The sequence below is a fragment of the Chryseobacterium elymi genome, assembly GCF_003385495.1.
Taxonomy (GTDB): domain Bacteria; phylum Bacteroidota; class Bacteroidia; order Flavobacteriales; family Weeksellaceae; genus Chryseobacterium; species Chryseobacterium elymi.
Genome location: NZ_QNUH01000022.1, coordinates 1 through 57,671 on the forward strand (window position 1 = coordinate 1; position 57,671 = coordinate 57,671).

Sequence of the window (57,671 nt, forward strand, 5' to 3'; positions counted from 1 at the left end):
CTGATTGATTCACTGTTAAATATACGAAAAATAAGTCTTAAAAACAAGAGTAAATAACTGTAAGTCAAAATGTTAAATCATTAACTTAATGACATTGGGCTTTAGCCCGCTTAAAAAGTATAGCTCATCTTTTGGCTAAAGCCAAAACTAATTAAAAATCTTACTCATCATTATGTAAAATTTCTTAATTTTAAATAACCTCAAACCCAATGCTGTATGAAAAACTTATGTAAAATTCTATTCGTCATCTGTTTCATCAATATAATAACAATAGGTGCTCAGACTAATTATCCGCAAAATTATTTCAGGAACCCTCTGAATATTCCCATGCAGCTGGCTGCCAACTTTGGAGTGGTGCGCTCCAATCATTTTCATATGGGTTTGGATTTGCGAACCAATAGCCAAGAAAATCTATCCGTTGTTGCAGCTGCAGATGGTTATATAAGCAGGATAAAAGTGGAACGGTACGGCTTCGGAAATGCTGTTTATATCACCCATCCGAATGGTTATACCACAGTATATGCCCATTTAAATAAATACTTCGATAAACTGGACGAATATGTAAAAGAAAGACAATATAAAGACGAAAAATGGGAACAGGATATCACTTTTTCTCCCGAACAGTTTCCTGTATCCAAAGGGCAGCTCATTGCTTTGAGTGGAAATACCGGAGGCTCAGCCGGGCCACATTTACATTTTGAGATAAGAGATACAAAAACGGAAGAATGCATCAATCCTTTGCTTTTTGGCTTTAAGATTCCGGATGGTATTTCACCTATTATTAGTGGACTTTATTGGTATGACAGGAGGTTCAGTACTTATGAGCCCGGCGCGAACGGAATTACGGTGAAAAAGAATGGAAATAATTATACAACCGATGTCATTCAGGTAAGCTCACCGGAAATAAGCTTTGCTGTTAAAGCGGTGGATAAAGCCAATCAGGGATTTAATCTTGGGATTTATCATGCAGAATTATTAATGGATGATCGTCTGATTTATAGTTTTTCCATTGATCAGGTGAGCTACGACGATACCCGATATCTAAATGGCTGTATAGATTATCCCAAGTTTACAAAAGATAAAATGAGCATTCAGCATTTATCTGAATTACGGGGAATGAAACTGAAAAATTACAATTCATCCGGTAAAACAGGAATTATTCACTTTGAGGACGACAGTGTTCACAATATTGAAATTGTTTTAAAGGACGTCAGCGGAAATACAAGTAAGCTGATCACAAAAGTTCGTTATGCGAGAAATTCGCAACAGGTTACTCCTTCGGATAAATTGGTGAAACCGGATGAAGCAAAAACAGTAAGTACGGAAAATGCCGAAATCAATCTCAGTAAAAATGCATTGTATGATGCTGTGAATTTTAACATGGATGAAAAGCCAAGCTCCAATACAGATGCTATTTCCAACACTGTTATTCTACATAATTCATACATTCCGGTTCATGATGGTTATACTTTGAAAATAAAGCCCAACAGAAAATTATTGGATAAAGAAAAAGAAAGAACAGTTGTTTTGTTCGATTATGGAAGTGATACGGACGTTGTCAAAGGAAAGTGGAGAGGTGATAAAGTAGAAGCCAGGTTTAATAGACTGGGCAAGGCAATACTCTTGTTAGATCAAAGTTTACCATCTGTCTCTCCAGGTTGGCAGGACGGAGCGCTTATAAAAAACAGTACTTTACGATTGAATGGAAGAACTAAAATTGGTGACATTATATCATTCCGTGCGGAACTGGATGGGAACTGGCTCCGCTTTGCCCGGGTAAAAGATGACTTTATCTATGTTTTTGATGAAAAATGTCCTAAGGGCTCAGGTTCACACACTCTAAAAGTAACCACAACCAATACAGCCGGAAACATCAATACACAAATTTTTACTTTTCAAAGGTAAATTATTGCGGCCCCATTTTTTTAATTTTTAATCATTCAATCTTTTAATTTAATTAAATAAATTTGTTCCTTAAAATTAAATCATTGGAATTCTATCCGGACATCGAAAGATCAAATCTTCACGACATCAAAAAGTTTCAGGAGTATAAGCTTCAGGAACTTTTAACATATCTTCAAGCCCATTCACCTTTCTATCAGAAACTGTTTAAAGAGAACAGTATCAATATCTCGGATATCCAAACATTGGATGACCTGCAAAAAATACCTACCACCACAAAGAATGATCTGCAGGAACATAATCATGATTTTTTCTGTATTCCACCGGATAAAATTGTTGATTACAGTACAACTTCAGGAACCCTAGGCGACCCGGTAACTTTCGGACTGTCAGACAGCGATCTGGAGAGGCTTGCTTATAACGAAGCCATTTCTTTTGCCTGTGCCGGAATTCAGAAAGGAGATGTAGTGCAGATGATCACCACAATCGACAAGAGATTTATGGCGGGGCTGGCTTATTTTTTAGGGTTAAGAAAAATGGGTGCCAGCGTGGTAAGAATGGGTCCCGGTATTCCGGAGTTGCAGTGGGATTCTATTTTCAGATATAAGCCTAAATACCTCATCACAGTTCCGTCTTTCCTTTTAAAGATGATTGATTATGCAGAAAAACATGGACTGGACTATAAAAATTCCAGTATCTACGGAGCAGTTTGTATCGGTGAGAGCATCAAAAATCAGGATTTTACAGACAATATTCTTTCACATAAGATTAAAGAAAAATGGGATATTAAGTTATTCTCAACCTACGCTTCCACAGAAATGAGTACAGCCTTCACGGAATGCGAGTTCCAGATCGGAGGTCATCATCACCCGGAATTGATTATCACGGAAATTCTTGATGATAACGGAAATCCAGTGCAGGAAGGAGAGAACGGTGAGCTAACGATCACCACTTTAGGTGTTGAGGCTGTTCCTTTGCTGCGTTTTAAAACAGGAGATATCGTAAAAGCGCATTACGAGCCCTGTGGCTGCGGAAGAAATACCATGAGGCTCGGTCCCGTTGTGGGAAGAAAACAGCAGATGATCAAGTATAAAGGAACAACACTGTATCCACCTGCAATGAATGATATTTTAAATGATTTTAATACTATATTATGCTATCAGATTGTTATTCAGTCTAATGAAATCGGGTTGGATGAAATTATCATCAAGCTAAGTACAGATCAGGACCATGAAACCTTCGTTAATGAAGTTCGTGATCATTTCAGGGCAAAACTGAGGGTAAGTCCTAAAATTGAAATCGTAGATTTTGATATTCTGTCCAAAACTGTTTTTAATCCGAACAGCAGAAAACCAATTACATTTATAGATTTAAGATAATAAGACCAGAGGATGAAAAAAATATTATTTCTTTTGTTAATTGCTCTTTCTGCCGGTGTTATGGCTCAAAGGGTAAGAGTTGTTTCCGGAGATTACAAGTTCCTGAAAGATCAGAAATTCATCAAAGTAATTTTCAAATTTGATGGCGTTACTTTTGCGAAAAAGAAGATCAGTGAGGATCAATATATCAAAGATAGGATGGAGGATATTGAGCAGACCAGCGGTAAAGAAGAATCTGAAAAATGGAGAAAAGACTGGGAATATTCAAAAGAAAAAAGTTTTCCGGATAAATTTTTGGCTTCATGGAATAAAAATATCGACATTAAGGCTGCCACAAACATTGAGGAGACGAAATATACCCTTATTGTAGAGCCTACATGGATTTCCCAGGGATGGTTTGCCGGGGTTGTCAACGAGCCTGCAAAATTGGATTCCAGAATGACCTTTATAGAAACAAATAATCCCGATCATGTTTTACTGGTTGTTGAAGGAGTTGGAGCAACAGGTGATAATGTGATAGGAATTCCAAATCATAATGACCGGATCGCAGAATGCTATGCAAAAACTTCTAAAATGTTGGCTCTGAAAGCAAACCACTACAAAGAAAAAAAGTAATAATTGATTGCTTTTTTATAATATATTTGAAACTTCAATTTTTTAGAAAAATTATAACTATGAAAAAACTATTATTTCTATTGTTTTTTGCAATTTCTACAGTTGCAATAGCTCAGAAATTTAAAATCCAAAGTGGAGATGCAAAATTCTTAAAAGGAACTGAAATTGTAAATGTTGTTTTTGATTATTCCGATATGAAATTGCTGAAAGAAAAGTATACAGAAGCAGAATATGTTCCAAGAAGAATTGAAGAACTGAACAAAAAAACTGAAGGAAGCGGTGATATATGGAAAAAGCAGTGGGAACGTAGTAAAGAAGAGTTATGGAATCCGAAATTCATCACGACATTCAATAAGATTTTATCAAAAGAAAATATCAATACAAAGCTTAAAGAAAATGCTCAAAGTCCATATACATTGATCATTAAAGTAAAATGGGTTTATCCGGGTTGGGATGCCGGGATCATGAAGCAGCCTGCAAAAGTAACTATGCAGCTTACTTTTGTTGAAACAGATTCTAAAAAGGTATTGTGTGATATAGAAAGTACAGACGCTCCGGGAGATCAGTGGGGAAGTAATTTCAATAACGAAACCAGAGTTGGAGAAGGTTTTGCTAAAACAGGTAAAACTCTTGCCCAGAGAATCGAAAGAGATTTGAAATAAAAATCGGTCTGAAAATTTTCAGACCGATTTTTTATGGTTGTTCCTGCTGTTTCTCTGTTTTGATGAGGTTGGCAAGATTTTTAATAACCGTATCATGCTTTTTTACAAAAGGATTGTCTTTATTCCAGACATAGCCTGCTAAGACTGCACATATTTTCCTTTTCACATCTTCATTTTCAGGCCTGTGGAAAAATAACTCCTGCAGATTTCCGGTATACCATTCCTTTACATATGTTGTAAAAACGTCTACGCCATAAAGAATATAATCACTGTATTCTTTTTGCCAGTCGATTTTCTCACCGTTAAGCTGTCGTAGAGCCAATTTTGCGGCTAGCATTCCCGATTCTGTGGCAAACGCCATTCCCGATGAAAAAACAGGATCAAGGAACTCAGAAGCATTTCCTGTCAGGGCATAGCCGTCACCAAACAGCTGCTTTACCGAGCAGGAATAATCTTTCAGGTGTCTTGGCTCAAAAATAAAATCTACATTGCCAAAACGTTTTACATAATAATCAGAAAGGGAAATCGCTTTCCTTAATGCTTCCGTTGCATCCCCATTTTCAGATAGTTTTTCAATATATTCTGTAGGTCCTACAATGCCCACACTCGTGTTTCCGTTGGAAAAAGGAATTACCCAAAGCCAGACTTCAGTTTCAATGATGTCAAAAGAAATTAAAGTACCTTCCTCACCTTCTTCTCTGTTAATATCTTCTACATGAGAGAAAATAGCAGAATGCGGAGAAAGCTTTGAGGGCTTTTCAAGATCAAGGAGCCTAGGCAGTACTCTTCCGTAGCCGCTTGAATCGATCACAAATTTAGAATGGATTTCTTTAGTTTTACCGTCTTTGTTTCTTACGGTGGTTATAGAATCTGTGCCGTTGAACTGAATATCAATAACTTCTGTTTCAAATTCCAGATCAATACCTTTATTAATCACTTCCTGGGCAAGAGTATTGTCAAAATCAGCTCTCGGAACCTGCCAGGTCCAGTCCCAGCCTTCTCCGAACTTATCACTAAAATCAAAAATGCAGACTTCATCGCCCCGTAAAAAACGCGCTCCCAGCTTTTTTTCAAAGCCCATTTTATCCAAAGCCGGAAAAAGTCCTGCCTCATCAAAATGATCCATTACCCTGGGAATTAAGCTTTCACCAACAACCAGCCTGGGGAATTTTGTTTTCTCCACAACCTTTACGTTGACATTGTTCTTCTTTAGATATGAAGAAGATACACATCCGGAAGGCCCAGCGCCGATTACAAGAACATCAACAAATTCTTTGCTCATCTTGATTTTTTATTTTAATAATAACTTCTATCTTTGCCGCAAAATTAGTGACAATTAATTAATATTTTACAAAATTAGCAACTATTACTTTTAATTGATGAAAATAAATAACTTTTTAGAACTGAAGGATTTTCAAAAAATTATCATTGAAAACGAAAAAATCGAACTGAATGAATCACTTTTGGACAGAGTGGAAGAAAGTTTTCAGTTTTTAAAGGAATTTTCGAAAAATAAAGTAATATATGGTGTCAATACCGGTTTCGGGCCGATGGCTCAGTTCAAAATCAGTGATGAAGATACGCATCAGCTTCAGTATAATTTGATCCGAAGCCACTCTTCAGGAATCGGAAATCCACTACCCGCCCAGGAAGTAAAAGCCTGTATGCTGGCAAGACTTAATACACTTTCTCTTGGAAATTCAGGGGTACACCAGTCTGTTATTCATTTGCTTAAAGAGCTGATCAACAGAGATATTACACCGCTTATTTTTGAACACGGAGGAGTAGGTGCAAGTGGTGATTTGGTTCAGCTTGCCCACCTTGCTTTGGTCCTGATCGGGGAAGGTGAAGTTTTTTACAAAGGAGAAAGAAAAGCAACAAAAGAAGTTTTTGAAGCAGAAGGCTTAGAGCCTATCAAAGTAGAGATCCGTGAAGGACTTGCCTTGATGAACGGAACTTCTGTGATGTCCGGAATAGGAATAGTTAATGCCTATAAAGCCAGTCAGTTAACGGATATTTCAATCAGACTTTCCTGTGCGATTAATGAGATTGTTCAGGCTTATGATGATCATTTATCAGAAGCTTTGAACGGGACAAAAAAACATCACGGTCAGCAGAAAGTAGCAGAGAAAATGCGTGCCCATCTGGCAGACAGCAAACTGATCAGAAAGAGGGAGGACCATCTTTATACTCACTTTGAAGAGCAGGAAAAAGTATTTAAAGAAAAAGTTCAGGAATATTATTCATTAAGATGTGTTCCACAAATCTTAGGTCCGGTTTTGGATACCTTGGAATATACTGAGAACGTTCTTGAAAATGAAATCAATTCAGCGAATGACAACCCGATCATCAATGTAAAAGACAGGCACGTATACCACGGCGGAAATTTCCACGGAGACTATATTTCATTGGAAATGGATAAACTGAAAATTGTTGTTACCAAACTTACGATGCTTGCAGAAAGACAGTTGAACTACCTTTTAAATTCAAAGATCAACGAAATATTGCCTCCTTTTGTAAATTTAGGTAAATTAGGCTTCAATTTCGGGATGCAGGGCGTTCAGTTTACGGCAACATCTACGACGGCAGAAAGTCAGATGCTTTCAAATTCCATGTATGTACACAGTATACCTAATAATAATGATAATCAGGATATTGTAAGCATGGGGACCAATGCAGCAGTGATCTGCAGAAAAGTAATCGAGAATGCATTTGAAGTGCTGGCTATTGAAGCAATTACAATCATCCAGGCTGTTGAATATCTTGGATTTCAGGATAAAGTTTCGTCTTCTACCAAAGAACTGTATGACGAGATAAGAAAGATTATTCCTGCATTCTTTGATGATATGGTGATGTATCCTTACCTGGAGGAAGTGAAAAAATATTTAAAGGCAGTGTAATTATCAGTGATAATGAATTGTTATACACCTGAGGATTAAATTAACGGAAAAAAACTAAAACTAAATAAACACTAACACATGAAATGTGCAATTGTCACAGGCGGCTCCAGGGGAATTGGAAGAGCGGTCTGTATAAAACTGGCAGAAGAAAAAAACTATCATATACTCATCAACTACGCTTCAAACGAGGCAGCGGCTAAAGAAACTTTGGCTAAAGTACAGGAACTGGGCGCTACAGGAGAGATCCTTAAATTTGATGTAGCCAATGCCGAAGAAAGCCTGAATGTTTTGACCGAATGGCAGGACAGAAACCCTGATGCCATTGTTGAGGTGATCGTAAACAACGCCGGTATTACAAGAGACGGTTTGTTCATGTGGATGCAGAGTGAAGACTGGAACAGTGTCATAAACACAAGTCTGAACGGCTTTTTTAATGTAACTAATTTCTTTATTCAGAAACTTCTTCGTAATAAATACGGAAGAATCATCAATATGGTTTCTGTTTCCGGAGTAAAAGGAACTGCTGGACAAACCAATTATTCTGCGGCAAAAGGAGCCCTGGTTGGTGCTACAAAAGCTTTAGCTCAGGAAGTAGCGAAACGAAATATTACGGTAAATGCAGTAGCTCCGGGATTCATAAGAACAGATATGACCCAGGACTTTAACGAAGACGAGCTTAAAGCGATGATCCCGGCCAACAGGTTTGGAGAAGCGGAAGAAGTAGCAGACTTAGTCGCGTTTTTAGCATCAAGGAAAGCGTCATACATTACTGGAGAAATTGTGAATATCAACGGAGGAATTTACTCTTAACAATAAAAAATAATGTAACAATATAGCAATGTACCAGTGTAACAATATTGATGTGATCTCAATTAGATTGTTACATTGCTATACTGATACGTTGTTACATTTAAATATAAAGACATGGAAAATAGGGTTGTAATTACCGGAATGGGAATTTATTCTTGCATCGGGACCTCTTTGGAAGAAGTCAGAGAATCCCTATATCAAGGAAAATCCGGTATTGCTTTAGTGCAGGAAAGAAAAGAATTCGGATTCAGGTCAGGTCTTACAGGTGTAGTACCAAAGCCAGATCTTAAAAATCTACTCAACAGACGCCAGCGTGTAAGCATGGGCGAAGAAAGCGAATATGCATACCTTGCAACCAGTGATGCATTGAGGCAGGCAGGTATAGACCAGGACTTCCTGGACAGCCATGAAGTAGGTATTCTATACGGAAACGACAGTGTTTCTCAGGCAGTAGTAGAATCTATCGACATTGCCAGAGAAAAGAAAGATACCACATTGATGGGATCGGGAGCGATCTTCAAATCAATGAATTCTACCGTAACGATGAACCTTTCAACCATCTTTAAGCTGAAAGGAATTAATCTTACCATCAGTGCAGCGTGTGCTAGCGGTTCACATTCATTAGGACTTGCTTATATGATGATCAGGAACGGTTTTCAGGATATGATCATCTGTGGAGGAGCCCAGGAAACCAACAAATATTCAATGGCGAGCTTTGACGGACTCGGTGTTTTCTCTGTGAGGGAAGACGAACCTACAAAAGCATCAAGACCTTTTGATACCGGAAGAGACGGGCTTATCCCAAGCGGGGGAGCGGCTAGCCTTATTGTGGAAAGTTTAGAATCTGCACAGAGAAGAGGGGCAACCATCCTTGCTGAGATTGTGGGCTATGGTTTCTCGTCAAACGGAGGACATATCTCAACGCCTAATGTAGACGGCCCTGCCTTAGCGATGGACAGAGCTTTGAAGCAGTCTGGACTAAAAGCAGAAGATATTGACTACATTAATGCTCATGCGACTTCCACACCCATTGGTGATGCCAATGAAGCCAAAGCGATCCACGAGATCTTCGGAAGTGAAGTTCCTGTAAGTTCTACCAAATCTATGACCGGTCATGAATGCTGGATGGCAGGAGCAAGTGAAGTCGTTTACTCAATCCTGATGATGCAGAACGATTTCGTTGCACCGAACATTAATCTGGAAAACCCTGATGATGAGGCAAAAAAGATAAATCTGGTCTCAAAAACGAAAAATCAAAAAATTGACGTATTTTTGTCAAATTCTTTCGGATTTGGGGGAACCAACTCCGCATTAATAGTTAAAAAATTTGATTAAAAACATGGAAAGGGAAAAAATTGTTGACATCGTTAATGATTTCTTAGTGAACGAATTCGAAGTGGATGGTGATGAGATCAGCAATGATGCTAACCTGAAAAAGACGCTTGGACTTGACAGTCTGGACTATATCGATATGGTCGTCGTTATCGAATCTAATTTTGGCGTAAAATTAGGAGAGGCAGATTTCAAAAAAATGGTTACGTTTGATGATTTCTATACTACTATTGAACAAAAAATCGCTGAAAAAAACGCATAACTATCGATTGAAATTTATTCTTTAACAATATACCAATGTAATAATGTAACAGTGTACCAATGGTGAATAAATGCAGTAATCAGTATTGTTACATTGGTACACTGTTATATTGATAAATTAGACTTATGAACAAGTGGAAAGGTAAATCTAAAGGAACCCTATTAGGATATAAAATATTCGTATGGTGTATTAGAAATATCGGAATCCGGAGTTCATATGCTGTGCTCTATTTGGTAGCTTCCTATTACTTTTTATTTCTGAAAAAGAGCAACCGTTACATTTTTTACTATTTTCAGAAGAGACTGGATTACGGATATTGGAAATCAAAAGCTTCCGTATTTAAAAGCTATTTTACCTTCGGAAAAGTACTGATTGATAAAACGGCAATTTCGGCCGGTTTAAGGGAGAAATACACTTATGAATTCGATGGAATAGAACACCTTAGAAGCCTCCTGGAAGAAAAAAGAGGTGGGGTTTTGATCAGTGCCCACATCGGGAACTTTGAAATAGCAGAACACTTCTTTGCGGACATTGATTTCGATTGTCAGATCAATCTCGTAACTACAGACCAGGAAGTAACGGTTATTAAAGAATACCTGGAAAGCGTTGCCGTAAAACAGAGTAATATCAAGTTTATCTATGTCAAAGACGATATGTCGCATATTTTTGAGATCAATCAGGCTTTGTCAAATAATGAGCTGATCTGTTTTACAGGAGACCGTTATTTCGAAGGTTCGAAATACCTCGAAGCCGATCTGCTGGGGAAAAGTGCAAAATTTCCGGCCGGTCCGTTCCTTATTGCTTCACGTCTCGGTGTTCCCGTGGTTTATGTATATGTGATGAAAGAAAAAAATCTTCATTACCACCTATACGCAAGGGTGGCAAAAAACATCAAAAACCGTGATTCTCAGGGGCTTCTCAATTCTTATGTTCAGAATCTTGAAACCATGATCAGAAAATATCCCCTTCAATGGTTCAATTATTTCGATTTTTGGGATGATATTGATTAATTTTTCTAATTTTATCCCTGAAAACTAATTAATAAACTCAAATCGTTAAATAAATTCAGAAATTGGATAGGTGAACCTTTTATTCAGGTTCAGGTATTGCTTTGTAATCTCTGGATTTCTTAATTTTTGAAATAAAAACACAGCTTTTCTCCTTTTGAATAAAGAATACGACATACTTGTGATCGGCAGCGGATTGGGAGGTCTTGTTTCGGCTTTAATTTTGGCGAAAGAAGGTCTGAAGGTCTGTGTTCTGGAAAAAAATAAACAGTATGGAGGAAATCTGCAGACTTTTTCAAGGGAAAAGCTCATCTTCGATACTGGAGTTCATTATCTGGGAGGCCTTTCAAAAGGGCAGAACCTCCATCAATTCTTTTCCTATCTTGAGATTATTGATGATCTGGAACTTCATCAAATGAATGAAGACGGCTACGATAAGATCTCTTTTGGTGATGAAAATATCGAATATCCTCATGCACAGGGTTATGAGAATTTTATTGAACAGCTTACAACCTATTTTCCCAACGAAAAGCAAAATTTAGAAAGTTATTGTGAAGAGATCCAATATGTCTGTGCACAGTTTCCGAGGTATCAGGTAATAGGGAAGGACAGCTATAACGAAGAGATCCTTCACCTCAACACCAAAAGATTCATAGAATCTGTGACCCAGGATAAAAAACTGCAGGCTGTATTGCTAGGTTCCAATTTTTTATATGGCGGAGACTCGGAAAATATACCATTCTATGTTCATGCACTGACTGTAAACTCCTATATCCAGAGTGCTTACAAATGTGTTAAAGGAGGAAGCCAGATCACCAAACTCCTGATCAAAAAACTGCGCCAATACGGTGCAGAAGTGCACAAACATTCCGAGGTTTCCGGATTTATTTTCGATGAAGCCGGAGTGCTGTCTTCCGTTACAACAAAATCTGGAAAAGAATATGCAGCGAAGAAATTTATTTCAAACATAGAAATCCGTTCCTTCATCAAGCTGATTGGAGAAGAAAAACTGAGGAAATCTTTCCTGAACCGGGTAATGAGCTGGGAGCCTGTTTCATCATGTTTCAGTGTTTATCTGGTTTTAAAACCACAGTCACTGCCAAATTTTAATTATAATATTTACCATTATTCATCCGAAGAAATGGTCTGGAATGCATTCCGTTACAGCAAAGACAGCTGGCCAGAAACCTATATGCTTTCCTCCACACCCTCAAAACATCGTCCCGATTATGCAGAAAGTCTTACTGCGATCTCCTATATGGATTTTGAGGAGATTAAAGATTGGGAAAAAACAGTAAATACAGTTGCCGAAGAACACGATAGAGGATTAAAGTACGAGCATTTCAAGCTGGAAAAAGCAGAAAAAATGATTTCTGCATTAGAAAAGAAAATTCCGAACCTAAGGCATTCTATCAAAAGCATCTATACTTCATCCCCATTGTCTTACAGGGACTATATCGGCAGCTTTGAAGGAAATATGTACGGATACATGAAAAGTTCGGATAATCCGCTTAAAACGATGGTCTCGCCCCGTACCAAGACCGATAATCTATTCCTGACAGGACAGTCTGTCAACATGCATGGAATTCTGGGAGTAACGATCGGGGCATTCAACACCTGTGCAGAAATTCTCGGAAAAGAAATTGTAGATGAACGCCTGAAACAAATGATGAATACCCATGAAAAAAAATAACAGATTCACTATGGCATTCCGGGGAATTCAATTGATCCTTATCCTTTCGCTTATTTCCTGTGGAATCTCAAAATCGGTTCATCATATCCCGGAGGTCAGCAGCTATACACTGGAAACACCAAAGATCAATAAGGTCAATGATTCTACGTTCAGCTTCAACCGGAATTATTTAACCAAAAATAAACAGCAGCTTTGGGAGCTTTATATTAAAGGAAATCCATTGCAGCTCGGATATAATAACGGAGCTTTAACCCAAAGCCTGATGCAGCAGCAGGAAGAAATTTTCTTCTCTAAAGTGGAAGGTTTTGTTCCATCAAAATTTAAACAAAAACTCCTTAGGGGATTTCTAAAATGGTACAACAGGAAAATGTATCTGAATGTAAGGGAAGACTATCAGGCAGAATTGTACGGTTTATCACAGTATTCTTCAGATAAATACAATTTTATTGCTCCAAAATATCTTCGGAACCTCTATCTTCATGGCGCTCACGATATCGGGCATGCCATGCAGGATCTGGCTATGGTAGGATGTACTTCCCTGGCCGTCTGGAATGAAAATACAGAAGATGGGCAGCTGCTCATCGGAAGAAACTTCGATTTTTATGTAGGAGATGAGTTTGCTAAAAATAAGCTGATTGAATTTGTAGAACCGGAAGCCGGAATTCCATACATGTCCGTAAGTTGGCCGGGAATGATAGGTGTAGTTTCCGGGATGAATAAAGAAGGGATAACAGTGACAATTAACGCAGGAAAATCTAAAATCCCACTCACCGCTAAGACCCCAATCTCTCTTGTGACACGGGAAATTCTGCAGTATGCGAAAAATATTGATGAGGCCATTGCTATTGCCAAAAAAAGAAAGGTTTTTGTTTCCGAATCCATTCTGGTTGGAAGTGCTCATGATAAAAATGCTGTGATCATTGAGGTTTCTCCTGATAATTTCGGGGTTTACAAGGTGGAAAATACAAGCAGAGTGCTTTGTACCAACCACTTCCAGTCCGAAGCCTATAAAGATGACAAAAGAAATCAGAAGCATATTATAGAAAGCCACTCCGAGTACCGGTATGAAAAGCTTCAGGAGCTTCTCCAGGAAAAGAAAAAGCTTAATCCTGAAAAAATGGCCGCCATTTTAAGGGATAAATCTGGTTTAAAGGACCAAAAGATTGGCTACGGGAATGAAAAAGCGATCAATCAGCTTCTGGCTCACCATGCGGTCATTTTTTCACCTGAAAAAAGACTGGTGTGGGTTTCTTCAAACCCTTATCAGCTGGGAGAATTTGTCTGTTATGATCTGAATGAGATCTTTTCCGGAAAAAATTTGGAAGAAAGTTTAAAGGCAAAAACAGCACTGAATATCGCCAGAGATCCTTTTGCAGATTCAGAAGAATTCAACAATTATGAAATATCTAAGATGTTAGGGTCAGAAGTGAGCTATGCTATAGACAACAAAAAGATGGCATTAAGTGATGATTTTATTCCTTATTATCAATCTATGAACCCGGATTATTGGTTGGTCTATTATCAGGCTGGAAGATATTATTTGGGTATTAACGAATTTTCAAAAGCGAAAACTGAATTTGAAAAAGCCCTGACTAAAGAAATTACCACCGTTCCGGACAGACAAAATGTAGAAAAGTACCTGAAGAAAACTCTAAAGAAGCTAAAATGATTCCCAAACATATAAAACTGCTGTTCTGCATTCCCTTTATCATTATTATTGTTTACACCATCTACCTGTTTACAAAGTACAGCTCTATTCCTGATGTTATCCCTATTCATGGATATGGAGGCAAGAATGACGGGTCCGGAAGTAAACTGTTTCTTTTTGCACCCATTGTATTGAACCTCGTTATTTTGATCTTTATCTGGATGACTATCAGAAAACCGGACAAGATCAGATTTACTTTTGAAGTGAAAGAAGAAGATAAGACTAAAACCTATAATCAGTACCAGTTGGTTCTTATCATACTGGCCATATTTGTCACCTTGATTATGTGTCCGTTATCATTTTCGGATGTTGTCTTTAAATAATTATACACGAAAAGACTACCGGCTGATTAATTATTTTCCGGATTCAGCTTATTCAGGAAAATAAATGTTACGATCCCGCAAAGAGCAGACATAGAAGTAGCCAGAATAGCACTCCCTATTACATACTGGAGAAGATTATTTTTGATCAGTTCAAAATTGAGTTCACTGCTTAAAATATTACTTTCATTATGTACAAAAGGGGATCCTAAAAATAAAGAAGCAGCAATAACAAAGGGAATGAAAGGGGGAATGCTTACATTGGATGCTATAAAAGCTAAAACTTTGTTCAGTTTGAAAAGAACAGACAGCGAAATGACAAGCAGTGTGTGAAATCCCCAGAAAGGAGAAAGTCCTATAAACACGCCGAGAGCAATGGAAAATGCTTTTGTACGGTTGCTGCCGTCACTTTCCAGAACATCTTCCTTTAGGAACCTTTTAAAGCTTTTTTTTTTGAAATTATTCACGAAATTTCTCGGAATAATGTAAAGCAGTGTTATGGTTACCAAAATAGTATTCAGGATGCTGATCCGTGTAAAATCTTTGAACGGTCTGAAATGAGAAACCCGTTCTGCCGGGTCATACAATACCTTGATCGGGACATTTTTTACAGGAACATGCCTCCAGGCTGTCCGTACAATGATTTCGATCTCAAATTCAAATTTTGGGGTGAAATATTTCTTTGGAATTTTCAGCAATGGATATAATCTATAGCCGGATTGGGTATCCTCAAGTTTGATTCCGGTCTCAAACCAGAACCAGAAATTAGAAAACCTGTTCCCGAAACTGCTTTTTTTAGGAATTCCATCCTGCTCCATATTCCGGTTACCAATCAGAAGTACATCTTTATCTTCTTTAAGCAGTGCTTCTACAAATACAGGAATATCATCAGGATAATGCTGCCCGTCAGAATCAATCGTGATGGCATGATGATAACCCAGTTCTTTTGCTTTCCTGAAGCCTGTTTTAAGCCCGTTTCCCTTTCCTTTGTTTTCAGGGAGGGAGATAACTGTTATCTGGGAATATTGTGCGAGTATTTGTGAAGTAGAATCTGTAGAACCGTCATTGACTGCAATAATGTTATCGGTATAGTGCAGGATACCGTCTATCACCCTTTTCAGAGTTTTTTCATTATTATAGGTTGGTATTAAAATGCAGATCTTCCTTTCAGAAATTGCATTTTGTACTTCAGGAAGGGTCATTGTTTTATTTTAATGTAGCTCTTTCAGTATCTGTAAAGGACTTGGACTGCATCGCAAACTTTTTCACATAACTTTTCATTGTTGCGTTCTGCTTACTATAGTTATTGATAAGAAATGCTTTGTCATCTTTCATGCTGCCTCTGTACCCCACTATTTTAGGGATATTTTCCTGAACGCTCAACCTGATCACCCGAAGTTCTATATTATTCGGGTTATTTTTGATAATGTTTTCAAGACTTGTCGCGCCGGTCTTTACGAGGGCTTTTCTGTTCTTTTTGGCAATCTTGGCTTCCATGATCTGTGCAGCAGCTTTATAACCGTTAATTACAGCATCTGAACCGGATTGTTTTTCTGCAAGATTGATGAATGCTTCTGTATTGGCATTAGACTGGTTAGCTTTTGCATAGCTGTTTCTTAGGGCTTCTAAATCACTTTGAAAGAAAAAAATAAAAGCGGTTATGAGGGATAAGAAAAGTTTCATGAAAGTATTTTTTTATAGCTTACAGACATTTTTAATGCAATAGTCTCGCCAAAAGAGGTTGCATTTTTTACTTTAACACCTTCTTCATTGTCAGTAATATCCAGCTGGAGTTTTAGATCCGGGGTTTCAAAAGGATTGATAATGGCCATGAACTTTACATTTGAAGCTGTTTTCAGAAATAGCTTAGAGTCGGTGAATTCTTCCGCCAGCTCTTTTACAATCTGCATCATACAAACCCCTGGTGTTACCGGATTGCCCGGAAAATGGCCTTTAAAAATATCATGATCTTTATTCAGATGAATATAAGCAGTAAAACTTCCGTTTTCTGCCTTTTCATAAGATTCTAAAGTGTAAAAGTCTGTAAGAATGGTCTGCATGATCTTATTTTTTCAGATTAAATGTATAATAAAGCCCTGTCTGGAAAACAACATTAGAATGATTTCTATTATAGCTGTCTACAGGTATAAAGCCTTTTTTTACCCTGGCTTCGATACCAAAGTTTTTAGTAATGTCATATCCTAAGCCGGCTGTAATTCCCAAATCGATCTCATTTTCAGGATCAAAATTCTTTTTATCTACTACAAATTCTAAAGTAGGCCCAACATGTACATTGAACTGGTTGAAATAAAATTTATTGATAAGCTGCAGTCCCAGATAAGATACAGAAAGCGTTTTCCCGTCCCAGTTGTTCACATTCGTGCTTATTTTAGCTCCCTGCCTGGAATAATTGATCTCCGGCTGCAAAGCATAAAATTTGGCGAGGCGGATATTCCCTATAAAGCCGATATAAAAATCTGTTTTAGTTTTATAGTCCAGATAGGGCTCAGCAGCGTTAGGAAATTCTTCCAGATAATAGTAATTAAACTCTTCACTGTTCGAGAAATGAGAAAAATTGGCTCCCGCTCTAATCCCCGGAGTAAAAGTTACTTGTGAGAAAGACAGGGCTGAAATAAAGGCTGTGATTAAAAATAGAATTTTTTTCATGCTAATTCTGTTCAGTTTCGGTTATTTGAAATAGTTTTATATTGATCTTAAAATCCTTATGTTGCAGGTTTAAGCTATCCGCGAAGATATGTTTTTTTGCCTCAAAAGTAAAATCGATTTTTTCCTTATTGTTTTTTGTGTACACAATTTCTTTTAACAGTCCGTTTTCTTTATTGAAGAACAGATAATAGGCTTTATGATCAGTCTTTGACAGGTAAATTTTAGAATTGTCATTTTCAAAAGATTCATTCACTGGGTATTTTCTTTTCAGTAACTCCCGGAAGTCGTTTCTTAAAAAACTGATAACCATATTTTTGTCCAGATCCGGAAGAACGTAATTCAGTTTAAAATCATTCTCAGAGATCTCAAAATCAATTAATTTATTTCCAAAATCTGAGGTCATAGCCACACGATGGGTCGTTTCATTAAGCTTTTTAATGATCAGAATTCCGCTTACATGATTTTTATAAATATCCATCTGGCATTTATAAACGTAGTCTTCACCAGATGAAAAATATAAATTTTCAACGGTTTTTTCAGAACTCTGAATTGGTTTTGCCCCTGTAAGCTTATAGCTATTACAAGAAATAAACAGCAAAACAATGAGACTATAAACTAAATTCTGAAGCTGCAATCGCTGCATTGATCTTGGTATTTTTAAAAACAATATTGGTGGTGTCTCCCGAAGCTTCCGTCATATTGACTTGTGAAACCGTAGATTGGTTTTTAGGAAAATGCAGTTCGATCTGTTTGATGTATTTCAACAGCTGGGAAGATTTCGGAATGAATTTCGCCACACTGGAGTTTCCGTTTTTGTAGTAAGAAACAGTAAATTCAGGATCGCTGAACATTTTCCCGTTTGAACTTCCTACGATCAGTTTATTGATCTTTTCAAATGTCTTACTCTTAGCATCTACAGACGATTTCTTTCCCTGATCGTTGATGAAAATTTTATTATCTTTAAAAATAATGCTGTACTGGTACGGTTTTGTGTATTTCCAGCTTAGCATATTCGGGGTTTTCAAAGACATTTTGCCATAAGTGACAATGTTTTTATCCAGAAAGTCCATTTTTTTAGTCTGGGTGAAATCACTTTGCATGGTTTTGATTTCCTTGGTTTCAGACGAAACTTTGTTGACAAATGCTTTTGCTTCTGCTCCTGACATCGCGGTCATTTGTGCAGAAATGAAGCCGGAAACTAATAAAAATGCTCCAAAAGCAATATTTTTAATCATTTTTCTTTAATTTGTAATTGAATCGACCGTAAACGTCGAATATTTTTTATCTTTCAAAAATAACAATAAATCGGCCAACACACGATAAGTCTTTTCGGAAGTGTCATGAAGCAGAATAATACTTCCTTTTTTAAGGCCTTTGGTTATTCTTTTATAAATTTTCTTTTCATCGTCTATAATGGTATCCAGCGAACGGACATTCCAGCCGATGCTTTTTTTACGGGTTCTTTTAATGGCTTTGGCAATGCTCGGATTGGTAACGCCGAAAGGAGGCCGGTATAAATCAGTTTTTATAGTGCTGGTTTTTGCCATGATCTCATCACATTTCTCAATCTCCTCAATCATTTTTGAAACAGATAAAAATCCTGTATTGTTGGAATGGGAAAGGGTGTGATTTCCGACGGTATGACCTTCAGCAATAATTCTTTGAAATGTTTCAGGATATTTTTCGATCTGTTTTCCGATGCAGAAAAAGGTTGCTTTTATCTGATATTCTTTAAGCAGATCTAAGAATTGAGGGGTAAATTCGGTTGGCCCGTCATCAAAAGTCAGAGCAACTTCATTGGTTTTCGTTCTTTTATGAGTAATGCTGTTGACAAAATATCCGAGCTCTATATCAAAAGATCCCCAGACAACAACAGCAGAAAATACCAGAAAACAAGCTATATAAACCCAAAAGCTTCCATGAAACGCATAAACAAATGCATTGCAGAAAAGATAAAATAGAATGAATAGGTAATGCTTCATCTTCTGTTATTTTGAATTTTGGCAATAACAAATTTACAAATTCATTATTTGCCTTTTCATTTTTAAGCTCTCTCCAGCAGCATAAGACTGTGATCGCTTCCTGCGAGATGATTATAGAGAAGAATATTCTTAACTTTTGTTTTCTTTTCCAAATTGATCATCATGACTTCCGGAATCTGTTGATTCTTAAGGATATGACAGGCCATAAATGTTGAAAAGCCGCTTGCCGTATTGAATTCTCCGCTTAAATGTTTGTAATACAGCAAAGCTGAATTTTGAAATGCGTCCATTGCTTTTGTATAGTAAACATCAGATGTTGCATCGCCACTGAAACCTAAGATCACAGCATCGATATCTTCATGTTTCAAATCATTTTTGGCTAAAAAACCTGTTATAAAAGATGGAGCTTCTTCCAGATCCAATCTGTTGATCATCTGAATATCTCTGAGTTTAGCGTAAGAATTTTCAGTTTTATGCTTTCCTAAGACAAAAAAGGCGGCCCCTTCGCCCCAGATCACGCCATCCGTTTTTGAATGTAAATAATCAGCAGGAAGATCCTTTTCTTTTTTAATGGTATTGGTAAGACAGTAAAGTTCCATAGTTCTGTTAGTTTGCTCATCTGCAGCGCCTACAAGAACATTGTCAGATTCTCCGTCATTGATCTGAAGTTTGGCATCCAGGAATGAAAATTCCAGAGATGAAGAAGTATTGACATACGTAAAATTGTACGCATGGCATTGAAGTCCCAGCGCAATTTGTCCTGCAACGGTATTATGTGTAGACTGAATAAAGAACGTTGGAGTTAGAAACTCTTCATTGTTATCAATCACATTTTTCAGAAACTTTTCAGAATCCTGCGAACATCCCATGCCTGTTCCTACAATAATGGCGTCCGGTTGTTCAATTCCAGCTTCCTGTAAAGCGTAATTTGAAGCTACAGAGCTCATCTTTACAGTTTTAGACATTCTCCTGATCATCGCAGGCGGAATGAATTCTTTATAGTTGGGATCTACCACTTTTAAGATCTGAACAGACTGATAAGGAGTAAGGTCTTGGAAAAAATTATCTTTTAAAGTGTCCTGAACAGAGATGCAGGATGCACTGTTGATGTATACTGCGTTCATGATTTTGAGAAAATTAAAGTAGAACAGTTGCCTCCGAATCCGAATGAATTGGAAAGAACATGGTTAATGTCTTTTTCCTTCAATTCTGTAACCGGGGTTAAATCAAATTCTGCCATTTTTGTTTTGAAATTCAGATTGGGGAAAATGACACTGTGCTGCATCGCTAAAATGGAGAATACCGCTTCAATTCCCGCCGCCGCTGCCAGAGTGTGCCCTGTAAAAGCTTTGGTAGAACTGAATTCCGGCACCTGTCCTTCACCAAATATCCTGATCATGGCAATTCCTTCTGAAAGATCATTATTAGGAGTAGCCGTTCCGTGAACATTGATATAATCGATGTCTTCTTTTGCCAGCCCGGATACTTTAAATGCCTGCTGCATAGCCAGAAAAGCACCTTGTCCGTTTTCAGACGATGCGGTCTGATGATGGGCATCATTCGCATTTCCGTAACCGGAAAGATAAGCCAATACTTTTTTATTTTCTTTTTTTACAACTTCATCAGATTCAAGAACGATAAAAGCTGCTGCTTCACCGAGATTCAGACCTTTTCTGTCGTTATCAAAAGGTGTATTATAGGATTCTGTAAGGATCATCAGCGTATTGAATCCGTTCAAGGTAAATTTCGAAAGGGAATCTGTTCCTCCTACGATCACGCGGTCCAAAGCTCCGTTTTTAATCAGTTTGGCTCCCATCATAATAGCATTGGCAGCCGAAGAGCATGCCGTACTGATCGTAGAAACCATGCCTTTTAAGCCTAGATAATCAGCAATTGCCAATGAAGAATTACCTGCGTCATGAGCATCAATGTATTTTTGCTTTTCAGGAAAATCCTCGTAAGAGTAGAAATACCTTTCAGTGATATCCATTCCGGCCACACTGGTGGAAGAGATGAGCCCGGTTCTGTATTCATTAATGTCTGAAATTCCGGCAGATTCTACAGCTTCTCTTGCGGCAATCATGCCCAATAAAGATGTTCTCGTTACATTATTATCTTCAGGCAGCTGAAGCTGTTGTACAAGCTCTTCATTAGACCATTTTATTTCGCCTGTTTTTATAGACCCGGCGTGGCGGGTTTCAAACATCTCAATGTCTGAAATTCCGTGTTTTCCGGATTTCAACGAAATAAAATTTTCCTCCACATTGTTTCCGATGGAGGAAATGATGCCCATTCCTGTTATGGCAATTTTTCGACTCATTTTATTTTATAATGTAACAATGTATCAATCTACCGGTTTACCAATATTATTACACTGGTAGATTGATACATTGCTAGATTGAATACATTATTTGGTTCTGTTCTCTTCAATGAATGCTGCCATTGTATCGATAGACTGGAAGATTTCCTTTCCTTTTTTAGGGTCGGCTAGTTTTATTCCGTAGTCTTTATCTAAAAGAACAATAAGCTCAAGAGCATCAATAGAATCAAGACCCAATCCGCCTCCGAATAACGGATCTGTATCTTTGATTTCCTCTACAGAAACGTCTTCTAGGTTAAGAACTTCAATAATTTTGTGCTTCAATTCTGTTTTTAAGTTTTCCATAATTATTTAATTTACCAATGTATCAATATACTAGTTTACCAATTTTAGGATTGTTACATTGCTACACTGTTATATTGTTACATTTTTTACAGGGTTAGCAAATATACAAAAGCTTTATAATTTTCCTGATAAAGTTCTGTCCAGCCACAAAGAACTTTTTCCGCTTTTCCGGACAGTAGGATCTGCTCAGCATAATCGTTTAAAAACTGTTCATCAAATTCATCAAGGATAAAAAAGGCATTCTCTGTCTGCATTTTATGTTTGATACTGATTTCTCCTACACAGATGTTGGGAAGAGTATAGACAAATACAGCAGGGCTTGGGAAATAATTTTCCTGCGAGTTGATGCTTTCCTGGTATTTAAAATCGGTATCAAGACTTGATGACCTGTTGGCAAGAACCAATGCTGTTCTGCTGTGATCTTCCTCTTTTAAAATCATTTCAGCAGCGAGAAAAGCAAGCTTACTCAGGTTATCCATTTTGTGAAATTTGGGATAATTGAGCTCTAAACTTTTATAGGCATCTTTGGCAAAGTCATGAAATGTTTCGCTCTGGCTTTCAAAAACAGGATTTCCGTTAACGGTTATTTTTGAATGTTCTATGATACAGCTTTCAGTTTTCTTCATCACTTTCATTTTAACATTTTTCCAGAACAACCGCCGCATTGCATCCGCCAAAGCCTGAAGCTGTTTTTAAAATATATTGAATTTTTGCAGGTTTGTTTTCCATGATAATATGTAAAAGCTGGGAAATTCCCGATTCTTCAAAATTCTTTGAGGGAATCAACATTCCGTGACGGGCACTTTCCATGGAAATGATACTTTCCAAAAGTCCCGAAGCACCAAGACAATGTCCATAATAGCCTTTCATGCTATTTAATGGAACATTTTGAAGTTCCATTCTGTTGAAAGCAATCGCTTCCATTTCGTCATTGTAGATGGTGGCTGTTCCGTGTGCTGAAATAAAATCAATCTGTTGAGGTTCTACATTGGCTTCAGTCATTGCATTTTTGATGCTGGCATACAGTCCGTCTCCCGTTCTGGAAGGTCCGGAAATATGATTGGCATCATTAACGGCTGAGTCTCCCAATATTTTAAACCTAAACTTTTCGTTTTTATTCAGAACAGAGGTTACATATGCAGCAGCGGTAGCTTCTCCGATATTGATTCCATTCCTGTTTTTGTCATAAGGTTTGCATGGTTCTGTTCCGATGGCCTGAAAAGAGTTGAACCCTGAGATCACAAATTCCGAAACTTCATCACCAGCGATCACAAAAGCATCTTTATATTTTCCTGCTTGGATCATATTTTTGGCAACAGCAATGGCCATCACTCCTGAAACGCAGGCATTGGAGATTACGATAGGTTTTGTTTTAAATCCAAAATAATCAGCAATTTTTTGTGCTAATTTTGAAAGATAAACACCTTCAGGCAATTCCGTCTGGTTTTTTAATAAACTGATGTTTCCTTTGGTGGTAGATAGTATGAAAGCAGTTTCTTCCGAAATTTCATGTTTTTCAACAAGAGGTTTTAAGCTTAGAAGAAACATTTTTTCCAGCCTTGTAAAATCCAGCCTGTCGAAATTGTTTTTAAATTCTTCCTCCAGCTTTTCAGTATTTATAATGGAGGCATAAAAGGCCTGCTGATTTTCGATAACTTGATGTAATGCTATGCCTGATTTCTCTTCAATAAGATGGTTCCAGTTGGAAGAAACATCAAATCCTAAAGGAGTAACGCAGTTATAATCTGTAATATAAGTTTCCTTCTTCATTATAATCCCATTTTATCTTTCCATGCCTGAAAAAAATCAGGATTATACAGACATAAACTTCCGTTGCCGTCTAAGAATACCTGGATGGTCTCTCCGCTGCATACCAATTGATCTTCCTGGTTGAAGAGCTCATAAGTATAGATCAATTTTGCGGATGCTGAATTGACAAAAGTGGTGACAATCTTAAATGTTTCACCATACTTTAATGGCAGAAAATGCTCACATGTACTTTTTACGATAGGCGTCACATAGCCTTCTCTCTGAATATCAAGATAAGTCAGGCCGTGTTCTCTTCCGAAAGCTTCTCTCCCGTCTTCAAAATATACAATGTAATGACCATGCCAGACAATGCCCAGCGGATCTGTTTCATTGAACCTTACCCTTACTTCTTCCGTACAGGTTAATATGTTTTCTTTAGACTGCATTTTGTTTTCGTTCGTAAAAAATAGAAATAGCTACCATGGCAATATAGAATGCAAAAAGGAATGCAAGTTCTTTGGCAATTCCTGTGATTCCGCTGTTTCTTAAAATAACATCATAATAAGCATTCAGTCCCCAGTTCATGGGGGAAAATTTTGCCACGGTTTGCATAAATTCAGGCATTAAGAATACGGGAACCCATATTCCCCCGATAGCAGCCAGAACCACCACTGAAGTTGCTCCGAAAGGTGCCGACTGTTCCTGTGTATCTGCAATCGTTCCCAATAAAACACCAAAACCGATCGCTGCCAGCCCTGAAAATAAAGTTACCACAATAAGCTGGAACATTTTTCCTGAAACATCAAATGCCGGAAGATCCATATACGGGAAAAGATAGATACCTACGGCTACCATCAGTAAAAACTGGATGATACAGATGATCAGGTAAGTGAATGTTTTTCCTAGAATATGAACAAAATAAGGGGTCGGGCTGATTCTTGCTCTTACGCTTGTACCCTGGCTTTTTTCTTTAACTAAATTAATAGAAAGAGGAACTACGATGAAGAAGATGGCAAAAAGTGTCCATGCCGGGACATTGTGCTGAACTGAGTTCGGCATTACGTCCATAGTGCCCTTTTTCGGGGTGATCTCTTTGAAGCTGATGAGGTTTTTGTTTTCTTCAAGGTTTTCCTCAGTACCCAGCTGATCCTGAAATGCTTTGTAGATCTTTTTGTTTTCGATCTCAAAGACCATTTTATTCACAGAATTCATGACTGAATTTTTGAATCCGGCGTTGGTAGCCGGGTCAAAGTACAGATGAATTTCTTTTGCTCTCACAGCTGTTTTTTTCACAGCTGCAGAATCTCCTTCCAATCCAAACGAGCTTACGATCGTCTGAACTTTGGAATCAATATTTGAATTTAAATCTTTCGTTAAATTTTCAGGAATAACGATGGCCATCTGATAATCTCCGGAAAAAACGGCTTCCTGCGCTGAATTTTCATTATAGTTGGTCAGCAGCTGGAATGTTTTACTGGTTTCCAGTTCCTGTTTTATACTTTTTGAGACCTCAGATTTGTCATTGTCAATAAAAATAATCGGGATTTTCGAGCCTTCCAGATTTTTGAAAGTAGAATCCTGAATTAAAGTGATCGTTACAATTAACAGCAACGGCATGACGAAAATAATGACAATTCCACCGATATCTCTCTTCAGAAGAAGGATTTCCTTCACGAAGCTTCTCCAAAGTTTATACAACAACATCTCTTAGTTCTTTTCCTGTTAATGATATGAAAACGTCTTCCAGGTTTTCAGCGTTTGCGATCTGTGCAACAAGTTCTTCCGGTGTTCCTATGGCATGGATTCTTCCCCGGTCGATAATGGCGATCTTAGTACAGAATTCTTCCGCTTCGGAAAGGTGGTGAGAGGTGTAAATGATACACGTTCCGTTTTTATTCAGTTCCTGCAGGAAGTCGATAATCACTTTTTTCGACTGAACATCAACCCCAACGGTCGGTTCATCCAGAAACAATACTTTCGGATTGTGAAGTGTTCCCGCGATAAGGTTGCAGCGGCGTTTCATTCCTCCAGAAAACTGTTCTACCTGTTTATCTGCGAATTTAGAAAGTCCCATGATCTCTAGGGATTCATCGATCACTTTCTTAAGTTCTTTATGCTTTAGGCCGTACAGGCTTCCGTAAAACATCAGGTTTTCTTTAGCAGTAAGAGTAGGATAGAGTGCATATTCTTGAGGGACAATGCCAATGATCTGTTTGATTTTAAAGCTGTCCTTATGAGGAGATAATCCGTTGATTGTAAACTGTCCTGAAGTCGGTTTGATCAATCCGGAAAGCATAGAAATCAAAGTGGTTTTTCCGGCTCCGTTTGGGCCAAGAATTCCATAGATCTCATTTTTTTCTATATTCAGAGAGATGTCGTTGACAGAAAACTCTTCGGCGTTTTTATATTTTTTATAGAGATTTTTAATCTCAATCATGTTCTCCATATCAGATCGCTTTTCTCAGTTTTTTATAAAAAGCTTCTTCCAGATCAGCAATATGAAGCATAGATTTTGAAAGGTTATTGTAGATGTCGCTTTTCGAGTTTCTGTTTTTGTATACACGGGCAATATCCACGGCAAAGTCTCTCCATAAATCACCAATGGCGGTAATTTCTTTTGAAAGCTCCTTTAATTCATCATTTTTAAGAATGACTGAAGCTTCCTGAAGAAATGCACCATAAATAAACCGGAATCCGCCTCCGCCGGTGCCAATCTCTTCCTGCATCCTGATCAGCTGGCCCAGATAGTGGTTGGTGACCTTAGTTCCTTTCTTTTCAGCCCATTTTGGGATGCTTCTGGCTACCCATCTCATGGCTTTTACCCCGATAAGGGGAACCGGAGCCAGCATATTTTTGCAGGTGTCTCTTATCCCTTTTCTGATGGCTTCTTCAATATTCACATTTTCCGGAATGTAGGTAGGGTAGTACATATGTCCTTTTGGGGGCAGTGCGCCTTTGGCATATCTTACCTTTTCCAGCTCAGCTTCTGAAAGGGTAGTGGTATAATCCATTACCGGATCGCTGATCAGGAATTTTCCGTCCTCTTTCCCATATACCACAAGATTGTGGGCATTGAAGTGAAATTTATATTCTTCAGGGAAATAGGTGAGGTTAAAGACACCTACCTGAAGTCCCGTAGGGATATTCTGATTTAAGTTTCTTTCTAAAGCGGACTGTGCTTCTTTAGGATTGGAAAATTTTTCTCTTTTGATTTTAATTCCCAATCGTTTTGCAGCTTTGCTGAAAATAGCACCCGGCATCGGTCTATAGCTGAAGCCTGGAGCGAAATTCACTTTCAAAAACGGCAGATAGACAAAAAACAGTCCGGAACCTATCCCGAAGATCATTGGTTCACTCAGCTTTAAGCCTTTATTAAGTAACAGATTGGAGGCAACACCATTTTCGCAATGTGCGGTCTGATGGTGTTCGAAGTTAAGTTTCATTTGCTGCTTTATTCTTTTTCATTGGCGAAATAAAATTCTGCATATTTTTTATGCTTCATTTCTTTATTGTTTTCCGTCAAAGTTCTTTAATTCATCCACTGAAATCCCGAATGCATCTGCATATTTTTTCAGCACGGACTGGTTTAGTGTTTTAAATACTTTTGGTTTTGCATGTCTTTTTACTCTCCACTGCCACATTCCGACATAGGAAGCAAGAACACTTAAGTCCATTTTATTCAGTTCCATGAAATAAATAATAGGGCTTACTAAATTATTGGCAACATTTTGCCTGGCTTCTTCAATTCTTTCATGAATAAGCTCCATGGATTCATCAAGGGCAGCTTTTTTAGCTTCCCATCCAATGCTGTTTGCCGTTGTATAATTGTCATTTTCATCCGTCACATACAAGACTTCGGTCATGTTTGCTGACTTCAGATTGCTTTCATCCTGAGGCAGGTCTTGTTTTTTCATGTAAACCGTATTATTCTTTTTAATCAGTTGGCTAAAATAGTGAAAATACATTATATGTAAATCATATTAAATTATAATGCCGGAACAGGCTTTATTTAAAGATAAATTCAAATTTTAATATAAAAAATCATAATCTGTAGCTTACTGTAACAAGTGCATGATGAATGTAGACTTATTGAATTCTATGAAATTTGATTTAAATAAATAAAACTTATGAAGAAATTTTTTATTTCTGTTTCACTTTTCTGCATGCTGCATGCAATGGCACAGAAATTTGACACTCAAAAGGTGACGGACAGCCAGGGATATACTTACGAAACCGTTAAGAATGATCAGTCCGGTGTCAGAGTATATACCTTGAAAAACGGACTGAAGGTTTATCTGGCAAAGAATGATGATGCCCCGAGAATTCAAACTTATATTCCGGTAAGAACGGGATCTAATAATGACCCTAGTGACAATACAGGTTTGGCACATTATCTTGAACACATGGTTTTCAAAGGAACTTCTCATCTGGGAACTCAGGACTGGGCAAAGGAGAAGGTATTGCTGCAACAGATCTCTGACCTTTATGAGCAGCATAAAGCTGAAAAGGATCCTGAAAAGAAAAAATTGCTCTACAAGAAAATAGATGAGGTTTCTCAGGAAGCTTCCAAGTATGCAATTGCCAATGAATATGACAAAGCGATCTCTTCATTGGGAGCAACGGGAACTAATGCTCACACATGGCTTGATGAAACGGTTTATAAAAATAACATTCCTTCCAACGAGCTTGAAAAATGGCTGAAAGTAGAAAAAGAACGTTTTTCTGAATTGGTATTGCGTCTTTTCCATACAGAACTGGAAGCTGTGTATGAAGAATATAACAGAGCCCAGGATAATGACGGCCGTCTTGTGAACTATGCAATGATGGAAGCGCTTTTTCCAAAGCATCCGAACGGGCAGCAAACAACGATTGGAACTTCAGAACATCTGAAAAGCCCTTCAATGGTTGCTATTCATAAGTATTTTGACACGTATTACGTGCCTAATAATATGGCTGTTGTCCTGGTAGGAGATCTGGATTTTGACAAGACCATTAAAATGGTAGATCAGTATTTTGGAGCTTTCAAGTACAAGGAGCTGCCGATGAAAAAAATGGTCTCGGAACAGCCAATGGAAAGCATTGTGATGAGAACGGTAAAAAGCCCGAGCACACCTAGAATGACTCTGGCATGGAGATCAGATTCCAATGGAACCCAGAATGCGAGATTGGCAGATGTGGTTGCGAAAATTTTAAGCAACAGAGGGGATGCAGGTCTGATAGATCTTAATATGAATCAAACGCAAAAGGTATTAAGTGCAGGAGCTTATGAGTCTGCTTTTAAAACTTATGGTGCTTTTACGATGTCAGTAACTCCGAAAGAGGGACAAAGCTTTGATGATGCTAAAAAACTATTGTTAGATCAGTTGGATTTAGTGAAAAAAGGTCAGTTTCCGGACTGGATGCTGAAAGCAATCGTTAATGAAAAGAAAGTACAGCGCATGAAGGCGTGGGAAACTGCTGACGGTCTGGCAACGACCCTGTATGATACCTACATCAATGAGAAAACATGGCAGGAGGAATTAGATGATATTAATCAGTATGAAAAAATCTCAAAGGCAGATGTTGTCAAGTTTGCCAACGAGTTTTTCAAAGATAATTATGTGGTTGTTTACAAAGAAAAAGGAGTGAATGACAAGCTGGTTCGCGTACAGAATCCGGGTATTACCCCAATTAAGCTGAACAGAGAAGCGCAGTCACCTTTTCTTAAAGATATTTTAAGCAGTAAAGTATCTGAGATTAAACCGGAATTTATCGATTATAAAGCAGCGATCCAGACTTCTCAGATTAAAGATAAGAAAGTAAGCTTTGTAAAGAATAAGTATAATGATGTAGCACAGATCAGCTATATTTTTCCTTTCGGAACGGACAATGATAAAGAGCTTCCCATCGCGGTAACTCTTTTCGAATATCTTGGAACGGATAAATATACTCCTGAGCAGCTGAAAGGTGAATTCTATAAACTGGGAATCTCTTACAGCTTCAGAACGTCCAACGATCAGGTGATCATTACACTGAGTGGCCTTGAAGCTAATATGAAGAAAGGTGCTGAGCTGATGAATCACTGGGTTACGAATGTAAAAGCAGACAAAGAGACCTATGCAAAGACTGTAAAAACCATACTTGAGGCAAGAGAAGCTGGTAAAAAGGATAAAACAAGAATCATGGCTGCTCTTACGAACTATGCTAAATACGGTAAGAATTCCAGAATGGCGGATATTGTTTCCAAAGAACGTCTTGAGAGCATTGATGCAACTGAGCTGACTAAGAAAATTAAAGTACTGAATCAGTCTCCATATGAGATATTCCTTTACGGACAGGATCAGTCAGGCTTAGAAAAGGCGGTTAAACCATATATCGCAGAAACCAGTGTTCAGCCGGCAAAAGCTAAAGAATATCCGGAGCCTGCTGCAGAAGGAAAAGTATATTTCACAAACTATGACATGGTGCAGATGGAAATGTCTAAAGTAGCCAAAGGAGGTAATGTGAACTTGAATAACTTCGGAAAAGCGAATGTTTTCAACGAGTATTTCGGAAGAGGTTTGTCTTCTATCGTATTCCAGGAGATCAGAGAAAGTAAGTCACTGGCTTATTCGGCATATGTTTCTTATGCGAACGCAACTGAGAAAGGACATGCGAACTATATTACGAATTATATAGGAACTCAGGCGAATAAGCTGCCTCTGGCTGTAAATGCAATGAATGATCTTATGGCATCCCTGCCACAGATTCCGGCACAGTTTGAAAATTCAAAAGGTTCTGCACTGAAGCAGATCGCTTCCAACAGAATTAACAGAACGAATATTTTCTTTAATCAGATGGCGCTGAAAAAGCTTGGTGTTGATTATGATATCAGAAAGGATATTTATTCTGAAATTCAGAGGCTGACACTGCCACAGCTTACCGGTTTCTACGATACTGAGATAAAGCCTGTAAAGTATAATACAGCAATTATCGGTAAAAAAGAAAACCTGAATATGGAATCTATCAATAAAATGGGGACATTCCAGGAAGTATCTCTTGAAGAGATCTTCGGGTACTAACCTTTATGATACCAATTTTTTTAAGCGGGGCAGTGATGCTCCGCTTTTTTGTTTAAATTCACCTGAAAGCAGCCTTATTTTCTCTTGGTGTAATTTAGCTTTATAAGTAAATATATTTCTGCTTTCTCAAGATCATTACACCATGTCCGCTCTGATACTATAGCATTTTCGTAGAGATAAAGATCTTCCATATTATTGACATATTCCAGTCTTTCGGAAGTCCGGTACTTAAAAAATGAAATGAGATTCACTTCATCACCAAGCTGTGGCGCAACCGGAAATTCAACAGAATTTTCAAAATCGAATTCAATGTCATACGAATAGAACCTTACCTTTACGCTCATGATATATTATTTTCGTCAAATATATCGAAAAATAAGGGTTATTAAATATTTAGGCGGGAAGAAGGAGGATGGAAGCTTGAAGTTACTGGCGGGGTTTCAATATCTGATAGCTTATTATATAAATTGATGAGATAGGTTAAAAGAACAATAAAACAGGCTTAGAGTTATTCTGAGACTTCAATAACTTCCCTCTCCCAGCCCTCCAGCTTCCTTCCTTCATAATCATCTGTGCAATCCGTGGTTAAAAAACACAACAAGACCAACCTTTTCACGAGTCAGAGCTAAAAAAGAAAAACCGCACGATAATCGTACGGTTATATATTTTCACTGAAATGTATTCTTAAGATTTCACTTCCTGAATAAACAGATTGATCTCCGCCCTGATCAATAATTCATCATTATTAAAAGTCTCACAGAAGATATTACAGATATTTTCATACTGGGAGATCAGTGAGGCTTTGGAAATAATCTTATCTCCTGTTTTTGGAAGAGCAAATACTTCAATTTTTTTGATGTTGGTGATAAAGCCGATTACTTTGGTGTCTGCGTCTATATTTTCGAAGAAGCTCTGCCCCAGAATGGAGGAGCAGGTCTGGGCAAGATTTTCAATCAGGCCGGCTTCTGCCAATTCATTGTTGTGGACAAAGATATTATCTTCTTTTATTTCAAAGGAAGTCACAACCTTTTCTTTGGTCAATTCCAGAATATAATCTGCCATCAGCATCGGTTCGCGGTGTGGCAGAAAGTTATGCATATTGATGAGGTCCTCTTCCTTGATTTCCATTACATTTATTTTACAGCAGTTTTCATTTGGGATTTTGCGATGATTGAGCTATTCAGCTTCGTGACAATATCCACCAGTGTTACCCCCATCACTTCATTAAGAATCGTTACTTCCGATATCAGGCGGTCACCGATTTTTGGCAGGGCTTCCGCTTCAAAAGATTTAATGGCTCCAATATATCCTGTAGGAGCCTCTTTTCCTAAAAGATAATATTTGTAACCTGTGTGTAAAGCAACACTCTGTGCCTGATGCTCGATAAGGCCGGAAGCCTGAAACGTTCCATCCTGAATAAAAAGATTATCTTCTTTTATTTCAAATCCTGAAACAAGACGATCATCAGAGTATTCCGTAAGCTCATGAACCATGACGAACGGAAAGCGCTGTGGGATAAGGCTTTCTACAAATTTCTGATCAGATGTCGGCAGTGGGTGTTTCATTAGCAAACTGTTAATAAGGCACAAGAGTAGGCAAATCTTCCGCTTTCAGGAACACATAATAATACTTTCTCACCTTTTTTCAGCGTTCCGGAATTCATTAATTCTTCCAGTGCGATGAAGATAGAGCCAGCCCCGATGTTTCCTACTTCAGAAAGGTTATAGAACCATTTTTCTGCAGGGAAGTCCATGCCTTTTTTAGCGAATTCGTCTTTTAGGCCATCTTTAAAATAACCTGAAGAGATATGTGCCAGAACATGGTCTATTTTTTCAGGATCCAGATTATGCTTATCAAAAGAAGACCTTAAGCTTTCTGCTCCTTTTACAAGAATATATTTGTCCAGGATTTTGGTGTCCTGCTTAATGGCAAAGATTGATTCTTTCAGCCATTCATCAGAAGGGTAATCTGCCCATGATTTAAGGCTTCCGTCTTCCTGCTTATCGCATCCTGCATACATACAGGCTTCAATTTCGTGAGCGTAAGAATAAAAATCAATGAATTCTATTTTTAAATTAATTCCGTTTTCTCGGGGCTTATTTTCGAGAAGGAATGCACCGGCGCCGTCAGAAAGCATCCATCTCAGGAATTCTCTTTTGAAGGCAACAATAGGTCTTTCTTCCAGTAATTTTAAGTTTTCCGCTTCATGATTGAATTTATCTGCGGTCATCCATGCAGACATTCTTTCTGAGCCAGCACAAATAGCGTTATCCTGTACGCCTGCCTTTACGGAAAGAAATCCGTAGTTCAAGGCATTCATTCCTGAGTTGCAGAGACCTGTAGCGGTATTAATTTCAATAGATTTTCCAATATTCAGCTCACCATGAACCATAGATGCATGTGAAGGCTGCATCTGATCCGGGGATGTGGTTCCCACGGACAGCAGTTTCATATCTTCCTTTTTAAAATTTTCATCGAACAGCCCTTCAACAGCTTTTGCTGTAATCTGTGCATTGGTGTGAGTAGGATTTCCTTCTTTATCCAAAGCATAGTATCTTGTTGTGATCTTGTTATTTCTTAAAATCAATGATTTTGCTTTAGAGGGAGCGCCATTTATCAGACCAAGATAAGTCTCCATTTCATCATTTGATACCGGGTTATTAGGTAAGTATGTTGATGCTTTTGTTATAAATACGTCGTACATTCTATTTTAAATTAATTCCTTGTAAATATGTTTTTTGTTTTTGTCTTTTAGACCAAAATATAGGGGTTGCCAGTAAGTGTAAAACTAAGACGACAGGTGAAATAATCCATATCGCAGCCATCAAATATACCTTAAAGAATTTTATCAACAATGGACGTTTCTCCTTTTTCTTAATAATGAGATTAGACCATACGGTGAAGATCTTGTTGCCTACTTTTTCTACTCTTACTAAAAAAGGACGGATCTCTACAGCGCCATTCTTTACCAGATCAGGCTGAAGACCTGATAAGTTTCCGTTGCTGAAATGCTTTTCTATGATGCTTCCGTACTTTACAGAGCCCGAAATTTCTTCATCCGAAACCCCGGCAACGGGAAGAAATCCTGATTTTTCTTTCTGTCCTGTAGTCAGCCAGCGTAAGATTGTCAGTACACTGGTATAATTGTCATGTCTGTCTACTAAAGCGATATTTCCTACCAGTTTTGCACCAAGATTTTTTAAATATACTTTCAGTTTTTCCTGAGAAAGCATCCACATATTTCTGGTTCCTGAAATTGTAACCACATCCGTATCTTTCAGTATCTTTTCCGCAAAACCACTCTTTAGGAATGAAATGATAGGGATAGATGGTGTAAGATACCAAACCTGATATCCGAATAAAATGAGGTCGTACTTCTTATTCAGGATGTCTTCAGAAGGCGGAAAGATCTCTTTGGGAATCTGAAGATAAGATTCGGGAAATGTATTGAAGAAAACGTCACCCGGCCAAGGGAAAGGGAAATCTTCCTTTAGCTGAATATTATAATAGGTAACGTTGTATTCCTCCTTTTTGTCTTCAAAAGGTTGGGCCATATTCTTCACAATATCCTCCAGCTGGCCGGTTTGCGAATAATAAATGATGAGTATATTTTTTTTCATTAATATTCTTTAGCGGTTACAAAAATATGCTTTTCATATTTATTTACTGTTTTTTGAATATTTTTATTGCTTCTGAATTAAGCTCCAGATAATAATCTGGATTGCTTAGCTCTTTAAATGTTGTGTTCAGGAATATAATAGTTTCAGGAAGCTCCTTCAGTGTACTGATGTCAAAATTGTTATCAGAAACTACAAGTACTTCAATATTTTTATTGATTTCCGAAAGATCATTAATATAATTCAGTTTTCTTCTTTTAACCAAATACGTCTGTGCTGCTGTTTGTCTTCTTTCCTCATTTTCAATGAATGAGAAAATTCTTCTTTCTGCCTGATAAAGGGTAAGCAGGATATCCTTCTGTCCGAAATCATCTGCTATATGCAGGATAGATGCATCCTTCGGAATCTGTTTATTCAGTTCGAAATAAACAGATTTGTTGGCATTAAAATCATCTTTTACCTCTTTTACTACTCCACTGTCTTTGTAAAGATAGCTTAAGAATAATTTTTTCCTGAAATAATTTTCGTCCTCCAGCTCATTTCGCAGTTCTGCAAATTTTTCTCTGAAGTACGCATTGATTTTTTTCGTTCTTTCAGAATAGTTTTTCCCAAAGCTCAGATCATCTTTGCTGATTCTTTCCCCTACTTTTACGGTAATGCTTCCGTCGTAGATAATGAAGTCTCCTTTCGGTAGTACCTCGGAATTCCCATGAATATATAATGGAAGAATATCCAGCCCGAACTGTTCTGCAAGATAAAACGCTCCTTTGTGGAACCTTTTCACATCGTTTGTGTAAGAACGTTCTGCTTCGGGGAAAACAACGAGTGAATAACCCTGGTCAATTTTTTCTTTCAGTTTTTCCATTCCGTTCTCTATTCCCTGAGAAACCGGATAAAAGCCGAGAGCCCTTACTAATTTTCCGAAAACAGGAGAGTCATATACCCAGTCGTTGACCAGATAAATAATTCTGTGGGTAGCCATGGCGATAGCAAGTGTGTCCAGGAAAGAAGTATGATTGGCAATGATCACTGCCGGTCTGCTGAAATCTTCCGCAGGGTTTCCAATAACTCTTTTCTTTACAAATGGAGTAATATACAAAACAGATGTTAAAAATTTAGCTAAAATTAATTTAATGATATCTAAAGTTTTTCCTTTTGATCTTTTGATAAATACACTTCCGATCAGTGAGAAAACGAATCCTCCTAGACCATAATAAAAAAATGATATGATGCATCTTAAGAACAGCCTGAAGGTGATAGGAGAAAGTCCTTTTTTTGCTCTGTTTGTGATCATTAGCCTGAACCAAAACGGGTACAGCGTCGAGGTAATGATAATTACGGAGAACATCCCGATAAGTGCAACCAGGGCCAATGAGTGTAAAGCAGGATGCTTTGCAAAGATCAAAGAACCTATTGATAAAATGGTCGTGAAAACTGCAAGCAGGATAGAAGTTCTGTAAGTAGGAAGCTCATTTTTCCCTGTTGTATGTTCTTTCTGCATAGCTTTTGTCAGAAAGATACTGAAATCGTTTCCCACTCCAAAAACCAATGTACAGACTACAGTGCTGAAAATATTTAGCTCCAATCCTAGGAAATACAGGATTCCCGCCGTTACTATTCCTGTTAATACAATAGGAAACATAGTAAGAACAGTAAGCTCAAAATTTCTGAAGAAAAGAATGATCGTCAGGATAATGGCCAGAAGAGAATAATTGATCAGCGTACTGAAATCTCTTTTCAGCAGTCCCAAAAAGTTTTCGTTCATTTGCTGGCGGTCAATAGCGAGAGCATCATGGTTATTTTCAACATCCTTTATGAAGGCGTCTCTTTTCTTCTCATCTACTTTTACCACATTGGAAACTGTATAAAATCCGTTTTCATTGCTCAGGAATTCCGAGATCTGCAATGCCTTTACTTTCTCATAATCCCGGAGGCTTAATGTTGTGTAGCTCTTATTTAAAATATTATTGAAATTGTCAAAAGCATTGCTGTTGAATCCGAATTGATTTCCACTGTTCACCAATTCAGAAACAGTACGGTTCTTTTTATTTCCGTCCCAGAATTTATTCCAGGTTTCGATCCTTTGTTTCTGATCTTTTTCAGAAAGGACAACATTTCCAAGTGAATTATAGCTCAGGATTTTTCCTTGCTGTTTTTCTTTCTCAAGAAAGTTGCTCAGTCGGGAGTTTCTAGTCAGCACTTCTTCCTCAGAATCTCCATAAGAAATGGTGTAAATGGATTTTGAAGTGATATCAGAAAACGTCTGAAGCTTAGCTTCGCTTATTTTTAATTCTTTCGGGATATAATTCAGGTCACCAATATCCTCATTGAATCCTACATGTCGGAAACCGAACAGGCAGGCAATAATAATGATAGAGCTGCCTATGATCAGAGGCTTGTTCTTTTCGTAGGGGTAAGAACCTATCCTGTCAATAAAATTATTGTTGTGTCTATCTTTTTCCTGTTTAGGCTTATAAAGCTGAGGGACAATGATCAGTGCGGTAACGGAAGAGAAAATAACCGTAATCGCTGCAAAGAGACCGAGATCTTTCAGGGCTTCAGAACGTACAAATACCAGGCATAAAAAAGAAACAGCAGTCGTGACGCTGCTCAGTATGATCGGTTGTGTGATCTCTTTGTAAAGCTCTTCTATATTATTGTTGTGCTTGTAGTGGGTAAGGATATGGAGCGCATAATCTATGGTGATTCCGATGAGGATGGCACCTACACTCAAAGAAATAGCTGAGATCCTGTCTTTTATAAAATAAAGAATCAGCAGGGCAAGCAATACCGAAAATACAGTCGGTAGAAATACAATTACAGGGGTGAAAAAATTTCTGAAATAGTAAATCAGCAGAACCAGGAGCACTGCCATCGAGATCATGACCGTATTTTGAATGTCTTTTTTGATTTGTTGGGCATTTGCTACAGCAATTACCGGAGAACCGAAATAGCTAAGCTCTGTTTTTCCTTTAAACTGTTTATTAACACGGTCTTTTATCTGGTTGAGCTGATTGATAAAATCTTCGTTACTTTTGGTGTCATTGCTTTCATTTTCAGGATCTATGAAAAGCAAAAGGTTTTTTCCGTCTTTTGTAACAACATAATTGTCTTCGAGCTTAAAATCTTTACTAATGTTTAAAGCATTCAGTTTCTTGATTCCTAAATAAGTAATTCCCAGCGGATCTTTTTTTATGAATTCCTTTGTCACAAGACTTGTCGGTGAAACCAAAGAAACATAATTGCTCTCTACCTGCTTTAATATGCTGTCTTTCTGAAGTTTTCTTTCAATTTCCCTGTAATCATTTTCATCAAGGAAAAGAGGCAGGTTCTGGTTGACAAAATCAAATGTTTCTGAGATTTCATTGTCGTTCACCTTTCCCTGAACAGAACCTATATATTTTTTAAGAGGCTCAATTTTTTGCAGAAAATTATCTGCTGTTTCAGAAAGCTGAAAGTTGTCTTCATTGGATTTGTTTTCTATGATCACAATGATCTTGTCTGAAAAGTTCAGCTGTTTAAGAACTTTTGCGGTAAGATCAGATTTTTCATTCTTAGGAATTATCTGGTTGATATCCTCTTCAAAGTTAATTTTTGAAGCAAAAAATCCACATAATACGGCTATTCCTAAAGCAAAAATTGCTGAAAGAAGCCTGTTTTTAGAAATCAGATAATATAAAAATATAAAGAAATGATGCATTACTTTATGAAATCAAGTCTGCAAATTTAATTTTTTCAATATTAGTTCAAAACATTTCGGCTATAAGTTTGTCTGAAAATCAACAAAATATTCTAGCCAGAATAAAAAAATATTCTACTTTTGCAAAAGTTCCCTCTTAAAATATATTTTAAACCAATATTATTACTAAAGAAATAAGAATCTGTTTTAGATATGTTGAAAAAAAATGATGAAAAAATAAACGGATTGCTATTAACAGTAGCATTCCCTTTTCTCCCGTCTGCATTATCTTATTACAGGTTTGCATTCTCTTTGTGTTTACTGCACCGGTTAAAAAACATTAGATTAGCATGAGTTTATTACATCCATATTTCCTCGTTGCGATTGCATACATGCTTTTCTTTAGTGTACAGGAAGTCTTTGGTAAAAAAGTAGAAAAAAAATGGCTTTGGTTTCTGGGGATCTATCTTATTTTACTGGCTGGTTTCAGGAATAATGTAGGTCCGGATTACGGAAGTTATAAAGCAATTTACATTTATTCTGATGCAAAGAGCTATTACAGTATTTTTATGAAGATGCTCCACATGGAGGGTCCTGATTACCTTGAGGTGGAATGGCTGTATACTCTCATTAATAAGATATTACTGAATGTCTTCAATGCTCCCTTTTACGTTCTCACCTTGGTTATTGCTATTTGCGCTATTTTCTTCAAGATAGAATATACAGAGGATAATACATTTTACCCCTTTACATTTACTCTGTTCATGTTTATTCCTTACTTCTTTGTTGGGGAAAGCGGGCAGATCAGGCAAAACCTGGGGACATTCATTGTTTATTTTGCCGTACGGTATATTAAAGAACGGAAATTATGGCATTACCTTTTTTTTATATTTCTGGCATCAGGTATACATACCGTTTGCTACCTGTTTCTCCCGATGTACTGGCTGGCCCGTATCCCACTAAGTAAAACCATAATGCTGATCCTGATCATTATTTCTGTATTCCTTTCGCCATTCGAGATATACCGTGTCTTTGGAAGCTTTTTAGACAGTATGGCCTCGGATAATATTCTGGTGAATGGATTAAATGGATATATAGATGAATATTCAGAACGGTTGAATGGAGGTTTTGGGATTCCCGAAGCAATGATGATGATTTTAACGTTCTTTCTTTTTGCATTTGACAACAAGATGAAAGAGCTGTATCCATATTATGAATACCATAGAAGCTATGCCGTTATAGGAATATGCTTTTATTTTATTTTCCGAAACAATCCGGTATTCTCATCCAGATTAGTAGGCGCATTTGTCGGATTTTCTTACGTGTTGATACCCAATACAATGTATGTGGTGTCAAGTGGCGCGAGAAAAATGATTTATGCTTTTATTATTGCACTTGTTGTTTTTAACTTTGTTGTTTTCTCTTCCTTCTTAAATATTAAAGCAGGCAGATTTACCATTGATCTTTATAAGAATCACGTTCTTCCGTAAAAATCTATATCAATCATATCTTGACAAAGGCAGCTCTGAAGCTGCCTTTGTTAGTTTTTGCTTCTTCTCTCTTCTTAAAACGTTGATTAGCCTCATAAAAATATATCATTTGAAAAATTACTTTTGTAGCTTATATTTGTAAAAGTGCTGTTTTCTCATTTATAATCTTTTAATGATGTTTTATTGATAATATAATTATTATATACTTTTTTTATTTGTATTATTAATTGCTTATTATTAATAAAGGCTTAAAAGTTGTATTTTCTGTAATAGCACACAAGTCTAAGGATATGAAAAATTTAATTAAAAATTTTGCGGCAATTTTTTGCTTAGTGTCGATTTGTACCTATTCTAGGAATAGTAGAGGATTGAAAGAAAATCTTCCGTATGGATATACAGAAAAATCAGTATCTGCAAAAGATACTTTAACAAAGCCTGCTGACAGAAGGGCAGTCGTTCCGGACTGGACAAAAGCTCCCAACAGTTATATTTTTGATCCCAGCCAAAACAGCGAAGGTTTGCTGATTCCGGTAAGAAAAGCTTATGCTATGTGGCAGGGGGGCGGATACATTAAAGGGGACGCAATCCCTTCCGGCAACCAGACAGCTGAGGTACTGTGGGAAGATTCTCATGGTCTGATAAAATCAGGGGAGAGATACTCGCTGGAAATTTTAGGTTCCGATGAAAGTGCCAAAATAAAAGTTCCGATCAATAAGGCAAAAAAAGGAAATGCTGTCATTGCCTTAAGAGTAAACAGCGAAATCTACTGGAGCTGGCATATTTGGGTGACCGATGATCCAACTAACGGATCCACTTACAAAAGCTTTGATAATATCACAAGAGTTAGGGAAGATGGAACGGTTGAACGAATTCCTGATTCCGATTGGGGATGGATGGACCGTAATCTTGGAGCTTTAAGCAGTTCTATTGCTTCTTCAGACTGGAACAGAAGTATAGGACTGCTTTACCAATGGGGGAGAAAAGATCCTATCCCACCTCTGATAACAAGAGGAAACGATTTCTACGAGGTTTCAGGATCCATAGGAAGGGTAAGGCACAGAGGTGCTAAAAACTTTACCGGTGCTTTAAATATTGATAACCTCACGAAATACGTTCCGCTTGCAAGTGCAGAGGTGACTAATAACATCAGGCTTTCTGTGAAAAATCCATTAAGTCTGATCTATGTGAACAAAGACGATAACAGCGGCCAGGCTTATTACAACAACAACCCCAATCTTCCGGTTAACTGGTTTGGAAATGCTGCCGGAATTCCAGATAGCAGGCTTTCAGAGCTTAACCTTTGGTCCGATAATTCCAGAGGGCTGATAGGTACAGGATATAACAGCGATGACAGTGCGAAACCTTACTGGGATAAGTCTCCTTACGATCCGTGCCCGAACGGATGGAGAATTCCGTCAATGTTGGTGGCGAATTTAGGATCTCAGTCTTATGTAGATGATATCAGACTGGATTTTTCTCCTTTCGGAGTCAGGACCAATATGACTAAAAATGTTTTCGAAACAAATAAATACCACATCATTAAGCCTACAGATGCAGGAATTCCGTCATTCATGACAGGGTTTAAGGTCTATCCTAACTTTGGTTTTGATCTTTCCAATGCCGGTGGGAATAATATGGGAGTTTTTCCGGGAACAGGACAGTTGATCAGGAATACTCACCAAGGGCAATATACCGACCAGCATCACGTTGCCTTATGGACGGCAACAATGGCCAGACATTTTGATACTTCCCCGGCGGTCATTACCAGAGGGCTTTTTATGGTCCCTGATAAAGGACAGCCGGATATTCCGGATCCTAATTATCCCAATATTAAAGGAAGATATTTTTATATGCCTATGTCAGGAATGTATACTTCTGATGCCAACGGTTGCCGATGCATCAAAGACCCTCTTTATATCGTAAATGATTATAATTTTCCTTCTGAATATCTTGCTCCGAAAACAGAATACAGAGAAGGAATTAACAATCCTAATAGCTATCAGGCTGTTAAAAATTCAAAGTCTTTTACTGTAGAAATTCCAGTAAGCAAAGCCTTTTCAGTACAAAGCCAGCTTTTGAATAACCAGGAGATCTTAGATGCCCCCAACTTCAATAATTTAAAAGTAAATGTGCTTTGGACGACTAATACAGCTTTGATTAATAAATTGTTGATTGTTAATCCTTCCCCAGCTTCACTTCAGAGTCTCAGCGACTCAAAAATTTCGGTGGAAATTAATCCGAACCAGAGTGGGAATGCTGTAGTGACGCTGCATAACGGAAGTATTTCTTCCCCGGTATATTGGAGCTGGCATATCTGGATAACCGATTCCTCTTTAGGATCTTATAACTACAGGACAGAACTTCCGATGGCTGAAGCTGTTAATTATGTGAACTATGTGAGTAAAGCGGATGTTGTGCTACAGACAGAATTTATGGACAGGAATCTGGGAGCGATAGATGCGTTTCCGATAGTTGCTAATGTGTTGACGCCAACTTCTGCAGAGCTTGCAAAAATAAGAGCTTCTACAGGATTGCATTATCAGTGGGGAAGAAAAGATCCTATTCCTACCTTTCAGTATGCAGATAATAAAGCCTTCTTTAATGTGTTTTTAGGTACAGCATCAAGCAGTGGGACTGTAGCTTATACTACATTAACTCCTGCTGCATATAATAATATGTCAGGAAGTTATATTGTTCCTTACAATACTTATGCAGCCCCAATTGTGCAGAGTACCGATAAACCGGCAGATAAAATTGCAAAAGTACTGTCTTATTCTGTGAAGAATCCTTTGGTATATATGATTCCAAGTTCTTTTGCACCTTATAACAGTGCTGCACCTAATTACACCAATGGAACAGACTGGCTTGCCAATGAGCCGAATCTTGCTGCAGACAGATGGGGTAGAGGAGGGGGAAAATCTCCTTTTGATCCTTGTCCGGAGGGCTGGAGGATTCCGGATGTCACCAATGTGAGTTTGATTTCTAATCAGGATTTCGGACAGTCGCCCTGGTATAAAAAAGATAAAAATATAGCGACCTTTTATAGTGTCAGTACAGATTACGCAGGATATAGAGTTAGAAATCCTTCCACAACCTCTACTATAGGGTATATGTTTATAGGTCCATCTTATATACTCGGTAATTTCCCGGATTCAGGTTCACGCGGATTCAGAAATGTTATAGCTAATCAGTCTCCACAGGGAACTTTCAATACAGTTAATTTTCAGTATCCAGGTGCTTGGACAGGAGCTTTGGCGGCAAACTATCTGGGAAGATCAGTTAATGTTTTATTTGATGCAGCATCTACGGCCAACCGGTTTATTGCATTTAATGATAATAACGATCCCTATTTAGGAGCAAGCTGCCGATGTGTGAGAGTGAAGTACGACCCTCAGGGAAATGAAGCTGGCCCCATTCCGAGATTACAGGTTACCGCTATGGCTTTAGGAAAAGAAGCGGCTGTCTTAAGCCGTATTGAAGTTGCAGAAAAGGTAAATGAAAACGAAATATCCTTATTTCCAAATCCGGTAAAGGATATTCTGTATATCAATACTTCCGGTCAAACAGGCTATTACTATCAGATTTACAGTGTTTCTGGACAGCTGGTGAAATCCGGAAAGTTTGAGAACGGAAAAACAGATCTGTCAACGCTCAGCTCAGGAGTATATTTGATAAGAATTAATAATTCTGAAGAAATTCTGAAGCTTATTAAACAGTAAAACTTAAAAAAGCAGTAACCGAGCAGAATAGGATTTCCTGTTCTGCTTTTTATGGTGTAATATGTTTGCATCTATCACTATTGATGAAAAATTCTATATCATCTATTTTATTAAAGGTGAATTCGGGACTAAATCCTACACCTTAAAGGACTTGATGTCTTTAAAAATGCCCTCAGGAACGTATGTTAAACACATCTAAATATTAAATTAAACTGTTTTAACAAAATGTATATAATAAAAAAGCTTTACTTTTGCAAAAAATTTTTTTAGAATGTCGAAAAATTTAGTAATCGTAGAGTCACCGGCAAAAGCAAAAACTATTCAGAAATATTTGGGGAAGGATTTTGAAGTAAAATCAAGTTTCGGACACATCCGTGACCTTCCGAAAAAAGGAATGGGAATTGATCTTGCCACATTCAGTCCTGATTATGAAGTTTCGGCTGACAAAAAGAAGCTGGTAACAGAATTAAAGGCTGCCGTAAAGAAAGCCGAAATGGTATGGCTGGCTTCTGATGAGGACCGCGAGGGAGAAGCTATTGCATGGCACCTGGCGGACGAATTGAAGCTGAAGCCTGAGAACAGAAAAAGAATTGTTTTCCACGAGATTACTAAAAATGCCATTCTAAAAGCCATTGAAAACCCAAGAGATATTGACCAGAATCTTGTGAATGCCCAGCAGGCAAGAAGAGTTTTGGACAGAATTGTAGGTTTTGAAATGTCACCGGTTCTTTGGAAAAAAGTAAAACCGGGTCTTTCTGCAGGAAGAGTGCAGTCTGTGGCTGTAAGATTAATTGTAGAAAGAGAAAAAGAGATCCGCGAGTTTGTTCCGAAAGCAAGCTTCAAGCTGGATGGGATCTTTCTAAATAAAGCTGAGCAGGAAATTTCTGCCAAGCTAAAAAAAGACTTCGAAAAAGAAGAAGACGCAGAAAAATTCCTTGAAAAAGCAAAAACTACAGAATTTAAAGTTCTTAATGTTGAAACAAAGCCGGGAACACGTTCTGCATCTGCACCATTTACTACTTCTACTCTTCAGCAGGAAGCTTCTTCAAGATTAGGATATAACGTAACCAATACCATGCGTCTTGCACAGAGACTGTATGAAGAAGGATACATTACCTATATGAGAACAGACTCTGTGAACCTTTCCCAGGAAGCAATAGAAGGCGCAAAAAAACAGATCACTTCAGAATATGGAGCTGAATATTCTTCACCAAGAAACTATACTACAAAATCTGCCTCTGCACAGGAAGCTCACGAAGCGATCCGCCCGACTGATTTTGCAGTGAAAAGTATTGGTGATGCTCAATTAAACAGATTATATCAGTTAATATACAGAAGAACACTGGCTTCCCAGATGGCTAACGCTAAAATTGAGAAGACTGTGATTGAGATAGGGGATGCATCACTGCCACAACATTTTGAAGCACAGGGTGAAGTAATCATTTTCGATGGTTTCTTAAAGGCTTACGGTATTGTAAAGACAGAAGATGATGATGAAGAAAACAACGAAAAGCTTCTGCCTAAAGTAAGTGTAGGCGAAATCTTAAGCTATAAAAAGATCACTGCCTCAGAAAAGTTCACAAGACCGAGTGCAAGATATACGGAAGCTGGATTGGTGAAAAAACTGGAAGAATTAGGAATTGGGCGTCCGTCTACTTATGCGCCGACGATCCAGACCATTCAGAACAGAGAATATGTAGACAAAAGAGAGATAGATCCTCAAACCCGTGAAGTGGTAAAGATGTCTCTTACAAAAGATAAGATCAAAAAAGAAGTTCTTGAAGAAAAATTCGGGGGCGATAAAAATAAATTTGTACCTACGGATATTGGCGAGGTTGTTAATGACTTTCTGACGGATAACTTTAAAGAAATTCTGGATTATGGATTTACAGCAAGAGTAGAAGAAAGTTTTGACGAAATTGCTAATGGAGATCAGAAGTGGAAAGAAATGATGACCAATTTCTATTCAAAATTTCACCCAAGAATTGAAGATGTAGAAGAAAATGCAGACAGAGCTAATGGTGACAGGCTTCTGGGAGTAGATCCTAAGACCGGTAAAAATGTTCATGCAAGAATCGGGAGATTCGGTGCGATGATTCAGATCGGAGAAACGGAAGATGAAGAAAAGCCAATTTTTGCTTCATTAATGACCGGACAGAATATTGCAACCATTTCTTTGGCTGATGCATTGGAGCTTTTTAAATTGCCATTTGAGCTTAATGAATTTGAAGGTCAGGCGGTTTCTGTGGGAGTTGGAAGATTTGGACCTTATGTGAAGTGGGGTGAAACGTTTATCAGTATTCCAAAAGGTGAAGATCCTCTTTCTGTAAGCCAGGCCCGTGCAGAAGAGATCATCAACGAAAAGAAAAAAGCTGATGCGCCGATCGCTACTTATAAAGGAGATCCGGTGACCAAAGGAACAGGAAGATTTGGTCCGTTCATCAAATACAAAGATATTTTTGTAAATGTTCCTAAGAAGTATAACTTCGACAATCTTTCACAAAGTGACATCAACGAATTAATTGATGCCAAGCTGGAAAAAGAAGCCAACCGATACATCCAACAATGGGAAAAAGAGAAAATTTCTATTGAAAATGGAAGATGGGGCCCATTCGTTAAATTCGGAAAAGCCATGTTTAAGATCCCTAAGAAAAAAGATGATACAAAATATGAGGCTGAAGAGCTGAAAGACGTATCTCTGGATGAGGTGAAGAAATGGATCACAGACCAGGATAAAAATGCTTTTGCGGAGAAAAAGAAGCCGGCAGCTAAGAAAAAACCTGCAGCTAAGAAAACGACAGCAGCAAAAAAGCCAGCCGCTAAAAAAAAGTAATATTAATAATTATACAAAGCCGTTAACAATATGTGTTGACGGCTTTTTTTTATCAACAAAAAATGCTGCGGTATGTGAACTTGCTGTGGTTTTTTTGTATGTTTGTTAGGTAAAGCAATTAGTCAATTAACCTATTCCCAATTTTTCAGATAAAAATATGGATTTTGAAGATTTTATCATTTCACCAAGAAATTTCAAAGCAGAAAGCTGGCAGATTGGCAGCAGGATTACAAAAGATATAAAAGAAGACAGCATTGTGCTTCTTTTTGTTTCAGATTACAGAGGTGCAGGTGGAGATGCGGAAGTACAGGATTTTACAGCGGTAAGAAAAGAATTTTATAAACTTTCGCAGCTGGATTTTGAAATCCCTGTTGTGGATCTTGGAGATCTGGTTTCCGGAAAATCCGTTCAGGATTCCCATTATATTCTTCAGGAGGTTTTGTCGGCGTGTCATTACAAAAGAGCCATTCCGGTAATTATCGGCGGGTCCAATGATTTTGCTTTTTCACTCTTTTCAACATTAAATTTTCACAAGAAAAACATAAACTATACCCAGATCAGCAATATTATCTCCCTGCATCAGGGCGAGGTAATTAATGAACACACATTTTTGGGGAAAATTTTAGGTTCCAAGAATTTCTCCATCAAAAACTATCATCATTTGGGTTATCAGAAACATCTGAACGAAGCAGATTCAGTAAGGCTGATCAAAGATGTTGAGTTTGATATCATCCGTCTTGCCGAAATGATGAATTCCACCGAAAAAACAGAGCCTTTCTTCAGGAAAACAGATTTGGTAACTGTAAACTGTGATGCTGTAGAAAGCTTTAGTGAACCGTTTTCCATGAATCCCCAGGTAAACGGACTGAACCGGAGAGAAATCTGTGCTTACATGAAAGAAATAGGTTTGAGTGAAAATTTAAAATCTGTAGGAATTTTCAATTATAATATTTATTCTGAAAATCAACTGAACCACCAGCTCCTTGCGCAGATGATCTGGTATCTGATTGAAGGAATCAATATCCAGCGGTCTCATCCCAAGGAACGACATTACGAACTGTTCTATGTTTTGATTGGTGATAGCCAGTATGCTTTCAAACGAGATACTTTCAGCAATCTATGGTATTTCGGTGAAGATGAAAATATAGAAAACTGTATCCCATGTTCTAAGAAAGACTTTGAAGAAGCAAAAAGAGGAATGCTTAATCCCAGGCTGACTTTTTAATGATACATAAAGATGAAAAAAAATAGTCTTAAATATTTTTTGTAAATGGGCCGATCAGCTTCATTTATTTCTGGAATAAATAAGCCTGATGCAGGTGAGGAGAATTATTTTCCTTCCAAAACCGGAAACGGCTGTAGATCGACCAAGAAGATCTGCGAAAACCTTTTTAAGATGTAGAAAAAGAAATTGATTAATTTAGAAAACACAAAATGAAGGTTTCAATTATAGTTCCCGTATATAATGTAGAGAATTATCTGGCAAAATGCCTGGATTCCCTCATTAGTCAGACTCTTCAGGATATTGAGATTTTAGTCATCAATGATGGCAGTAAAGACCGCTCAGAACTTGTCATTGAAGATTATGCAAGGAGATTTCCGGAAAAAATAAAAGCTTTCACCAAAGAGAACGGAGGTTTAAGTGATGCCAGAAACTTTGGTATTGAAAGAGCCTGTGGAGAATATATAGGTTTTGTAGACAGCGATGATTATGTCATGAAAACGATGTTTGAAGAAATGCTTCAACTGGCAGAAAAACATCAGGCTAAAATGATTATTTGCAACATCCAGAAAGTAGATCAGGACGGAAAAATAACTCAGAAATTAACCCAGATTCCAAATATGCCCGAGAAAATTGAGCTTGAAGATCATTTTTCGGTTTTTTCAGACCTTAGTTATTTTGCCTGCAATAAACTGTTTAAAAAAGAGCTCTTTGGTCAAAAAAGATTTAAAAAAGGAGTTCATTTCGAAGATATTCAGCTGATACCACAGCTTCTTCTGGAATGCAAGACTTTGGCTCAGACGCAGAGTTTTCATTATCAGTATCTGGAGCGCACAGATTCTATTACAAAAACCCACACAGAAAAAGGACTGGATATCCTGAAAGCCGTAAAAGATGTAGAACAGGTATTTGAAAAATCCGGATATTCCTATAAAAGAAAAGAGCTTAAAAATTTTCAGATTTTTGAAGGAATATATTCTTTTTTAGCCTATCTCGCTTTTGTAAAAGACAACAAAGCATTCTATAAAATGGACGCTGAATTGGCGGTTTTTATGAAAGAAAGGAAAATAAAAATTCGAGATATATTAAACTATAATCGTTTTGGTAAGAATTATCTTTTATCTTTGCCATTGAAAAAAAAGATATTTTATTTGTTATTTTTTGCAGGGCAAAAGAAACTGATAAGAAAATTGTTATAACACAAATGATAAGTACAATTATTTCAGTCATTATATAAAACATTGAAATATAGCATCTTTAGAAGATGTTTGGGTGAGTTTTATTAAAAGTATTGATGGATGTACTTGATAAAAAAAAATGAAGAATTTTGAATTGTTCTTAAGCGAATCAGGAATTTCTATTTTTTACGTGAAAATAGGGTTAGGTTTTGTATTCTCTTTTTTAATTACCTTTTTCTCTATTCCTACCATCATTAAGATCTCCAGAAGAAAGAATCTTATGGATGAGCCGGGCGTAAGAAGTTCCCATCTCAGGAAAATCCCCAATCTTGGAGGGATTGCCATATTTTATTCAATTGGAATCTGCGCATCCATTTTTGCGTATGAACTTTTTGAACTTTACAAATTTTTATTTGCTTCCTTAATTATCCTTTTGTACATAGGGGTAATGGACGATATTGTTGTAATGAGAGCCTATAAGAAGCTTGTAGCTCAGATTATGGTGTCTGCACTGGCTGTAATAGGGTCCGATATTAGAATCAGAAGCTTGTTCGGAGTATTTGGAATCTATGAAATGAGCTATTTCATAAGTGTGTTGTTCAGCATCATTACTTTTATTATTCTCATTAATGCTTTCAATCTTATTGACGGAATAGATGGGCTTGCCGGAGGGTATTCTGTGATTTGCAGTGCTCTTTTCGGAATAAGCTACTACAGGTTGGGAGAATATAATTTTCCTTTGGTTGTCTTATCGGTTGTAATTATAGGTACAGTACTGGCATTTCTATACTATAATTTATCTAATTACAGGACCAACAAGATTTTTATGGGAGATACAGGATCTATGCTTCTTGGTTTCCTTTTGGCATTTACATCGATCTGCTTTATTGATATTTTCATAGATAGGGAGCTTCCCAATGTTCCACGGTATCACCTGCAGTCTGCACCGGCGGTCGCAGTTGCTATTCTTATTCTGCCGATTGTAGATACTTTAAATGTAATTATTGTAAGACTGTGCAATAAAAAGTCTCCTTTTGATGCAGATAAAAACCATATTCACCACAAGCTGCTGAAGCTAGACCTTACCCATAGGCGCTCCACATTTTATATTATTATTTATTATCTGATAATTGTAGCCGTGGCTTATTATTTAAGACATATCAATATAAATTTCCTTTTACTTATAATTATTTTATTAGGCTTTTTTGGAGCTTATCTTCCGGATCTTATCTATCATTTACGAAATAATAAGAAAATAAGAATTTAATTTTTACTTTTGCAAACAACATTCAAAATATGATGAAGAATTTGAAATATTTATTTTTATTAATGCCCTTTTTTATTACATCCTGCATCACCAAAAAAGATGTAAGGTATATGCAGCCAAGCGAAAGCCTTGTGATCAATGAAGAAGGACTTGTTCCCTACAATATACCTATCTACAGGATTACCAAGAATGATATTCTTAATCTCAATATTGTAACCACTCCCAAGGGAGATGCTGCGCAATTTTATTCATCATTGAATTCTTCCGGAGGGGCAGGAGGCTCCAATAATTCTGCAATGTCAGGAATACGTGGCGGAGCCGGATCAGGCGGATCGACTGCAGGAGGAAATATAAATTTTTATTTTAATGGACTGAAGGTAGATTCCAAAGGAGATATTAATGTATTCGGAATAGGATTTGTTAAAGCCGAAGGAAGAACTTTAGAAGATATTACTCAGGAACTTCAGGAAAAAGTAAATGAAAATTTTCAGGAAGGAAAAGCCGAAGTAAGACTGAATACAGACGGAATTACTTATTATATTCTGGGAGATGTAGAAAGTACAGGTCTTTCCGGAGAGAAAGTAGCGCACAAAAATACATTAACTATTACAGAAGCATTGGCTATTAACGGAGGTTTGAACAGAACTATTGACCGTACAAATATCGTTATCCACAGAAAATTGCCCGAAGGAATAAAAAAGGCAAAAATAGACCTTACCCGCGAAGATATCATGAATTCCCCGTACTATTATGTACAGAACGGTGACGAGATCTATCTGAATACCAGAGGAAAAAGCTTGAACGGATTTGGAAAAGATCCTGTACAGACTTTAACAACTGGGGTATCGGTAATTACTACAGCATTATCAATTTATCTGCTTCTTAAAAACCTTTAATCATGATTCCAGACAAAGACACCAAGATAGGGAAGAACGAATCCCCAAAAGATAAGTACGGATCGTTTGCATTATTTGATATCGAACATTTTCTGAGAAGAATAGTCAAAAACTGGTACTGGTTTGTATTTATGCTGTCTATCGGCTACATTATTTCATGGGTATACAGTAAATATTATGCGCAGAACATTTATGCATCAAACCTTTCTCTGAGTATATCCAACAATACTTCCAGTTATTTTACCCCAAACCAGTCTATTAACTTTATCTGGGGACAGAATGGGAATCAGGATGGAGTTTATCTTAAGAAAATGTTGTTATCCAGATCTCATAATGAGTTTTTGGTAAAAGAACTGGATCTTTTTGTTAATTACTCTACCAAAGGATTGATCAAATCAACCTATATTGATAAAACTGATTCACCGGTTTTTCTGCAGATTGATAAAAAACATCTTCAGCAGATTGATTATCCTATTACTCTTATTCCAAAAGGTGGAGACGCTTATGAAGTGGTTCTTCCGGAAGAAGGGCACTCTACCAATTTATATAATTACGAATCAGAAGGATTTCAGTCTGTAGATAGATATAACAGACCAGCTAACAAGATTGTGAAAATCAATGAATGGTATAATTCCCCCAATCTTAGATTCCGACTGCTTAAGAATACAGAGACTCCTAAAATAAAAGTAGAAAATATTATTGTGAACCTTACCTCTGTGAATCAGAGTGTTAATGGTATTGTGTCTACAATAGGAGTGGAGTTTGATAAGGAAATTGGGACCATCATGATTATCACCAAAAAAGGTTTTAATCTTAACAGTACTGTAAATTTCTTAAACAAATCTGTAGCCGAACTCCAGAAGAAAAGGCTGGCAGACAAAAATATAGTTAATAAAAATACAGATATTTATCTTCAGAACAATATAGATGATATCCGTAAAAAGCTGGATTCAAGTGCGGCAGTGCTGAATTATCTGAAAACTTCTGAAAAACTTTATAATATAAAAGACAGAGACGAAAAATCTTTAGAAAAGATAAAAGATCTTGAAGCAAGAAAAGCAGATGTTATAAGCAAAATCAGTTCACTGAATAATATTAAAAATACACTGCAGTCCCGGGATTTTGATAAAATGATTAGTACCAATGCTGCAGGTTTTGAAGATGGCTTCTTTTCGGCTTCCGTAACAGAGCTCAAAGCTCTATATATGAAAAGAAGAGAAATGGCGACCATCTATAAGCCAAACTCTGAGCCTATGAAGGAAATAGACCGGCTTATTAATGAAGCAAGAATGGGCTCATCCGGCACTTTGAGAAATTATTATACGAAATATTATGATGAAATCAATAAAATAGACCGTCAGGTTGCAGAAGCCAATTCAGACCTTATGTCATATCCTGAAAAAGAAAGAAAATATCTGGATGCGGAAAGAGGGTACAATATGATTGAGGCAACTTATAACAGCCTTTTGAATAGACAGAATGATGCAAAGATGAAAGTGGCGACCAACCAGTCTGATATTACAGTAATAGATCCTGCGAAGAATTTGGGACAGTCTCCAATTGGCCCCAATGTAAAAGCAATAAAATCTGCAATTATGTTTGGCTTGCTGCTGCTCCCATTACTATTCATCCTGGTCGGGGCAGTGCTGGATAACAAGATTCGAAACATCAAAGAACTGTTGAGTGCAACAAAGATTCCGCTCCTTGGTGTTATCGGCAACAACAGCAACGAAAATATGCTTACCGTTCTGGAGCAACCTAAATCATCAGTATCTGAGGCGTTCAGAGGAATTAGAGCGAACATGAGATTCTTGATGGAAAATAACAATGAAGATGGTAAAGGAAAAACCATTTTGGTTACTTCTTCCATTGGTGGCGAAGGAAAAACATATGTTTCCATTAACCTAGCCTCAGTAATAGGGCTAAGTGATAAAAAAACAATTCTGCTTGGGATGGACCTTAGAAAGCCTAAGATTTTTGGAGATTTTAAAATTGATAATAAATATGGTATTTCCAATTACCTGACAGGAGAAGTAGAAATAGAACAGATCATCAATAAAACCAAGATCCCGAATCTGGATGTGGCGACTTCCGGACCAATTCCTCCAAATCCGTCAGAGCTTTTAATGAGCGACCGGAATATCAGGTTTTTGGAAGAATTAAAAGAGAAGTATGATTTTATCATCATCGATTCGCCGCCAGTAGGTTTAGTAGCTGACTCTTATGAACTGATGAAATATTCTGATGCTAATATTTATGTGGTCCGTCACGAATATACCGAGAAATATATGCTGAAGATGATTACTGAGAAATACCATAACGGAGAAATTAGTCATTTAGGACTTATATATAATGACTATAATAAGAAACAGGGCTACGGATATGGTTACGGATATGGTTACGGATATGGCTACGGTTATTTTGATGAAGATAAAAACTATAAAGAACCATTATTAATAAAAATACGAAACAAGGTCCAAACAATATTTAATAAAAAATAGCGTTTTAAACCCTCAGCAAATGGGGGTTTTTTTATACATTCAGTATTGGTAATCTAAGGAAAAAAGAATATTTTTGGCACTTTGCCGTTTACTTTATAACAAATTATGTTTTTTTGTTTATTTTTAACTATACATTAAGAATATCATTAATATAAAAATGTTTTATATTTGCAAAAATTAAATTTTAAAATAACCATAAATCCATATTCTTTTATGAATAAAAAATTATTGTTTAGCTTTCTTGCCTTCCTTGGAGTGGTAAGTGTTAAAGCACAAAGAAACGAATTGGGAGTTCGTCTGGGTATGAGTAACCTAGTTGGGGACATAGGAAGGACCAATTATATTTTGCAAAAGCCGTTGGATTTAGACAGAGTGTCAGATTGGGGTTTCCCTTTCTATGGTGGTTTATTATACAGATTTAATTTTAACCCGCATCAGACCGTTAGATTGGATTTAGGGTACAACCAGATCCAGTTTAGTGATAAAGCTGCGAAAGAAGAATATAGAGTGAATAGAAACTCATACGGAAAAAATGACGTATACGAAGCAAGCTTAATGTTCGAATACAACCTTTTCCCTGTCAATAATGAACAGGTGAGTATGGTGAGCCCCTACATTTTCGGTGGTATCGGTGCTTTGATGTTTGATGCCCCTAAAGCCAATCTTATAAATGATTTTAGAAGAGATGCAGACGGAGTGGCGCAGGCTCCTCTTAATGAACAGGATTTTAAAAGTACTCCGGAATATACACTAGGAAAAAAAGTAACAATGCATATCCCTTTTGGGGTAGGCTTAAAATATAAGTTTAACCATAATTGGGCTATATTTGCAGAAGCCACATTTAGATATACATTGACGGATCAGCTTGATCATAGCCGATTGCTTTCAAAAGATCTAACGTCCAGCTTTAACGCAGATATTTTAGATCCTGCTACCGGCGGCTCGCTGCTACAGTCAGGAAGCTATTATGCGGTCTCTAAGGAAAGAGAACAAGAACTGCTTAACAAAAGAAATATAGGGGATGAAAGGTCTAAGGACTGGATGAATACTTTTAGTTTAGGACTTACCTATTCATTCGGAAGACCTCCATGCTATTGTGATTAATTAATATGTCGTTGATTAAAGATAAAATAAATTCTCAGAATTTACCGAAACACGTCGCCATCATTATGGATGGCAATGGAAGATGGGCAAAAACGCGTGGAGAAGAAAGAACTTTCGGCCACAAGAATGCCATTAATGCAGTAAGAAATGCCATTAATGCCTGTAATGAGATTAATATACCTTATTTAACACTGTATACATTTTCTTCTGAAAACTGGAGCCGTCCTGCAGATGAAGTAAGTACACTGATGAATCTGCTGGTGGAAACCTTATTGCTGGAGGCCGAAGAGATCTTTAGCAAAGGACTCAGAATGCATGTTATAGGAAACCTGCAAAAGCTTCCTTCTCTCGTGAGAGAACAGCTTGAACGTGTGGTAGAGCTTACAAAAGAAAACACAAAAGGCAATTTAGTACTGGCAATAAGCTACGGCTCACAGAACGAAATATTGGATGCCGTAAAAAACATCAGTTCCGATGTGAAAGAAGGAAAAGTTGATATTGAGAATATTGATGAAAAACTATTCGAAAATTACCTTTATACAAAAGGCTTTCCTCCTGTAGACCTGCTGATCAGAACCAGCGGGGAAATAAGAATAAGCAACTTCCTTCTTTGGCAGATTGCCTATGCGGAACTACAGTTTTTAGATGTCCTATGGCCGGATTTTACAAAAGATATCTTCTTCCAGTGTATTGTTGATTACCAGAATAAAGAAAGAAGATACGGCTTAACCGGCGATCAGATAAATGCCCAATAATTAAAGAAAAGAAAGACTCGATAAAATGAAGTTTAGACTATTACCCATCATAATGTTTGCTGCTTCGGCACATTTTTATGGACAAGTAACTCCTCAGGACAGCACTAAAGTTAATAATGCTGTACACGCAGAAAATGAAGCAGGAACTTACACTCTTAAAGACATTGTTGTAGATGGGGTAAAAAAGTATACGCCGGCACAAATCTTAAGATTTACTGGCTTAACTAAAGGAGAAGCTGTAGATATTCCGGGACAAAAAATCAGCAATGCTGTTAAAAAGCTTTGGGATACCCAGTCTTTTTCAGAAGTTGAAGTTTATGTTCAGAGTATTGAAGGGCAGACCGTAATTTTGAGATTCTACCTTGAAGATCTTAAAGAACTTGGAGAAGTAAAATTCACAGGTAAAGGGATCGGTAAATCAAAAAACGAAAAACTAACAAAAGACAACAATCTAAAGCCTGGAACAAAAATCACACAAAACCTGATCTCTAGCCTTAAGACTAAGGTCCCTCAGGATTATGTGAAAAAAGGATTTGCTGACGCTAAAATTAGCATTCAGGATAAAGTGAATGCAAACGATCCATCTATGGTAGACTGGACCATCAATGTAGAGAAAGGCAAAAGAATAAAAATTGACCATATCGAATTTGAAGGCAACCCAAGCGTTACAGATGCAAAACTTAGAAAAAAAGCCTTCAAAGAAACCAAACAGAGAAGATTTGGTATCGGAGGGATCCTGAAATCTTCAAAATTCATTGAAGGAAAATACCAGGAAGACAAACAGAGTCTTATCAGCTACTATAACTCTTTAGGTTATAGAGATGCCAAGATTGTTTCTGATTCCATATGGAGAAACAAGAGAAATAATTACGAAATCAATGTAAAGCTTAACGAAGGTAAAAAGTATTATATAGGTGATGTTACATTCACCGGAAATACCGTATACTCTACAGAATATTTACAGAGATTATTAGGATACAAAAAAGGAGATATCTATGATGCCGTAGGTTTCAACAAGAAAGTAGGAGAGGATGGAGGAAAAGAAGACGACTCTGATATCAAATCTGTGTACATGAATAACGGTTACCTTTTCTCTAACGTAACTCCGGTAGAAAAATCTGTATCAGGAGACACTGTAAACCTGGAGATCAGAATTAATGAAGGAGAGCAGGCGACATGGAATAAAGTAACATGGCAGGGGAATACAACTACCCATGATCATGTTGTGCTTAGAGCCCTAAGGACAAAACCGGGAGAGCTTTTCAAAAAGACAGAAATTAAAAGAACCTACTTCGATTTAGCCGGAATGTCCTTCTTTGATCCACAGCAGGTGGGACAGGATATTCAGCCAAATCAGCAGGATAATACCGTAGATATCAACTGGAAACTGGTAGAGAAAGGTTCTTCTCAGGTGCAGTTACAGGCTGGTTATGGTGGTAATAGCTTTATTGGAACATTAGGACTTACGTTCAATAACTTCTCTTTAAAGAACTTCCTTAAATTCAAAGACTTTAAGCCGGTGCCTCAGGGTGACGGACAGACTTTGTCTATTCAGGCTCAGGCAGGACAGTATTTCCAAAACTATGGTATTTCATTTACAGAGCCATGGTTATTCGGAACAAGACCAACTGCCCTTTCAGTAAGTTTGAACACTTCCAGAGTAAAGTATAATGACAGTAACGGGCTTGATCAAAAGCTTAACATCTTCTCCGCTTCAGTAGGTTTAAACAGATTGCTGAACTGGCCGGATGACTACTTCTCGTTATACACGGGAATCCAGTTCCAGAAATATAAATTCAGTAACTATCCGTTCCAGTTTGGAGATACTACAGAATACTACGGTGATGCCAATAACTTAAGCCTTAACTTAGGTTTAAGCAGAAACTCTGCAGGTATTGATCCTATCTTCCCGACAATGGGTTCAAATATTGAAGTTTCCGCGAAACTGACCGCACCTTACTCATTGTTCAGCAATAAAGATTACTCTACCATGTCACCGGTTGACAAATACAAGTGGATGGAATTCTACAAGATCAAGTTCAAGGCTGATGTATATAATGAGGTTGCAGGTAAACTTGTATTGAGATCTTCCGCTGAAATGGGATTCATGGATGGTTATAACAAAAAACTTGGTGCTCCGCCATTCGAAAGATTCTATGTAGGAGGTACAGGTTTATTTGGAGGTAGATATGACGGACGTGAATTGATTCCATTGAGAGGTTATGAAAATGCTTCAACATACGGAGGGGAAATAGATGATATTACCCAAAGAGGAGGAGGTACAATCTATAACAGGTTTACATTAGAATTAAGATACCCGATCTCAATGAACCAGACGGCTAAAATCTATGCACTTACCTTTGCAGAAGGCGGTAACGTATGGAACTCCTGGAGTACATACAACCCGTTCCAGCTGAAAAGATCTGTGGGAGTTGGTGTAAGAGTTTATATGGGAGCTTTTGGTTTGATCGGATTTGACTTTGCTTACGGATTTGACAAAACTGTTTCCGGAACAGAGCCATCTGGATGGAAAACACACTTCCTGATGAACCAATCATTATAATTCATACATATGAAAAACTTTAAAATCATTTTCACATCTGTATTGTTCCTGCTTTTCGGACTTTCAAACGCCCAGAAAGTTGGAATAGTAGATACAGGCTATATTTTAGATAAACTACCTCAATACAAAGAAGCAGAAGCAAGATTGAATGCAC

At 37.4% G+C, this 57,671-nt stretch carries 49 protein-coding genes (1 of these 49 running past the window's edge); 25 read left to right on the forward strand and 24 right to left on the reverse strand.

The genetic code is table 11. The annotated features are described in order from the left end of the window. Positions 1 to 216 precede the first annotated feature (216 nt). The 4 genes from DRF60_RS21815 to DRF60_RS18060 all read left to right on the forward strand — a co-directional run bounded on the left by DRF60_RS21815 (position 217) and on the right by DRF60_RS18060 (position 4,558). On the forward strand, positions 217 to 1,905 hold the full coding sequence (locus DRF60_RS21815; RefSeq protein ID WP_116014033.1) for a M23 family metallopeptidase: 1,689 nt from the start codon (positions 217 to 219) through the stop codon (positions 1,903 to 1,905). A gap of 83 nt (positions 1,906 to 1,988) precedes the next feature. Beyond that, positions 1,989 to 3,281, forward strand: a complete 1,293-nt coding sequence (locus DRF60_RS18050) for a phenylacetate--CoA ligase family protein (RefSeq protein WP_116014164.1) — start codon at positions 1,989 to 1,991, stop codon at positions 3,279 to 3,281. Positions 3,282 to 3,293: 12 nt separating this feature from the next. Beyond that, entirely contained in the window at positions 3,294 to 3,896 is a 603-nt protein-coding gene (locus DRF60_RS18055) for a hypothetical protein (RefSeq protein ID WP_116014036.1), read from the forward strand. Between the two features lie 59 nt (positions 3,897 to 3,955). Continuing rightward, a complete protein-coding gene (locus tag DRF60_RS18060; RefSeq protein ID WP_116014039.1) occupies positions 3,956 to 4,558 on the forward strand; it encodes a hypothetical protein in 603 nt (200 codons plus the stop codon). Between the two features lie 31 nt (positions 4,559 to 4,589). Here DRF60_RS18060 and DRF60_RS18065 read toward each other — a convergent pair whose 3' ends face one another. Then, entirely contained in the window at positions 4,590 to 5,840 is a 1,251-nt protein-coding gene (locus DRF60_RS18065; protein WP_116014042.1) for an NAD(P)/FAD-dependent oxidoreductase, read from the reverse strand. 97 nt (positions 5,841 to 5,937) lie between these two features. On the opposite strand from DRF60_RS18065, the gene DRF60_RS18070 reads away from it, so the two are divergent. From DRF60_RS18070 to DRF60_RS18105, 8 genes are all read left to right on the forward strand, one after another. Further along, positions 5,938 to 7,458 (forward strand): HAL/PAL/TAL family ammonia-lyase, encoded by a 1,521-nt coding sequence (locus tag DRF60_RS18070; protein WP_185144601.1) that lies wholly within the window; start codon positions 5,938 to 5,940, stop codon positions 7,456 to 7,458. A gap of 78 nt (positions 7,459 to 7,536) precedes the next feature. Continuing rightward, positions 7,537 to 8,268: a 3-oxoacyl-ACP reductase FabG gene (gene fabG, locus DRF60_RS18075; RefSeq protein WP_116014047.1), complete on the forward strand. Its 732-nt coding sequence runs from the start codon at positions 7,537 to 7,539 to the stop codon at positions 8,266 to 8,268. A 114-nt stretch (positions 8,269 to 8,382) separates the two neighbouring features. Continuing rightward, the gene (locus DRF60_RS18080) at positions 8,383 to 9,603 is read left to right on the forward strand and encodes a beta-ketoacyl-[acyl-carrier-protein] synthase family protein (protein WP_116014050.1); all 1,221 of its coding nucleotides are present in this window, start codon (positions 8,383 to 8,385) and stop codon (positions 9,601 to 9,603) included. A gap of 4 nt (positions 9,604 to 9,607) precedes the next feature. Continuing rightward, entirely contained in the window at positions 9,608 to 9,862 is a 255-nt protein-coding gene (locus DRF60_RS18085; protein ID WP_034727052.1) for an acyl carrier protein, read from the forward strand. 125 nt (positions 9,863 to 9,987) lie between these two features. Next, positions 9,988 to 10,872 (forward strand): LpxL/LpxP family acyltransferase, encoded by an 885-nt coding sequence (locus DRF60_RS18090; protein ID WP_116014053.1) that lies wholly within the window; start codon positions 9,988 to 9,990, stop codon positions 10,870 to 10,872. Positions 10,873 to 11,026: 154 nt separating this feature from the next. Beyond that, entirely contained in the window at positions 11,027 to 12,562 is a 1,536-nt protein-coding gene (locus tag DRF60_RS18095; protein ID WP_116014056.1) for a phytoene desaturase family protein, read from the forward strand. Then, complete coding sequence (locus tag DRF60_RS18100) at positions 12,549 to 14,231, forward strand: C45 family autoproteolytic acyltransferase/hydolase (protein WP_116014059.1); 1,683 nt, start codon at positions 12,549 to 12,551, stop codon at positions 14,229 to 14,231. Before DRF60_RS18095 ends, DRF60_RS18100 begins: the two co-directional genes overlap by 14 nt. Continuing rightward, the gene (locus DRF60_RS18105; protein WP_116014062.1) at positions 14,228 to 14,593 is read left to right on the forward strand and encodes a DUF1648 domain-containing protein; all 366 of its coding nucleotides are present in this window, start codon (positions 14,228 to 14,230) and stop codon (positions 14,591 to 14,593) included. Before DRF60_RS18100 ends, DRF60_RS18105 begins: the two co-directional genes overlap by 4 nt. Positions 14,594 to 14,619: 26 nt before the next feature. Here DRF60_RS18105 and DRF60_RS18110 read toward each other — a convergent pair whose 3' ends face one another. From DRF60_RS18110 to DRF60_RS18190, 17 genes are all read right to left on the reverse strand, one after another. After that, positions 14,620 to 15,792 carry a DUF2062 domain-containing protein gene (locus DRF60_RS18110; protein ID WP_116014065.1) on the reverse strand — a complete coding sequence of 391 codons (1,173 nt, stop codon included), beginning with the start codon at positions 15,790 to 15,792 and terminating at the stop codon, positions 14,620 to 14,622. Positions 15,793 to 15,796: 4 nt separating this feature from the next. Then, a complete protein-coding gene (locus tag DRF60_RS18115; protein ID WP_116014067.1) occupies positions 15,797 to 16,273 on the reverse strand; it encodes a hypothetical protein in 477 nt (158 codons plus the stop codon). Beyond that, the gene (locus DRF60_RS18120) at positions 16,270 to 16,650 is read right to left on the reverse strand and encodes a 3-hydroxyacyl-ACP dehydratase (protein ID WP_116014070.1); all 381 of its coding nucleotides are present in this window, start codon (positions 16,648 to 16,650) and stop codon (positions 16,270 to 16,272) included. Before DRF60_RS18120 ends, DRF60_RS18115 begins: the two co-directional genes overlap by 4 nt. Positions 16,651 to 16,654: 4 nt before the next feature. Beyond that, positions 16,655 to 17,257 carry a porin family protein gene (locus DRF60_RS18125; protein WP_116014072.1) on the reverse strand — a complete coding sequence of 201 codons (603 nt, stop codon included), beginning with the start codon at positions 17,255 to 17,257 and terminating at the stop codon, positions 16,655 to 16,657. 1 nt (position 17,258) lies between these two features. Continuing rightward, positions 17,259 to 17,900: a hypothetical protein gene (locus DRF60_RS18130; RefSeq protein ID WP_116014075.1), complete on the reverse strand. Its 642-nt coding sequence runs from the start codon at positions 17,898 to 17,900 to the stop codon at positions 17,259 to 17,261. Beyond that, the gene (locus DRF60_RS18135; RefSeq protein WP_116014077.1) at positions 17,866 to 18,492 is read right to left on the reverse strand and encodes a LolA family protein; all 627 of its coding nucleotides are present in this window, start codon (positions 18,490 to 18,492) and stop codon (positions 17,866 to 17,868) included. Before DRF60_RS18135 ends, DRF60_RS18130 begins: the two co-directional genes overlap by 35 nt. Before the next feature lie 6 nt (positions 18,493 to 18,498). Further along, complete coding sequence (locus DRF60_RS18140; protein ID WP_116014080.1) at positions 18,499 to 19,239, reverse strand: polysaccharide deacetylase family protein; 741 nt, start codon at positions 19,237 to 19,239, stop codon at positions 18,499 to 18,501. A 62-nt stretch (positions 19,240 to 19,301) separates the two neighbouring features. After that, positions 19,302 to 20,363 carry a beta-ketoacyl synthase N-terminal-like domain-containing protein gene (locus DRF60_RS18145; protein WP_116014083.1) on the reverse strand — a complete coding sequence of 354 codons (1,062 nt, stop codon included), beginning with the start codon at positions 20,361 to 20,363 and terminating at the stop codon, positions 19,302 to 19,304. Further along, a complete protein-coding gene (locus DRF60_RS18150; protein ID WP_116014086.1) occupies positions 20,360 to 21,559 on the reverse strand; it encodes a beta-ketoacyl-[acyl-carrier-protein] synthase family protein in 1,200 nt (399 codons plus the stop codon). Before DRF60_RS18150 ends, DRF60_RS18145 begins: the two co-directional genes overlap by 4 nt. Before the next feature lie 87 nt (positions 21,560 to 21,646). Continuing rightward, positions 21,647 to 21,904, reverse strand: coding sequence for a phosphopantetheine-binding protein (locus DRF60_RS18155; protein ID WP_111958661.1), 258 nt, complete (start codon positions 21,902 to 21,904; stop codon positions 21,647 to 21,649). Positions 21,905 to 21,990: 86 nt separating this feature from the next. Next, entirely contained in the window at positions 21,991 to 22,530 is a 540-nt protein-coding gene (locus tag DRF60_RS18160) for a 3-oxoacyl-ACP synthase (protein ID WP_116014167.1), read from the reverse strand. Positions 22,531 to 22,540: 10 nt separating this feature from the next. Further along, positions 22,541 to 23,674, reverse strand: coding sequence for a beta-ketoacyl synthase N-terminal-like domain-containing protein (locus tag DRF60_RS18165; RefSeq protein ID WP_116014088.1), 1,134 nt, complete (start codon positions 23,672 to 23,674; stop codon positions 22,541 to 22,543). Beyond that, positions 23,674 to 24,099: an acyl-CoA thioesterase gene (locus tag DRF60_RS18170; protein ID WP_116014091.1), complete on the reverse strand. Its 426-nt coding sequence runs from the start codon at positions 24,097 to 24,099 to the stop codon at positions 23,674 to 23,676. Before DRF60_RS18170 ends, DRF60_RS18165 begins: the two co-directional genes overlap by 1 nt. Then, complete coding sequence (locus tag DRF60_RS18175) at positions 24,089 to 25,357, reverse strand: ABC transporter permease (protein ID WP_116014094.1); 1,269 nt, start codon at positions 25,355 to 25,357, stop codon at positions 24,089 to 24,091. The genes DRF60_RS18170 and DRF60_RS18175 overlap by 11 nt, the downstream gene beginning before the upstream one ends. Beyond that, on the reverse strand, positions 25,344 to 26,099 hold the full coding sequence (locus DRF60_RS18180) for an ABC transporter ATP-binding protein (RefSeq protein ID WP_116014097.1): 756 nt from the start codon (positions 26,097 to 26,099) through the stop codon (positions 25,344 to 25,346). Before DRF60_RS18180 ends, DRF60_RS18175 begins: the two co-directional genes overlap by 14 nt. A 1-nt stretch (position 26,100) precedes the next feature. Beyond that, positions 26,101 to 27,096: a BtrH N-terminal domain-containing protein gene (locus tag DRF60_RS18185; RefSeq protein WP_116014099.1), complete on the reverse strand. Its 996-nt coding sequence runs from the start codon at positions 27,094 to 27,096 to the stop codon at positions 26,101 to 26,103. 63 nt (positions 27,097 to 27,159) lie between these two features. Next, a complete protein-coding gene (locus tag DRF60_RS18190; protein ID WP_116014170.1) occupies positions 27,160 to 27,567 on the reverse strand; it encodes a hypothetical protein in 408 nt (135 codons plus the stop codon). Positions 27,568 to 27,780: 213 nt separating this feature from the next. On the opposite strand from DRF60_RS18190, the gene DRF60_RS18195 reads away from it, so the two are divergent. Beyond that, on the forward strand, positions 27,781 to 30,693 hold the full coding sequence (locus DRF60_RS18195) for a M16 family metallopeptidase (RefSeq protein ID WP_116014102.1): 2,913 nt from the start codon (positions 27,781 to 27,783) through the stop codon (positions 30,691 to 30,693). Between the two features lie 74 nt (positions 30,694 to 30,767). Here DRF60_RS18195 and DRF60_RS18200 read toward each other — a convergent pair whose 3' ends face one another. From DRF60_RS18200 to DRF60_RS18225, 6 genes are all read right to left on the reverse strand, one after another. Beyond that, positions 30,768 to 31,037, reverse strand: a complete 270-nt coding sequence (locus DRF60_RS18200; RefSeq protein ID WP_116014104.1) for a hypothetical protein — start codon at positions 31,035 to 31,037, stop codon at positions 30,768 to 30,770. Positions 31,038 to 31,377: 340 nt separating this feature from the next. After that, positions 31,378 to 31,821: an ABC transporter permease gene (locus tag DRF60_RS18205; RefSeq protein ID WP_116014107.1), complete on the reverse strand. Its 444-nt coding sequence runs from the start codon at positions 31,819 to 31,821 to the stop codon at positions 31,378 to 31,380. A 5-nt stretch (positions 31,822 to 31,826) separates the two neighbouring features. After that, complete coding sequence (locus tag DRF60_RS18210) at positions 31,827 to 32,258, reverse strand: hypothetical protein (protein ID WP_116014110.1); 432 nt, start codon at positions 32,256 to 32,258, stop codon at positions 31,827 to 31,829. Continuing rightward, the gene (locus DRF60_RS18215) at positions 32,258 to 33,397 is read right to left on the reverse strand and encodes a beta-ketoacyl-ACP synthase III (RefSeq protein WP_116014113.1); all 1,140 of its coding nucleotides are present in this window, start codon (positions 33,395 to 33,397) and stop codon (positions 32,258 to 32,260) included. Before DRF60_RS18215 ends, DRF60_RS18210 begins: the two co-directional genes overlap by 1 nt. A gap of 1 nt (position 33,398) precedes the next feature. Further along, positions 33,399 to 34,313, reverse strand: a complete 915-nt coding sequence (locus tag DRF60_RS18220; protein ID WP_116014116.1) for a hypothetical protein — start codon at positions 34,311 to 34,313, stop codon at positions 33,399 to 33,401. Positions 34,314 to 34,356: 43 nt separating this feature from the next. Further along, a complete protein-coding gene (locus DRF60_RS18225; protein ID WP_116014119.1) occupies positions 34,357 to 38,010 on the reverse strand; it encodes an MMPL family transporter in 3,654 nt (1,217 codons plus the stop codon). Positions 38,011 to 38,339: 329 nt separating this feature from the next. On the opposite strand from DRF60_RS18225, the gene DRF60_RS18230 reads away from it, so the two are divergent. From DRF60_RS18230 to DRF60_RS18285, 12 genes are all read left to right on the forward strand, one after another. Beyond that, the gene (locus tag DRF60_RS18230) at positions 38,340 to 39,479 is read left to right on the forward strand and encodes an EpsG family protein (RefSeq protein ID WP_238640240.1); all 1,140 of its coding nucleotides are present in this window, start codon (positions 38,340 to 38,342) and stop codon (positions 39,477 to 39,479) included. Positions 39,480 to 39,847: 368 nt separating this feature from the next. Continuing rightward, positions 39,848 to 43,198, forward strand: a complete 3,351-nt coding sequence (locus DRF60_RS18235; protein WP_116014124.1) for a T9SS type A sorting domain-containing protein — start codon at positions 39,848 to 39,850, stop codon at positions 43,196 to 43,198. Between the two features lie 271 nt (positions 43,199 to 43,469). Beyond that, positions 43,470 to 46,031, forward strand: a complete 2,562-nt coding sequence (topA, locus tag DRF60_RS18240) for a type I DNA topoisomerase (RefSeq protein WP_116014127.1) — start codon at positions 43,470 to 43,472, stop codon at positions 46,029 to 46,031. Positions 46,032 to 46,188: 157 nt separating this feature from the next. Beyond that, the gene (locus tag DRF60_RS18245) at positions 46,189 to 47,256 is read left to right on the forward strand and encodes a formimidoylglutamase (protein WP_116014130.1); all 1,068 of its coding nucleotides are present in this window, start codon (positions 46,189 to 46,191) and stop codon (positions 47,254 to 47,256) included. Between the two features lie 209 nt (positions 47,257 to 47,465). After that, positions 47,466 to 48,452: a glycosyltransferase family 2 protein gene (locus tag DRF60_RS18250; protein WP_116014133.1), complete on the forward strand. Its 987-nt coding sequence runs from the start codon at positions 47,466 to 47,468 to the stop codon at positions 48,450 to 48,452. Positions 48,453 to 48,570: 118 nt separating this feature from the next. After that, on the forward strand, positions 48,571 to 49,698 hold the full coding sequence (locus DRF60_RS18255) for a glycosyltransferase family 4 protein (protein WP_116014136.1): 1,128 nt from the start codon (positions 48,571 to 48,573) through the stop codon (positions 49,696 to 49,698). A gap of 29 nt (positions 49,699 to 49,727) precedes the next feature. Next, complete coding sequence (locus tag DRF60_RS18260; RefSeq protein WP_116014138.1) at positions 49,728 to 50,594, forward strand: polysaccharide biosynthesis/export family protein; 867 nt, start codon at positions 49,728 to 49,730, stop codon at positions 50,592 to 50,594. A gap of 2 nt (positions 50,595 to 50,596) precedes the next feature. Next, a complete protein-coding gene (locus tag DRF60_RS18265) occupies positions 50,597 to 53,095 on the forward strand; it encodes an exopolysaccharide transport family protein (protein ID WP_116014141.1) in 2,499 nt (832 codons plus the stop codon). A gap of 213 nt (positions 53,096 to 53,308) precedes the next feature. Beyond that, positions 53,309 to 54,199 carry a type IX secretion system protein PorG gene (gene porG, locus DRF60_RS18270; protein WP_116014143.1) on the forward strand — a complete coding sequence of 297 codons (891 nt, stop codon included), beginning with the start codon at positions 53,309 to 53,311 and terminating at the stop codon, positions 54,197 to 54,199. Between the two features lie 5 nt (positions 54,200 to 54,204). Then, a complete protein-coding gene (locus DRF60_RS18275) occupies positions 54,205 to 54,954 on the forward strand; it encodes an isoprenyl transferase (protein WP_116014146.1) in 750 nt (249 codons plus the stop codon). 25 nt (positions 54,955 to 54,979) lie between these two features. Beyond that, on the forward strand, positions 54,980 to 57,517 hold the full coding sequence (gene bamA, locus DRF60_RS18280; RefSeq protein WP_116014148.1) for an outer membrane protein assembly factor BamA: 2,538 nt from the start codon (positions 54,980 to 54,982) through the stop codon (positions 57,515 to 57,517). A 9-nt stretch (positions 57,518 to 57,526) separates the two neighbouring features. Beyond that, positions 57,527 to 57,671 carry the start of an OmpH family outer membrane protein gene (locus tag DRF60_RS18285; RefSeq protein ID WP_116014151.1) on the forward strand. It continues 416 nt past the right edge of the window, so 145 of the gene's 561 nt are visible here — the first part of the coding sequence; it begins with the start codon at positions 57,527 to 57,529; the stop codon falls past the right edge of the window.

What these genes read in the sequence shown, in the direction of transcription:
- DRF60_RS18175 (WP_116014094.1), bottom strand. Translation starts at nt 25,357, where the DNA reads ATGTTGTTGTATAAACTTTGGAGAAGCTTCGTGAAGGAAATCCTTCTT.
- DRF60_RS21815 (WP_116014033.1), top strand. Translation starts at nt 217, where the DNA reads ATGAAAAACTTATGTAAAATTCTATTCGTCATCTGTTTCATCAATATA.
- DRF60_RS18155 (WP_111958661.1), bottom strand. Translation starts at nt 21,904, where the DNA reads ATGGAAAACTTAAAAACAGAATTGAAGCACAAAATTATTGAAGTTCTT.
- DRF60_RS18065 (WP_116014042.1), bottom strand. Translation starts at nt 5,840, where the DNA reads ATGAGCAAAGAATTTGTTGATGTTCTTGTAATCGGCGCTGGGCCTTCC.
- DRF60_RS18120 (WP_116014070.1), bottom strand. Translation starts at nt 16,650, where the DNA reads ATGCAGACCATTCTTACAGACTTTTACACTTTAGAATCTTATGAAAAG.
- DRF60_RS18180 (WP_116014097.1), bottom strand. Translation starts at nt 26,099, where the DNA reads ATGGAGAACATGATTGAGATTAAAAATCTCTATAAAAAATATAAAAAC.
- DRF60_RS18195 (WP_116014102.1), top strand. Translation starts at nt 27,781, where the DNA reads ATGAAGAAATTTTTTATTTCTGTTTCACTTTTCTGCATGCTGCATGCA.
- DRF60_RS18250 (WP_116014133.1), top strand. Translation starts at nt 47,466, where the DNA reads ATGAAGGTTTCAATTATAGTTCCCGTATATAATGTAGAGAATTATCTG.
- topA (WP_116014127.1), top strand. Translation starts at nt 43,470, where the DNA reads ATGTCGAAAAATTTAGTAATCGTAGAGTCACCGGCAAAAGCAAAAACT.
- fabG (WP_116014047.1), top strand. Translation starts at nt 7,537, where the DNA reads ATGAAATGTGCAATTGTCACAGGCGGCTCCAGGGGAATTGGAAGAGCG.
- DRF60_RS18140 (WP_116014080.1), bottom strand. Translation starts at nt 19,239, where the DNA reads ATGAAGCATTACCTATTCATTCTATTTTATCTTTTCTGCAATGCATTT.
- DRF60_RS18145 (WP_116014083.1), bottom strand. Translation starts at nt 20,363, where the DNA reads ATGAACGCAGTATACATCAACAGTGCATCCTGCATCTCTGTTCAGGAC.
- DRF60_RS18130 (WP_116014075.1), bottom strand. Translation starts at nt 17,900, where the DNA reads ATGCAGCGATTGCAGCTTCAGAATTTAGTTTATAGTCTCATTGTTTTG.
- DRF60_RS18100 (WP_116014059.1), top strand. Translation starts at nt 12,549, where the DNA reads ATGAAAAAAAATAACAGATTCACTATGGCATTCCGGGGAATTCAATTG.
- porG (WP_116014143.1), top strand. Translation starts at nt 53,309, where the DNA reads ATGAATAAAAAATTATTGTTTAGCTTTCTTGCCTTCCTTGGAGTGGTA.
- DRF60_RS18225 (WP_116014119.1), bottom strand. Translation starts at nt 38,010, where the DNA reads ATGCATCATTTCTTTATATTTTTATATTATCTGATTTCTAAAAACAGG.
- bamA (WP_116014148.1), top strand. Translation starts at nt 54,980, where the DNA reads ATGAAGTTTAGACTATTACCCATCATAATGTTTGCTGCTTCGGCACAT.
- DRF60_RS18260 (WP_116014138.1), top strand. Translation starts at nt 49,728, where the DNA reads ATGATGAAGAATTTGAAATATTTATTTTTATTAATGCCCTTTTTTATT.
- DRF60_RS18170 (WP_116014091.1), bottom strand. Translation starts at nt 24,099, where the DNA reads ATGCAGTCTAAAGAAAACATATTAACCTGTACGGAAGAAGTAAGGGTA.
- DRF60_RS18190 (WP_116014170.1), bottom strand. Translation starts at nt 27,567, where the DNA reads ATGAAAAAACAAGACCTGCCTCAGGATGAAAGCAATCTGAAGTCAGCA.
- DRF60_RS18205 (WP_116014107.1), bottom strand. Translation starts at nt 31,821, where the DNA reads ATGGAAATCAAGGAAGAGGACCTCATCAATATGCATAACTTTCTGCCA.
- DRF60_RS18060 (WP_116014039.1), top strand. Translation starts at nt 3,956, where the DNA reads ATGAAAAAACTATTATTTCTATTGTTTTTTGCAATTTCTACAGTTGCA.
- DRF60_RS18125 (WP_116014072.1), bottom strand. Translation starts at nt 17,257, where the DNA reads ATGAAAAAAATTCTATTTTTAATCACAGCCTTTATTTCAGCCCTGTCT.
- DRF60_RS18215 (WP_116014113.1), bottom strand. Translation starts at nt 33,397, where the DNA reads ATGTACGACGTATTTATAACAAAAGCATCAACATACTTACCTAATAAC.
- DRF60_RS18210 (WP_116014110.1), bottom strand. Translation starts at nt 32,258, where the DNA reads ATGAAACACCCACTGCCGACATCTGATCAGAAATTTGTAGAAAGCCTT.
- DRF60_RS18135 (WP_116014077.1), bottom strand. Translation starts at nt 18,492, where the DNA reads ATGATTAAAAATATTGCTTTTGGAGCATTTTTATTAGTTTCCGGCTTC.
- DRF60_RS18055 (WP_116014036.1), top strand. Translation starts at nt 3,294, where the DNA reads ATGAAAAAAATATTATTTCTTTTGTTAATTGCTCTTTCTGCCGGTGTT.
- DRF60_RS18265 (WP_116014141.1), top strand. Translation starts at nt 50,597, where the DNA reads ATGATTCCAGACAAAGACACCAAGATAGGGAAGAACGAATCCCCAAAA.
- DRF60_RS18070 (WP_185144601.1), top strand. Translation starts at nt 5,938, where the DNA reads ATGAAAATAAATAACTTTTTAGAACTGAAGGATTTTCAAAAAATTATC.
- DRF60_RS18160 (WP_116014167.1), bottom strand. Translation starts at nt 22,530, where the DNA reads ATGAAGAAAACTGAAAGCTGTATCATAGAACATTCAAAAATAACCGTT.
- DRF60_RS18090 (WP_116014053.1), top strand. Translation starts at nt 9,988, where the DNA reads ATGAACAAGTGGAAAGGTAAATCTAAAGGAACCCTATTAGGATATAAA.
- DRF60_RS18080 (WP_116014050.1), top strand. Translation starts at nt 8,383, where the DNA reads ATGGAAAATAGGGTTGTAATTACCGGAATGGGAATTTATTCTTGCATC.
- DRF60_RS18185 (WP_116014099.1), bottom strand. Translation starts at nt 27,096, where the DNA reads ATGAAACTTAACTTCGAACACCATCAGACCGCACATTGCGAAAATGGT.
- DRF60_RS18255 (WP_116014136.1), top strand. Translation starts at nt 48,571, where the DNA reads ATGAAGAATTTTGAATTGTTCTTAAGCGAATCAGGAATTTCTATTTTT.
- DRF60_RS18220 (WP_116014116.1), bottom strand. Translation starts at nt 34,313, where the DNA reads ATGAAAAAAAATATACTCATCATTTATTATTCGCAAACCGGCCAGCTG.
- DRF60_RS18230 (WP_238640240.1), top strand. Translation starts at nt 38,340, where the DNA reads ATGAGTTTATTACATCCATATTTCCTCGTTGCGATTGCATACATGCTT.
- DRF60_RS18165 (WP_116014088.1), bottom strand. Translation starts at nt 23,674, where the DNA reads ATGAAGAAGGAAACTTATATTACAGATTATAACTGCGTTACTCCTTTA.
- DRF60_RS18115 (WP_116014067.1), bottom strand. Translation starts at nt 16,273, where the DNA reads ATGAAACTTTTCTTATCCCTCATAACCGCTTTTATTTTTTTCTTTCAA.
- DRF60_RS18085 (WP_034727052.1), top strand. Translation starts at nt 9,608, where the DNA reads ATGGAAAGGGAAAAAATTGTTGACATCGTTAATGATTTCTTAGTGAAC.
- DRF60_RS18275 (WP_116014146.1), top strand. Translation starts at nt 54,205, where the DNA reads ATGTCGTTGATTAAAGATAAAATAAATTCTCAGAATTTACCGAAACAC.
- DRF60_RS18105 (WP_116014062.1), top strand. Translation starts at nt 14,228, where the DNA reads ATGATTCCCAAACATATAAAACTGCTGTTCTGCATTCCCTTTATCATT.
- DRF60_RS18200 (WP_116014104.1), bottom strand. Translation starts at nt 31,037, where the DNA reads ATGAGCGTAAAGGTAAGGTTCTATTCGTATGACATTGAATTCGATTTT.
- DRF60_RS18150 (WP_116014086.1), bottom strand. Translation starts at nt 21,559, where the DNA reads ATGAGTCGAAAAATTGCCATAACAGGAATGGGCATCATTTCCTCCATC.
- DRF60_RS18245 (WP_116014130.1), top strand. Translation starts at nt 46,189, where the DNA reads ATGGATTTTGAAGATTTTATCATTTCACCAAGAAATTTCAAAGCAGAA.
- DRF60_RS18110 (WP_116014065.1), bottom strand. Translation starts at nt 15,792, where the DNA reads ATGACCCTTCCTGAAGTACAAAATGCAATTTCTGAAAGGAAGATCTGC.